The organism is Cyclobacterium sp. SOCE241 (assembly GCF_056867545.1).
Genome location: NZ_CP149779.1, coordinates 2,941,240 through 2,998,910, shown reverse-complemented (window position 1 = coordinate 2,998,910; position 57,671 = coordinate 2,941,240). Strand labels below are relative to the sequence as shown.

Genomic DNA, 57,671 nt, shown 5'->3' with positions numbered 1-57,671 from the left:
CATCAGAGCAGATGGAATACTCGTAGGCAGTATTCGAACAGATAAGAAAGTGGTGGTTGGAGAAAAAGCTTCCATTACCGGAGATATCATTGCTGAAGAAATAAGTATCAACGGAGAGGTAGTGGGAGACCTATACATCAAAGGGGATACAACCATTTATTCAAATGCCAAGGTGTCTGGAAATATCACTACCAGCTCTATTCATATTCACAAAGGTGCCCAAATCAATAGCGGTGTACAGGTGGTGGATGCAAAAGAAGTAGAAGAAGCTTCCAAATCCAGCAAAATAAATTCAGTGAGCAGAGAAGAGCTTTACTCAATGCTTGACGAAAAGGCTGAAAAGAAAAAAGAAGTGCCTGTAAAACCAATTGCAAAAACCCAAGTGAGAACCTATACTGATACTTCTTCCTCAGGGATAGAAGATAGTAATAAAGACCTGCCTAGAACCTGGTAAAATTTCAACAAAAGAAAAACAAAAAAAGGCAATCAGAACGATTGCCTTTTTTTGTTTTGAAAATAATTATCTGGGTTGATCTTATAGCGAATGGTAAGTCAGTCTATCAACTTGGTAATCATTTGTGCTATTGAATGGGTTAAACCACCTTTAATTTCTTGTATGCTTTAGGATGGTGTTTAGTTATCCGCCGCTTCCCGGTTCTCCAAACACACCTACCATATTGAGTATTACCAATATGATGACAATGGGACAAACCCACCTGATAAAAAATATCCAAGCCTTTTGAGGAAGTCCTTCAAAAGAAGTTGTACCCAAAGCAAGTTCAGCAGCAAAAGTTTTAATGTTTTTCACCCAGCCTGAGTAGAGACTTAACATCAAGCAGATGATCACAATGGCCAATGTTCCAAAGAAGAAGTCCATAAGGTCAAAAAAGCCTACTATGTCTCTACCGAAGAAACTAATGTGCATGACATTAAAAAAATTTCCTTTGACCGCTGTTAATGAGGATGGGATACTTAAAAACATGGCACCAATTCCTAAAGTCCAAGCCGCTCTTTTTCGGGACCACTTTCTTTCATCAATAAAGTAAGCAACAGGTACCTCCAACATGGATATACTAGAAGTCAATGCAGCTACCAATAAAAGCAAGAAAAACATACCACCAATGATATTACCAAATGGTTCGATCTGGTCGAAAACCCTTGGTAGTACATTGAAGACCAGTGCAGGGCCTTCATCAGGGCTAACCCCGGGCAATAAAGCAAATAAGGCAGGGAATATCATTAGACCTCCCATCAGGGCTACCGTACTGTCCATTCCCGCAATCCAAGCAGAGGATTTGATGATGTTATTGTCTTTTGGCAGGTAAGAACCGAAAGTAATCATTAATCCCCAGCCTACGGATAAGCTAAAAAATGCTTGGCCAAGTGCGGATAATATCACCTTTCCATTTATTTTACTGAAATCCGGAGATAAGTAATACTCAATTCCTTTTGCTGCACCCGGTAATGTTACTGCCCTTGCTGCAATGAGAATAATAATGATAAATAAAAGAGGCATCAAAAACTTTGCAGCTTTTTCTATACCACCGGATATGCCACCCAGAACCACAATTACGGTCATAAGAATGAATAACATGCAAAGTGGGATAACATAATGAGGGGTTTGAATAAATACCTCAAAGTCAATGGGTATGTTGATAAGTTCAGTGAAGATATAGCCTATGGTCCATCCTGCGATTACAGAATAATAACTGAGAACGGCAAAGCAAACTACCACACATAAAACGCCGGAGGATTGCCAGAATCTACTTCCACCTGTTTCCTTAATCGCACCCACAGGGTTCTTACCGGATTTTCTCCCCAATGCTACCTCGTTTAGAAGCAATGGTAATCCCACCAAAAGCACACATATTAAATAGACAAAGACGAATGCCCCTCCACCATTTTGGCCTGTGATATAAGGAAATCTCCATATGTTACCTAGTCCAACTGCCGATCCGCCTGCAGCCATGATAAAACCAAATGAAGAGCCCCATTGTCCTCGAGAGGGCGTTTTACTAGATTTTTGCATATTGTTGGGTGAGTTGAATGGATTTCAAAATAAAAAAATATTTATATTTTATAATTAGCTAATTTAATTTGTTTTGCCATAATTTCAATCCCTTCTTCAAAAGTTTTGGGCTTGAAATTCAGAATATTTTTAGCCTTGGATATATCAAGGCCTGTTCTCAAAGGCCTGCTGGCCACCTGTGAAAAAACACTTGAGTCAGTTTTCTTAATTCCTTTTGGGTCCAATTCAAAAAATTTGACGGTGAGCATGGCCATATCGTAGGGGCTAAGTAGCTCATCACCGGAAATATTATAGATTCCGGTTGCATTCTTTTCTACAATAAGTAAGCAGCCCTTTGCCAGGTCCTCTGCCAAGGTGGGGGTTCTGAATTGGTCATCTACCAAGCTAAGTTCCTTATTCTGTTCGAGGCCTTTTTTAACCCATAGTACGATATTCGAGCGAGACATGTCGTGTGCAATACCATACACTAAATTGGTTCTGACAATGGTCCAATTGTGCTTGTATTTTTGAATGGCAATTTCTGTTTCAATTTTGGTTTTACCGTAATAGTTGAGTGGATTTGGTTTAGCCAGCTCATCATAAGGGCCATTTTTTCCATCAAAAATAAAATCTGTAGATATAAATATAAGATGAGACTTGACCAGCTCACATCCTTTCATGATGTTTAAAGTGGCCGTTACATTTTGTTCAAAGCAAGTGTGGCGGTTTACTTCACACCTGTCCACGTCTGTCATTGAGGCGGCGTGAATAACGTATTGGGGAGCATAAGCTTTGAAGATAGCCAATACCTCTGAGGGTTTGGTGATGTCCATCTCTTCATATACGTAACCTCTCCATTCGGTGGGAAGGCGACAGCTTCCTCTTCCTGTAGCTATGGCTTCATATTTACCTTCAATAAGTATTTCTTTTATGATTTTCTGCCCTAATAAGCCATTCGCTCCGGTAATTAGTATTTTCGGTTTTTTACTTTTGAGGATATTGATATCCATATTCTTTTGCTATTTTCTTTTTTGAGATATATTCGACATTTACTTTCATGTAAACTGGTGTAATAGGTAAATCATTACTCCCTGTCTCCAAAGAAGCAATTTCATCCAGAACATCAATACCTTTAATTACCTTACCAAATACCGTATAAGTATCATCCAAATGTGGGGTGCCTCCCACTGTGGTATAGGCTTGAACTTGATTTTTTCTTTTGTCCAATCCCAAATTTAAGTTAAAAAATTTTTCCAACACTACTTTATTGGAAAGCATTAATGAATTAATACTGTCATATTCTCCTTTTTTGTATAATTCTGCATATTTTTCTCTCAGCTCTAAATTGGTCTCAAGTTGAAGGTATTGAGCGAAAGCTTGTTGTAGTTTCCTTAAATCCGTCGTCAATTCAGGTTCTTCATATACTTTTCCCTCTACTATATAGAACTGGCATCCACTGGATCTCATTTCAGGATTGATTTGATTCCCTTGTCTGGCTGCTGCTATGCTACCCTTCTCATGAATCAAGTCTTCGTTAAATTCCGCCGGCAGGGTATACCAGTCTTCTTGGTCCAGGTTTTCTTTATTAAAGACATCACCGCCTTGAATCATAAAATCTTCAATGATTCTATAAAAGGTGGTGGAGTCGTATCTTCCGGCTTCAGCTAGGGCTATGAAATTTTCCTTGTGTACCGGAGTTTCATCGTACAATATGGCATACATTTTACCATATTCTGTGTCAATCGTGATGAGATAGTCTTTTTCACTAGCGCAGGAAGCTACTGATATAATTGTCAAAATTCCTGCAATCATTCTTAATATTGAAATCTTAGCCATTTAGTCTTTGCTTAATTTCCTTTAAAAGTAGGTCTCCTCCTTGAGATTTGATGTCCTCAGCTAGTTTCTTGCCTAGTAAACTTGCTTCCGCTTCTGTACCACTATGGGAAGAAAAGAGTCTTTCTTTGCCATCAATTTGCATGAGTCCTCCTTCAAGAATTAATCGATCCCCTTCCCAATGGGCAAGGGCAAAAGCCGGAATACTACAACCTCCTTCTAGGACACTTAAAAAACTCCTTTCTGCTGTGAGGCAAGCCGCCGATTTGGGGTGATTGATAGCAGCTTTTAAAAGTTTTTTCAGATCAGGATCCATGCCTGAATGAATTTCTACCCCTATACTGCCCTGACCTACTGCCGGAATAAATTCTGAAAGGGGCAATTCTTTTTTGATCAGCTGGTCGTAACCCATTCTGTGTACACCTGCATAGGCCAATAGCAAGCCGTCACAAAGGCCATTTTCCATTTTGCTGACCCTTGTTTGGAGGTTGCCTCTAACATCCACGGTTTTGATATGCGGGTAAAAATATTTTAGGGTTGCCACCCTTCTTGTAGCGGAGGTGCCCAAGACTATAGGTTTGCTAGGGTCGTTTAGATCAGGGAAATCATCTTTATGACTGATGATGATATCATTTACTTTTTCTCTTTCGGTAAAAGCTATAGTTTCAAATCCTTCAGGTAAACGTGAAGGCAGATCTTTTGCACTGTGTACTGCAATGTCAATTTCACCAACTGCTAATTTGGTCTCTAGTTCTTCTGTGAAAACACCTTTGCTGCCGATTTTTGAAATGGAAACATCCAGCACTTTATCTCCTTTGGTTTCTATTGTAACGATGGTGGTATTGATGCCACTCTTGTTCAATAAATCTGCAACATAATTGGCCTGGTACAAAGCCAATTTACTTCCTCTAGTACCTATTCTAATTGATTTCATTACGAATCCGATTTCCTTTTTATTTGTTTTTTTGAACAGCACTTTCTATAAATGACACGATATTTCCGGCGATGTCCAAACCTGTGGCTTTTTCTATACCTTCTAGGCCGGGAGAACTATTAACCTCTAAAATCAAAGGTCCTCTGTCTGACTGTAAAAGGTCTACTCCGGCAACAGATAGGCCCAAGGCCTTAGCGGCATTTAGCGCAGCGGATTTTTCTGCCCGCGAAAGTTTGATCACCTCAGCTTTCCCTCCTCGATGAAGGTTAGAACGAAACTCTCCCTCAGCACCTTGCCTTTTCATGGCTCCAACCACTTTGTTGTTCACAACAAATGCCCGAATGTCTGCGCCTTTGGCTTCTTTTATAAATTCTTGTACGATGATACGCGCTTTTAGCCCGTGAAATGCCTCAATTACAGATTGACCAGCTTTTCTAGTTTCAGCTAAAACCACACCCAAACCTTGAGTACCTTCCAGTAACTTGATGATTAATGGGGCACCGCCTACCATTTCCACAATTTGCTTTTCTCCCCTTTTGAGAAATTAGTGAATGCTGTCTTTGGCATGCCTAAACCTTCTCGTGAAAGAATCTGCAATGACCTTAATTTATCTCTGCTGCGTACAATTGCCTGAGAAGCTACCACAGAAAACACGTCCATCAGTTCAAATTGTCTGACTACTGCAGTCCCATAAAAAGTGACTGAGGCTCCTATTCGTGGGATAATCGCATCAATTCCGGTGAGCTTTTCTCCTTTATATATAATGTGTGGGCCTTTTTGTTCAATTACCAAGTCACAAGCAGAATGATCGATGACCAAGGCTTCATGGTTGGCCTCCTGAATGGCTTGTATGAGCCTTCTAGTAGAGTACAATTGTGGGTTTCGAGATAATACGGCTATTTTCATTCTGCTTTTGTAAGGTTTACCTTTTCAACATCTACTAAAAATCTCCCTGCAAGTATTTTTCGACCTAATAACACGTTGTTTTTCATTTTGCCCCGATCAGAAAGCGTAAAACCGGCCTTGAACTGTTGCCCTCCAAGTGTCATCATCGTTTTGATTAAAAAACGCTTTTCAATTTGGCCAAAGGAGTTTTTTACCTTTTTTATTTTGTAGTTATTAATGTTAATTGTTTTTCCGGTATACCTTTCGTCTTCAGGATCCAAAAGAATTACCTCCAGCTCTTTCCTATTATCTTTAAGCACCTCTTTCACGGAAGTGGCATGAATAGAACAATTGTAGGCCCCGGTATCAATTTTTGCGTTGATTGCAATAATATTCCATTCAGGTAGGTCGATTTTTTCTTTCCTTCCGATAATCGTTTTTTCCATGACTCAAAGTTAAGCTTTACTTGAACAATAGTCATGCTGGAAGCGTAATTATTGCATCAGGCTGCTTTAATTATTCGCGCCAAATTAAACCCTAAATCCAAAAATAAAATTTTAGGGTTCACATTTCTTTCTATGTGGTAATGCGCTTCGTTTAAGGCTGTGTATATTTTGGTCAATTTTTCCTCGTTTAGGACGGAATTGCTGAATTTGATAATAAATTCTCTATCCTCATCAGTTGTACGCATTAACTCTGCTAGCTGGGCTTTATTTAATAAAGACTCCTAATTACATTGATCCCTGTTAATAATAAAGATCGTTGTCCTTCCTTTGAAAATCTTGTGATTTGTTCTGAAAAATTCACTAACTCCTGAATTTTAACAGAATAACAGTCCCTTAGCCAATCTCTGAAAATCATTGTGTTTTTGTCTTCAGTATTTTGGGATAGCAGCATGGCTTCTCTCATGTTTCCATCTGCAAGAGGCGCAATTTGTTGCGCAGCTACCGCAGTTGCCAAACAGCTTTCAACGAGGTAGTCCTGAATTTCATTGTCTGTAAAATTCCTTACGTGAACCTTTTGTGTTCGTGAAAGTATGGTTGTCAACAGACTTTCCGGCTGCTGAGTAATCATAAGGAAAAGCGTTTTTTCCGGAGGCTCCTCTAAAACCTTTAGGAGTGCATTGGCTGCAGCAACATGCATGGTTTCCGGAGACCAAATAAGCATCATTTTATATCCGCCCTCAAAAGATTTTAAAGAGAGTGTTTTAACAATCTGCTTGGCTGCTCCTTTCGTGATACTTAATGGTTTATTGATTGCCAAATGATAATTCCAATCCTGAAGGTTTCCATAAGGGGTTTTTAGTACAAAGTTTCTCCAAGAGGAAAGAAGATCAGTAGTTTCTTCATCATCCTTTTTCCCCGCTGCAGGGAGAGGCATAGCAAAATTTAAATCAGGATGAACCAATTTTCCCATTTTGACACAGGAAGGGCATTTTCCACAGGCATCATCGGCACCTGGATTGGCACAATTAATATAGGTAGCCATAGCCAAAACCAAAGGTAAACTTGGACTCCCTTCTTTTCCATGAAACAATAGCGCATGGGCCAGGTGGTCATTTTGAATGGCATTGATAAGCTTGACTTTCGTTTCCTCAAGCCCTGGTATGGATGAAAAAAGCATGTTTTTTAGTTTAAAATTCTTTGTCCCAAATACGATAAGGCCTGGTTATCTCAAATACTTTTTGTAATATAGCTCTTTCATTTTCATCAAACTCTTTGCCCTTTAAAGCCATTACTTTTTGAGCCGTTTCTTCAAATTTCATAAGCTTGAATGTACTAAAACCTACAGAACCACCACCCCATGCAAATGAGGAAACAAATTTTCTTGGAAAGCCCTCACCAAATACATTTGACCCAACCCCAATTACCGTACCTGTGTTTAGGGTCGTCCCTATGCCTAGCTTGGTGTGATCAGCTACCATCGATCCGCAAAACTGTAAGCCGGTATCACCATACCCGCCTTTGGTATAATCCCAAACTTTAACAGGCATTAAATTATTTTTCATGTTGGAGACCACAGTGTTAGCACCAAAATTGCACCATTCTCCTACCACACTGTTTCCAATGTAACCATCATGTGATTTATTGCTATGGCCAAAAAAAACGGTATTGGAAACTTCTCCACCGACTTTACAATAAGGGCCTACCGTAGTGTTTTCACGGATTTTAGCTCCCATACTTAATATGGCACCCTCACATAAGGCAAATGGCCCTCTTATCATGGAGCCTTCAGATACTTCAGTGTTTTTGCCAATATAAATTGGCCCATTGGTGGCATTTAAAATTGCAGCTCGCACTTTAGCTCCCTTTTCAATAAATATACTGGGCTCATTGTACATGTGAGTATGTGGGTCGTCTGTTCCCCAAGAAACCCTCCGTTTGCTTATTAGACTGAAATCTTTTTTTATTTCATCCCCATTCCATAGGAAAATCTGCCAGTTTCTGCTAAGTAACCTTATGTTCTCCTCAAATTCAACGCTCTTTTTTGTTGGTAAGTGGTCGTTGTGGAAATCTTCAGGTTTATCAAAAAATGTAGCCAATAAAGTATCGTTCTGCCAAAGAGCCTCATTTTCATTGAGGGCATTGATCGCGTCCAAAAGGGCTTCATCAGGACATAAAGCCCCGTTAATATAAAGCGCCTTTTGGTTTAAAGGGGGGTATTTCGCTTGTAAATAATTTTGAGTCACAAAACCCAAGTCTTTGGCGTGTAGTGAGTTTTGCCATTTTTCACTGATTTTAAAAATGCCTATTCTTATTTCGGCAATAGGGCGGGTAAATGTAAAAGGCAAAAGGTTGCCTCTACTCTTGGGGTCATCAAATAAAACGATATGGTCCATATTACAAAAATAAAAAAGTCTACCAGAATTATGCTTCCGGTAGACTTTATCTCAAAGAATAATATGAAAAACTTACTTTTTCTTATATCTTCTATTAAATTTCTCTACTCTACCAGCAGTATCCAAAAGCATTTTCTTACCGGTATAGAAAGGGTGAGATGCAGAGCTAACCTCTACCTTTACCAATGGGTAATCCTCGCCATTTTCCCAAGTAATGGTATCATTTGTTTCAATGGTAGACTTGGTGATGAACTTATAATCACTAGAAGTGTCTAAGAAAACTACTTCTCTGTAATTTGGATGGATTTCTTTTTTCATTGTATAAACTATTATTTTTTTCTTCTTCAAATTGAGGCACAAATTTACCCCTTTTTATAATTTTCTCCAAAACATTCCCTTTCAAATATAAAATACTTCGCTAATTTTATACCATAAACGGCCAATTCAGTCAATAGGCTAGTTTTCAGTAAAATCTAAAATATGATTTTTTATCCCCAATGCTGTTAATTCAGTGTAAATTAAAGTTTTTATGAAGTACTTTTTTCTTTTTTATTGTTCACAGGCTCCTTGGTCTCGGAGGTTTTGGCGCAAAGTCCGTATTTGCCGTTTAATAGGGATTACTATTCTCTTTTAGAAAGGTACGAAATAAAAAATGGAGCTTTCAACGGTTCTTTCCATACGGGTAGCAAACCTTACAGAAGGGACGAGGTGGTGCAGTACCTCGAGGAATACAAAAAAACGGCTGGCTACTTGAACAAAAAAGATGAGTTTAACCTCAATTATTTATTGCAAGATAACTGGGAGTATGCCACTGATTCATTGGCGCTTTCTAAGCGTTCCATAGGTAAGTATATTTATAAAAGACCTTCAGATTTTTACGGTTATAAGAGTGAAGATTTTGATGTGCACTTAAATCCTGTCTTGTATTTACAAGGAGGGGCAGAACTCGATAATGATCAGATGCCTTTTCGAAATACAAGAGGTCTGGCCTTACATGGAAGTATTGATGACAAAATAGGGTTTTATACCATGCTGGCGACCACGGACTTGATGTTTCCTTCCTGGGTAAATGAATATGTAGGGAATCATGGGGCCATTCCGGGGCAAGGTTTTTGGAAACGATATGGTGACGGGGGCTATAGTTTCTTCTCGGCACGGGGCCACATTACCTTTTCAGCCACAAAACATGTAAACATTCAAATGGGGCATGATAGCCATTTTATTGGAGAGGGCTTAAGGTCTTTTATATTATCTGATTTTTCAAACCCCTTTGTGTTTGTAAAAGTCAATACCAAGATAGGAAAGGTAGATTTCACCAATTTATGGGGGCAAATGACAGCGGATATTATCACTTCTAGAGGTGTTCCTACAGATGGAAGGTATCCCCAAAAGTGGTTTTCTTTCCACAGGTTAGGGGTTAATTTGGGGAGGCGATTTAATCTAGGAGTATTTGAATCGGTGATGGCTGATAAAGCAAACTGGAATTATTTCAACCCCTTGATTTTTTATCGATGGGTAGAGCACCAATTAGGAACGCCAGATAAGATTATGCTCGGAACAGACATGAAATGGAATTTGGGCAAGGGGATGCAACTTTATGGACAATTTGTTCTTGATGAATTTGTTTTCGATGAGTTTTTTCACGTTACAGAAAGTGGTTCCAGTAGAAACAAACATGGAGTTCAGTTAGGATATAAATACATTGATGTAGCTGGCATAGATAACCTTGACTTTCAGTTGGAATATAATCAAGCCAGACCCTTTACTTTTCAAGAAAAATTTGACTATCAGTCTTATACCAATTACAGAATACCACTTACCCACCCGAGAGGAGCCAATTTTAGAGAGCTTTTGGCAGTAATTACCTATCAACCTTTGCGAAAATTGATGCTTCGTGGGACAATGATGTATCAAATGTATGGTGCAGACCCCACGGAAGAAGATAACTATGGTGGAGACATCTTAAAAAATAGAACCCAAACAAGTACAAGCCTATATGGTAACTATATTGGGCAAGGGCAAAAAATAAGGTCAGTATGGCAACTTTGCATTTGCAATACATGTTACGGCACAATTTATTCGTCGATTTATCTCAGACAATGCGGCATGTAAATACCGAAGGAGGAATAAATTCAAAAACCTCTTACGGCCAATTAGCATTGCGTTTAAATATCTCAAGATTTGACCAACAATTTTGATTGCCTGGTATTAATTACCAATCCTTCCATCTAAAAATTGGTAAATTGCGCCATTATTGTTCCATTTTGGAAACTTTAATTTAGCTTGGCTACGTTTAAAGTTTCCAAAATGGGTGTGCATTTTAGTTTTGAAATGAATTGAATGTTCCAAAATAGTATTGCTTATTTTCTTTAGGGCAGAGATTACCTTTAGATACCGTGGTATTAGAATTTCCTCCTTCCTATTCACCATTGATTACAATTTGTATTAAAAGTACTATATGAAAACTTACTTAAGAATCTTGGCCTATGCGCGACCTTACCGAAGGTATTTGCCTGTGTATATTGCCTATGCGTTATTGGCTATAGTTTTTGGTTTGCTAAATTTCACCCTTTTAAAACCACTTTTTGATGTGATATTTGAACAAGTGGGGAAAGAGGAATTACAAGTGTATGCCAACAAACCTGAATTCTCTTTAAGTGTTAATTATTTTATGCATTTATTCAACTACTATTTCCTGCAAATTGCCAATATGTATGGGAGGTTTGGGACTTTGGTATATGTGTGTATAATTATTGTGATATCGGTGTTTTTAAGCAATTTATTTGCCTATTTGTCAGGAGTAGTTTTGGCCAAAGTGCGGGCTGATATTATTCAAGGAATGCGTGTCCATATTTTCACATCGGTAAGTAATATGCATTTAGGGTATTTTTCTGATGAAAGAAAAGGTGATTTGATCAGTAAAATGACCAATGATATCCAGGAGGTTGAGAATAGTATTGTTCAGTCCTTAAGGGTGATTTTTAAAGAGCCTGTAACAGTTATTCTTTATTTTGCTGTCTTGTTTTTCATGTCCTATCAGTTGACGCTGTTCACGATATTACTCATTCCGGTTTCAGGAGCGATCATAGGATATATTACCAAAAAGTTAAAGAAGAAAGCGGAGCAAAGTCAAGAGTCTTTGGGAAGAATCGTGAATATATTGGATGAAACCATAGGAGGAATGAGGGTTGTCAAGGCCTTTGGAGCAAGAAGTTTTGTTCAAAATAAATTTGAGGCAGAAACAGATTATTATGCTAGGGTAAATGTTTCTATGGCAAGGAAAAATGAGCTTGCCTCACCCGTCAGCCAATTTTTAGGAGTTTCGGTAGTTGCCGGTATTTTATTATACGGAGGTAATTTGGTTTTGAACAATACTTCCGCATTAAGTGCCAGTGAGTTTATTGCCTATATCATTTTATTTACTCAAGTACTTAATCCTGCTAAAGAAATTTCTAGAGCGCTAAGTAGTATACAACGAGGACTGGCTTCTGCAAGAAGAATATTCGCAGTGGTTGACACCAAACCTAGGATTGAAAATGTAGTTTCCCCGCAAGCTTTAAAAGGATTTTCACAGGCTGTAGTATTTAAGAATGTGGGCTTTGCCTATCAGGAAAACGCTGTTTTGAATGGTGTTAATTTTAAGTTAGAGAAAGGTCGCACCATAGCTTTGGTAGGTCCTTCAGGTGGAGGAAAGTCTACCTTGGCAGATTTATTGCCAAGGTTTTATGATCCAAGTCAAGGAGTAATAACCATAGATGGAATTGACCTCAGAAATTGTAGCATAGCAGACCTTAGGGGGTTGATGGGAATTGTTACACAAGAGTCTATTCTTTTCAATGATACAGTATTCAATAATATAGCCTTCGGAATGGAGGGGTTTCTTTGGAGAGAGTTCAGGAAGCTGCCAAAATTGCCAATGCTCATGAATTTATAATGGAGCTTGAGCAAGGTTATGAAACCAATATAGGTGAACGAGGAGGTAAATTATCAGGTGGACAAAGGCAACGCATAAGTATTGCTAGGGCTGTATTAAAAAATCCTGAAATTTTAATTTTAGATGAAGCTACATCTGCTCTTGATTCTGCCTCTGAGAAATTAGTTCAGGAAGCTTTGTCTAATTTAATGAAAAACCGTACTTCTTTGGTGATTGCACATCGTCTGAGTACCATTCAGCATGCTGATGAAATTTTGGTTATTGAAGGTGGAAGTATAGTGGAAAGAGGAACTCATGATGAGTTGATCCAAAAAGGAGGATTGTATAATAAACTTTCCCAAATGCAGTCTGTTTAGTATATTGTGTAAACAAACCCATATAAAAGCATTATGAAAAAAGTCAACAGTATATTTCAGTTATTAACAGCTTTGTTTTTCGGTATAGGATTGGTTTATTTTCTCACCTATGAGAAAATGTGGGGAGGAACGCCATTGACAGGAGAAGTTGTTTCATGGTTGTTGGCCGGATTGGTGATTTATTTGATTACTTGGGGAACCAGTTGGGGATATGTAAGTAGTCTAAACAGCCGCATAAAAAAGATAGAGTTAGAGAAAAAGGATCTGAAAGCTTTGGTCTTTGACCTGGAAAGGGGAGGGAAAGTTAATCCGGTCGAAAGGAAAACGGAAGTGAGTAAGGATGATACAGAATCATCTGTTATCAAACCAAGAGAAAATTTCAAATAAATTTGTCTAAAAACTTGGTATGGATAATTACACAGAATAAAAAATAAGGATGGTAGCAAAAACTTTTGGTAGTGCAGTTTCAGGGGTAGATGCCAAGTTGATCACCATTGAAGTAAATGTAGGTCAAGGGACCAGTTTTTTTATGGTGGGTCTCCCTGACAGTGCTGTAAAAGAGAGTCAACAACGTGTAGAATCAGCGCTTAAATACTATGGTTACAGGATGCCTAGACAAAAAGTTGTAATCAATTTGGCTCCTGCAGATATCAAAAAGGAAGGTTCATCCTATGATCTTCCCATTGCCATTGGGATAATGCAAGCATCTGAACAAGTGTTTTTTCCGGAATTAGAGCAGTATGTGATTATGGGAGAGCTTGCCCTTGATGGGAAGCTTAGAAGAATCAAAGGAGTGCTCCCGATAGCAATAGAGGCAAGGAAAAGAGGTTACAAAGGCTTTATCCTACCTAAAGAAAATGCACAGGAAGCATCTATTGTGAATAATCTTGACGTAATTCCTGTGGAAACACTCCAAGAAGCGATTCATTTTTTGGAGGGGAAAGAAACAATACCTCCTTTGGTTACCGATACCAGAAATCTCTTTTATGATTCTATAGAAGAAAGTGATTTTGATTTTGCTGATGTTCAAGGGCAGGAAAATATCAAGCGTGCGATGGAAATAGCCGCTGCAGGCGGGCACAATGTGATCATGATAGGCCCTCCCGGGGCGGGAAAAACCATGCTTGCCAAGAGGCTGCCTTCCATATTGCCACCCATGAGTTTACAAGAAGCATTGGAAACGACTAAAATTCATTCGGTAGCCGGTAAGTTGGGAGCCAGTTCTTCTTTAATCGCTCAAAGGCCATTTCGCTCTCCCCACCATACCATTAGTGATGTAGCTTTGGTTGGGGGTGGGGGAATCCTCAACCTGGTGAAATATCCCTTTCCCATAACGGAGTTTTGTTTTTAGATGAATTGCCTGAATTCAAAAGGACTGTTTTGGAAGTGATGCGGCAACCTCTTGAGGAACGCAGGGTGACCATTTCCAGAGCAAGAGTTACCGTGGATTTTCCTGCGAATTTCATGTTAATCGCCAGCATGAATCCTTGCCCATGTGGGTTTTATAATCACCCTGACAAAGAGTGTGTTTGTGGTCCCGGGGTAGTTCAAAAATACCTCAATAGAGTTAGTGGTCCCTTGTTGGATAGGATAGACCTTCATGTGGAGGTGACTCCCATAAATTTCGAGGAAATGACCTCAGATAGAAAATCAGAGACCAGTAAATCCATTAGGGAGCGGGTGTCCGGTGCTAGAGCTTTTCAACAAGCACGGTTTGAGAAGAATCCTGAAGTCCATTGCAATGCCATGATGCCATCTCACATGGTGAAAGAGGTGGTAAAGATTAATCAAGCCGGTAAAACTTTATTGAAAACGGCCATGGATCGGCTTGGACTATCTGCCCGGGCATACGATCGGATTTTAAAAGTCTCTAGAACAATTGCAGATCTTTCAGGGACTGAGGATATAAAAGCGGAACATCTGGCAGAAGCCATACAATACAGGAGTTCAGATAGAGATGGTTGGGCGGGATGATGCTTTAGGGAATGTGAAGTTGCTTTGCCCATCCAAGTCAAATATGTTTTGCTTATATTTGCCTGACCATCTGTCTGATATTTATCAAAACAGATGGATTTGAATAGTATCAATAAATAATTGAGTTGATTTTATGTGGACTAAAGAAACTAAAATTCAAGCAGAGATGGAGATGGCCAATTCAACTTCAGTTTTTGCCCCCGGATTAACCATTAAGGGGGATATTGAAGCAGTAAGTGATATCAGGATTGAAGGGGATGTTTGTGGAGATGTGTCTACCCCCAAAAAAGTTATAATTGGTATTTCAGGTAATGTGGAAGGAGATATCAAAGCATCTGAAATATGTGTAATGGGTAAGGTGTTAGGAGACGTAATTGTAGAAGGCTTGGCCAGGTTTACCGCTGAAGCAAAGATGAGAGGTAAGGTTTATTCTGAAAAAATAGAAATAGAATCTGGTGCTGATATGGAAGTGATGGTTGCTAAATACAAAACCTACTTGAACCTAGAGAAAGAAAATCAAACTGCCCTGCATAAATCTAATCCGTTGATCAACGAAAGGCTATTTGATCAACCCATGGCTAAAATGGGCGAATAGAGTTATGGCTTAAATGTTGCTTTGAAAGCTTGATCCAGATCTTCTATTAGGTCCTCACAATTTTCAATCCCTACAGACATTCGGATTAATTGATCAGGAATTCCGGGATCACCCACCTGGACTTTTGATCTTCGCTCTATTAAGCTTTCTACTCCCCCTAAGCTTGTAGCATTACTGAAAAACTTCAGATTTCCTATTAAATGATCCGCCTCATTTGCATTTCCTTTGATTAGAAAAGATAACATTGCACCAAATCCTTTCATTTGACTTTTGGCTGTTTCAAAACCCCTATGGCTGGCAAGCCCGGGATAATAGACCTTCTCTACATAAGGGTGGTTTTCCAAGAAATCTGCAACTCTTTTGGCATTGAATGCGTGTGCCTTCATGCGGTAGGGAAGGGTTTTAATACTTCGAGTAAGAAGGTAGCTGTCCATTGGAGAAGGTACTGCTCCGGCTAGGCCTTGCACATTATTTATGCTTTGCCAAAAATCATCCTTTACTCTAGTCACTAGTATTCCTCCTAGAATATCACTGTGTCCACTAATGTATTTGGTGCTGCTGTGCATGACAATATCAGCACCTAATTCCAAGGCCTGCTGATAAATAGGAGTAGCAAAAGTACTGTCACAAACCACCTTTAAATCATTTTTTTGGCTATGGAGGCCAAGACCCTAATGTCAGAAATTTTTAAAAGTGGATTGGAAGGTGTTTCTATCCACAATAATCCAGTGGTTGGTTTGATGGCGTTACGAAGATTCTCTGGGTCAGTTAGGTCAATGAATTGCACCTCAAGTTTGCCGTTATAGACTGTTTGAAGTAACATTTTCATACCGTGGTACATGTCATCTGGAGCGATCATGTGTGTGCCGGCCGGCAAGGCTTGAAATACCGCGTTTCCGGCAGCATTTCCGGATGCGAATGCTGCCGCATCGGCTCCTCCCTCAAGAGATGACATTACAGTTTCAAGAGATTTCCTGTTTGGATTCTCAAGTCTTGTGTACAACATTGAATCCTCTTGATGCTCAAAAGTTGTAGAAAGCGTGATCGGCTGAATGATTGGTTTTAATGTGTCTGTGATCACATTTCCTCCATGAATAGCAATGGTTTCTATCTTCATCTTAATTGGAACTTAAATACTTGCATATCCACTTATGGCTATCCACCGGGAATTTAACGAATTCTATCTACTGATCGGATAAGCATTTCGTCTTTTCTGATAAACCTATTAGCGATAAGGTTCATAATTAAACCGAAAACAATGCTATAAAATCCTATCAAGAATGCACCCCCAACGGTTGGATTAAAGGATTCGTTGGATTGAAAACTTGTATAGACGGCTAAGCCCAAAGTCAAGCCCATCAATAGGGCATTAATCATGTTGACAAGTAACTGTTTTTTTCGATTTTTATATTGCAAAAGGCTATAAATGGCCATTGCCGCAGTAATTAGTGCCAATATTCCAATGTAAGAATTATTGGATTGTGAAATTACACTCTCCTTAACAGTATCGGTAATGGTGGTATACCATGCCGTCATCTCCATGGATTGGGTTTGGTCCGGATTTACTTGTAGCCAAATTGGAAATAAGGTGGATGTCACCATTGAAATAGCTACTAAAAGTAGAAATACACTTTGAATTCTTTGAATCATCTTTAAATCTTTTGACAAAGAAAATGGGTTATTTGAATTTTCGCAAGGAATATTCAAAATCGAACTTGAAATTAGGGTATATTTTTATCTTTGCAGATGAAATGAATGAATCTTCCCGCTATTTTATTGAGCTGTCCTATGATGGGAGCAATTACCATGGCTGGCAAAAGCAAAAGAATGCTGTTTCTGTTCAAGAAGAATTAGAAAATGCCCTGTCCACTCTTTTTCGACGTCCCATGAGTATTATGGGGAGTGGGCGTACGGATGCAGGGGTTCACGCCTTGCAACAATTTGCTCATTTTGATATTGATTTAGATTTTACCAAGGAATATTTCTTGAAAAGAATTAACGGCTTATTACCTGATGGTATCGCTGTCTTTGATGTTGTTCCTGTAAAAGAGAATGCCCATGCCCGATTTGATGCAGAATTTAGGAGGTATGAATACCATATTACATTTAGGAAAGATCCTTTTCTAATTGGGAAGTCTTGGCATTGTTATTATGACCTTGATGAGGAGGCCATGGCGTCAGCAGCCAAATTACTGCTTGGAAAACAGGATTTTGAATGCTTTAGTCGCAGAAAAACAGATGTAAAAACATTTATATGTGAAATTAATAACGCTTCTTGGGAACAAACAAGTAACGGTTTGGTCTTTCATATACAAGCCAACCGATTCTTGAGGGGGATGGTTAGAGCAATTGTTGGGACTTTGGTAAAAGTAGGCAGGGGGCATTTAGAAAGCGTTGCTATGTCGGAAATAATATCAAGCAAAGACCGAAACTTGGCAGGAAGTTCGGCACCTGCTCACGGCTTGTTTCTAAGCAAAGTAAATTATCCGGAACGAATTTTTAAGTAAAATCTACCATATTGGGACTTGAAAAAGAAAATATAAAAAGTGGTGACATAATTGACACCAAGGTGTTAAGGAGGTTGTACACTTTCGTAACGCCCTATAAAGGGAGATTTTATCTTTTGGTAGGGCTCACCTTATTGTTGGCATTATTGGCGCCAACGCGACCTTTATTAATTCAAAAAGCCATTGATGATTATGTTACAGTAGGTGATGGGGCAGGACTACTCAGGATGACTTATTTGCTAATCGGCTTATTGTTAATTCATGCAGTAGTTCAATTTGGCCATACTTATCTTTCCGGTTGGATTGGCCAGGTGATTATCCGAGACATAAGGGTGAAATTGTACAAGCATTTGTTGAAAATGCGGTTGAAATATTTTGACAATACCCCGATTGGCCGATTGGTTACCAGGAATATCTCCGATGTAGAGTCTCTTTCCGATGTGTTTAGTCAGGGGTTAGCGGAAATCATAGGAGACCTTCTGCAGCTTATTGCTATTTTGGGAGTGATGTTTTATGTGGACTGGCAGCTTACACTAGTAAGTCTTTGTACCTTACCTCTCCTAATTATTTCTACTTATATCTTTAAAGAAAAAGTAAAAGTTTCCTTTAATGATGTTAGAAATGCGGTTTCAAATTTAAATTCTTTTCTTCAAGAACACATTACCGGAATGAATATTATTCAGGTTTTTAATCGACAAGAAAGGGAATATGAAAAGTTTCAAACTATCAATAAAGAACATCGAAAGGCTCACCTTAAGTCTGTCATGTATTATTCCATATATTACCCTGTTTCTGAAATCATTCAGGCCATGGGGATTGGCTTGGTAGTTTGGTATGGAGCCACAGGTGTTTTTGACCTTGAAATAAAAGTCGGAGTACTTATTTCTTTTATCATGTATTTGCAGTTATTTTTTAGGCCTATAAGAATGATTGCTGATCGGTTTAATACCCTTCAAATGGGTGTGGTTAGTTCTTCTAGAATTTTTAATATCTTAGAAAATGACGAGCAAATTCCGGATGAAGGCAACAATTGTCCCGAAAAGGTAAAAGGAGACATAGCCTTTAATAATGTTTGGTTTGCTTACAATGATGAAGATTGGGTATTGAAAGACATTAGTTTTAAAGCAAATCATGGAGAGACCATCGCCTTGGTAGGTGCCACAGGTGCAGGCAAGTCTTCTGTTATTAATCTTATCAGCAGGTTTTATGACATTAATAAAGGTGCCATTCTAGTAGATGGAAGACCAATTAAGGAATTTGATTTGGCTACCCTGAGAAAACATGTGGGGGTTGTATTGCAGGATGTATTTTTATTTTCTGATACCATTTTTCAAAACATTACACTTGGAAATCCAGACATTACAAAGGAGCAGGTGTTGTACGCTGCAGATTTGGTTGGAGCGAGAAGGTTTATTGAGCGTTTGCCCGGAGGGTTGGAATATGATGTAAAAGAAAGAGGTGGAACATTGTCTGTAGGTCAACGCCAACTGATATCCTTTGTAAGGGCTATGGTATACGATCCTGAGATAATTATACTAGATGAGGCCACTTCTTCTGTGGATACTGAAACAGAAGAGTTGATTCAGGCTGCGATAGAAAAAATGATGTATGGTAGGACTTCAATAATTATTGCACACCGATTATCCACCATCCAAAAGGCTGATAAAATAATTGTTTTAAACAAAGGGGAGATCGTGGAACATGGTACCCATGAGGTATTGCTTAAGAAAGATGGCTTTTATTCACAGCTGTATCAAATGCAATTAAAATCAGTTGTAGTGGAATGAAATGTTTTGATTTTAATAGAAATGATTCCCTATGGTTTTTGCTTTAAAAGCGTAAATCAGATGGAGACACTAATATTAATTGATTTGATGAGATAAAATTATTTCGCTTTTATTTATATGTAAATTTTGGCTAAACTGTAACTTGTTTGGCTATGTCGCCGTAAGCATGGAATTGTTAAAGTATTCAAATTTTGTCTGAACACATGAAATACATATTGCCTTTACTATTGATGCTTGTTTCTTATTCCACTTTTGGTCAACAACATCAGCTGGGCTTAAGGCTGGGTGATCCCTATGGTGTCACTTATAAGACACCGATAAATGATAAATTTTCATTGGAGGGAATTTTGGGAAGGGGAAGCCAAAATAGTGGGCAATACTATAGGCGTACATTTGAGAATAATCGGCCGGTAAGCTCTGCTCGATATTATGCACATCAGGTCTCAGGTGCCTTTTCCCTTCAAGCAAGGGGGATTTATGAGGAGGCTTTTACTGAGGATTTCAATATTTCTGAAGGGGAATTGACTGTTTATGCTGGTTTAGGGCTTCAGTTTAGATCCGTAAGTATTGATTACTATTACAGTACACCAAATGCTTCTGAAGATGCCCCGGAATTGGTAGAAAGTCGCTCGAATATCGATTTTGGGCCTGAAGTTTTTGTAGGTTCATCCTATTATTTTGAAGATTTGCCAATAGCTGTATTTGTTGAATTTGGCTTTTTAACAGAAATTGTAGATAGGCTTCACCTCAAAGGTCAAGGTGCTATTGGAGCAAGATATTTATTTGGAAAATAATGGCAAAAGTAAAAATTGTTGCTGCACTTATTGGTCTTTTAATGCTTGTTCTGACCTTAGCATATTATTATCTGGGAGGATTCAATCCTATTAACACTAGGCTTACCGATTGTAATCCAATTAATTTGATAGGGGTGGATTTTATTGGAGTTCCCCAAGATAAAGAGATAGGAGAGCATTTTGAAATGGTGGAAGAGGCTAGGAAAGACAGTCCTCTGCATACCATATATTATAAAGAACCTGAGGGGAAACGGGATACCCTTCATGTCTTTATTGGGTATGAATCTAAAATTAAGGAGGAGGGATTGAGAAAACCTTGGATCAAACTGCCCCTTTCTTGTAGCCGTGCTATTGTTGCAAGGTTGGAGATGAGTCGTTTTGTAATGCCCGGACCGGAAAAGGCAAAAGATGCAATCCGATTATTTGCTAAGGAAAAGGGGCTTGAACTGGAAGGTGTTTTTATTGATAAAATTATTTCAAGTGATTGTGTAGAAGTTTGGGCACCAGTCAAGCAATAAAAATGAGGGCTGAGGATTACTTTTAAAATCATAGTGGTCTATTGGTTTTTTTATTTTACATAAGTTTTTTTGGTATGGTTTTGGATTTCAAAAATTAAAATAGGGTCAATTAAATTTTAAAATTATGAATAGGAGCAATTATTTATTTAGCACGAAAATATTTTTGGTTTTTGCCACAGCCTTGGTATTGGTAAGTTGTGAGGGTCCCGTCGGGCCAACAGGGCCTGCAGGTGCAGATGGTGTAAATATTGTTGGGGAGGTTTTTGAAATTGAAGGAGACTTTACTCAAGCAGGCAATTTTGGCGTAAGTGGTGAATATGGTTTCGATATCTTAGAGTCAGACAAAGTGCTCATTTATAGATTGGCCGGGTTGGATCAGGACAATAATGACATATGGAGATTGATTCCTCAAGTTGTATTTCATACTAACGGGATTTTTACATATGATTATGATTTTACTTTTTACGATTATGCGATTTTCATGAATGGAGATTTTGACCTCAATACTTTAGAGTCCGGTTTTACCGATTCTCAAATATTTAGGGTTTTGATTGTGCCAGCTGATAGAATAGATCTTAGGATGGATTATTCAGATCATGATGCAGTCTTGGAGATGTTAGGTGTAGAAGAAAAAGACATCACAAGAAGGGTTTTAGATTAAATATACAGAAAAAGAGGTTTAAAAGAGATTTAAACAGTTTGCCTGAGGGTGGACTGTTTTTTTTATATTTTGTTGTAATTCGGGATTTTACACATTATCTTTCATAAAACGCATCGTAAAATATTGATTTAAATTAATTTCTATGAAAAGAATTGTATACCTAATAGCCTTGGTGACCATAGCGGTTCTGCCGGCATGTGAAGGTCCTGAAGGGCCACAGGGACCTCCCGGGATTGATGGGATTGACGGGGAAGATGGAGTAGATGGTGAGGATGGAATCTCCCTTATAAACCTAGTAGTTGAAACAGAGGTTGACTTTACTGAAGAAAATAGCTTTTCAAATTCTTTTGGATTTGAAATAGCTGATAGTGATAATCTTCTGGTATTTATGTTGTGGAATGTAATTGATGATAAGCCTCTATGGAGGCCTCTGCCTAATACTGTCTTTTTAGATGATGGAATAACGTTGATGTACAATTATCAATATACGGCAGATTTTATCAATGTTTATATGACAGGCAATACGGATCTAACAACGGTTTCAGAGGATTGGACCTTAAATCATTATATAAGGATTGTTTATCTACCCGGGGAATTTTTGCAAGATAATGCAAAATTGGATTTAAATGATTATGAGGCTGTGACAAATGCTTTAGGCGTTTCTGAATCTGATGTAGTGAAAATAGATTGAGGAACAAATCGCGAAAGGAATGAATGATTTAAAAAGGTCAGCTCTGAAATTTCAGAGTTGACCTTTATTGTTTGTGCGTTGTAGTTCTTTTTTGCAGGAAGTTGGATTATATTTGTGGCATGCAAATAAAGAATGATTTACTTCTAAGGGTTATCAAGGGAGAAAAGGTGGAAAGGACTCCCGTTTGGTTGATGCGCCAAGCAGGAAGGATACTACCAGAATACAGGGCTGTAAGAGCGAGTGTTAGCGGCTTTATTGAATTGGCTAAAACACCGGAGTTGGCAGCGGAGGTCACCATCCAACCTGTAGATCTTTTGGGAGTAGATGCAGCCATTATTTTTTCCGATATTTTGGTTGTTCCGGAAGCTATGGGGCTTCCTTATGAAATGATAGAAAAGAAAGGGCCTTGGTTTCCTGATACCATTGGCTCTTCAGCTGACTTAAAACGATTGCAAATCGCAGATCCTGATGAATCTTTAAATTATGTATTGGAAGCCATTCGCTTAACAAAAAAAGGCTTGAATGGGCGAGTGCCTTTAATTGGTTTTGCAGGAGCACCATGGACAATATTCGCTTATATGGTGGAAGGATCTGGGAGTAAAACTTTTTCCAAAGCTAGGGCTATGTTGTATCAGAACCCTGAATTGGCACACCAGCTTTTAGATATGATCACAAAAACAACGATCAAATATTTGAAAGCACAAGTTGTTGCAGGTGCCAACTTGGTACAGGTATTTGACAGTTGGGCAGGCATTCTTCCTCCCCATCAGTACCGAGAATTTTCCATGGAATATATCAAGCGGATATGTGAGGCAGTTACGGAAGTGCCGGTAACTGTCTTTGCAAAGGGCGCCTATTTCGCTTTAGAGGATATTAAAAATCTGCCCTGTGATGTTGTGGGCTTAGATTGGAACATGGACATTAGAACGGTAAGCGCTCAAATGGAAGGGGAGAAGGTATTACAAGGTAACTTGGACCCGGCAGCCTTATACGCATCAGATGAAGTACTGATCAGGCAGACTAAAGAAATGTTAGATCAGTTTAAGGGAGATAGGCATATTGCAAATCTAGGTCATGGAGTATATCCTGATATTTCTCCGGAGAAAGTAAAGCTTTTTATTGAGACTGTAAAGGAATATTCTAGAGTGATTTCTTAGGGGTAGATTTGCAGAAGAGATAAGAATTTAGTGAAAGTGTACAGGCTCAGCTTTTAGGTTCCAACTAGCTGAGCCTTCTGCTTTTCTGGGGTGAATTATAAATCTATTAAATTATTTGTAAATCCCGGATTTGCTGAATATATTTGCTTTATTGTATTTTAAATACATTAAAACGATTTATAGTTTTTTATCGCTGGTTTACAAATCATAGTATGGAGAAATTTTTGCAAGAAAGGGGTGAACCGGAATTTTTATCAAGAAAACTTAGTGGTTACATTACTCCAGACGGGAGGGTTTTTCTAAGTGATGGTTTTAACCTACTGGTAAAGCGAGGGCTTGACCTGGCTTTTTCGTTATTTTTTATAGTAGTGGTTATGTCTTGGCTATTTCCAATAATAGCCCTTATTATTAGGTTAGAATCAAGGGGTCCCATTATTTATAAACAATTGAGGCATGGGAGGGGGAACAAGACATTTAGGTGTTACAAATTCAGGACCTCGGTAAAAATTAATAAAGTAATTGCAAAAGGGGGGCAAAAAGATTTTCATATAACCAGATTTGGGAAATTTTTAAGAAAATCAGGTTTAGATGAGATCCCACAATTTGTCAATGTCTTTTTAGGAGATATGTCAGTAGTTGGACCTAGGCCTCATGCTGTGCCTATGAATTACATGTATTCAACAGATATAAATAATTATATGTTTAGGCATGTGGTTAAGCCTGGGATTACCGGATTGGCACAAATTAAAGGGTATAGTGGGGAGATATTAAGTTTTTATGATATATATGGCCGAATAAAATTAGATCATTTTTATATTAAGAACTGGTCATTAGTTTTTGATTTCAAAATATTATTTTGGACTGCTGGGTCTTTTTTGGAAGAAATAGGGTTAGTTCTTGATTTTTAGGGGTATAATTCTGTATGTTCATTTTTGCTAAATCTTTTTTACTACTCTAATTGGTGATAAAACCCCCAAGTTTAAGTGTTCCTTGCCTTTATTTAAAATTTAATTTTCTTCAAGGTTGTCAATTTTAAATCCATAAAAATGAATTTTAAATACAAAAAAAAGAATTTTAATAAATATTTTTTTTTAAATCCTTGCATTGTGGGAAATGCTTTATATATTTGTAAAAATGTATTTCAGATATACATAAATGTTTTTTAAATAAGAAATAGGGTTTTTGTGAGGATTCGTAAAGATTGTTAGAGATGGAAAATGTTTTAGTAGATCAAAAATTTGGTCGAACCTTAGAAGAGAAAAATTTTGTAAAAGCTCCAATCCGTAAAGAAATTGATATTCTGTATGGTCAAAATGACAAATACAGTAAAAAATTGTTAAAAAGGATTTTTGATATCGGGGCTTCTATTTTTACTTTAATATTTGTTGTATCATGGTTGTTTCCCATTATTGCAATTTTAATTAAATTGGATTCAAATGGGAGTGTTTTTTTCAAGCAATTAAGACATGGAAAAAACAATCAGTTGTTCTATTGTTATAAATTTAGAACAATGGTGAAAAATAAAGATGCCGATACCAAGCAGGCAACAGTTAATGATGCCAGAATTACTCGAATTGGAAAGTTTTTGAGAAAATCGAGCCTTGATGAATTGCCTCAAGTTTTTAATGTTCTCTTAGGAAATATGTCCATTGTGGGGCCAAGACCTCAAGCTGTTCCAATGAATCTTGAGTTTGCTAAAGAAATTGATAATTTCATGTCCCGTCATCAGGTAAAGCCTGGAATTACCGGGTTGGCACAAAGTAAAGGTTATAGAGGGGAGATTTCAAGCTATAGTGAATTGTATTCCCGATATAGATTAGATAATTTTTATGTTAGGAAGTGGAATCTAATTTTTGATATAAAAATAATTGTTGAAACCGCAGTTTCTTTATTGTTGAAAAGTGACAAGGCATATTAGGTGATTTTTAAATGAATGACGGGGTTAGGACATAACTAAATTTCATTTCCTTTTTTCTTTTAAAGTTGTAAATGGTCTTTAGGGAATTAAAAATAGGTGTTTAAGGAAACCAATAACCCAAATAAGAAATTCTAGTTTAAAAAGAAAGTCTAGTTTACTTTAAAGTGATAAGAAGGGGTTAGTTTGAATATCACGAATACTATTAAAATTTTAACAAGGTTTCAATTTTGGAGACTGGATGAGTTTTTTAAATGCGAAGTGAGTAATGGTTAAGGCAGATTACGTCTTTATTCTATTAAATTATTTATTCTCAGTTCTTATTGTTCTGATAATTAAGTAACTTGCGGGGTGTTTAAAAGAATTGTCTATTATAGAATTTTTGACTTTTTCCCCAATTTGATCATTTAGTAGCTTGAACCCATTAAACAGTATTATTAACAAATGAGATACAATAGCTTAATTAGAATTCTGACTTTTATAATTTTCTTTTCTGGAATATTTGGTTGTGCGAAAAGAAACCTGGTTTATTTCAGTGATATTGAAACAGGGAGTAGTTATTCTACAAATATCAGTCAAGTTGAGGAACCGGTTATCCAAAGTGGCGATTTAATTAAAATTGTGGTAAGCACTCAAAGTCCGGAATCGAATTTACTTTTTAATTCTGGTGTGATTTCAAATGACTCACAGAATAGAATGATGAATCAGCAATTGCCTACAAACGAAGGTTATCTTGTGGACAAAAATGGGCAAATTAACTTTCCTGTTTTAGGGAAAATTGAAATTGCAGGATTTACAAGGGAAGAGGCTACCATAAAAATGACCGAGTTGCTTGAAGAATATGTAAAAGATCCAATCATTAATATTCAATACCTGAATTTTAAGATTACGGTGATCGGTGAAGTAGCAAATCCCAACACCTTTACTTTGGCTACAGACAGGATCAGTATCCTAGAGGCTTTAGGTTTGGCAGGTGATATGACCCAATATGGAAAGAGAGAAAACGTACTTTTGATTCGAGACCAAGATGGTGTTCGAAAAGCAGTTAGGCTAAACTTAAATGACAAATCAATTTTAAATTCTCCGTATTTTATGCTACAACAAAATGACGTGTTGTATGTAGAGCCGGATAAAATCAAATCTGTTCAGGCAAGTACCAATCAACGCTCTTTAACAATTTTGAGTATTTTGGTTTCCTTTGGAGTTTCACTAATGTTTAATTTGCGGTATATCCTTAGCGAGTAAAAAGTTTAACTTTATCTTTTTTATATAATTAACCTGGTTGTAAACCATCGGTTCAAATTATGAACCTTATGAAAAAATCTGATATTTTATCCGATCTATTGTTGGATGGATTTATTGACCAAGACGCGAGACCTATGGATTTTAAATTGATAATATTGAGCTACTTAAAATATTGGTGGTTGTTTTTGCTATCCATTATTTTGTTTTTAAGTCTGGCCTTTGCATACTTGTTCTTCTCTACACCCCTGTATAGTATATCCAGCTCTATTCTTATAAAAATTGACGGGGGCTCCGATTTTACGCAAAATACGGTTTACAGCGAATTAGAAGCTTACGAGACTAACAAGCAAGTCGAAAATGAAATGGAAATTTTAGCCTCTTATAGTTTGATGAGGGATGCCATTGAAGAATTGCCGCTTGACTACTTTTTTTATACTGAAGACAAATATTCTAGGATGAAAGAACTGTATGGAGCCAATGTGCCCGTAACGGTTAAGACATTATTAAAAAAACCTGATGTTGGGCAGTATCCAGAGGAGGTAAGGATAAGTGTAAAACTTTTTGATGACCATCTGATTTTAATTCAGGAGGATGATAAAGAAAAAGCTTATAAATACGGGGAATTGATTGAAAATTGGTATGGTGAGATAAAAATAAATAAATTGGAATCTTACCAAGGAGAGATGCCTGAACTTCTCCATATTTATTTCCAAAATAAAGATCAAGTGGCTGGATTGTACAGAGGTAGAATACAAGTTAATTTATCTCAAAGATTTGCATCTGTTTTTAATATTTCATTGGTAGACGCTGTTCCCGAAAAAGGAGAAGATGTGCTGAACAAGTTGATTGAACAGTACAATCTTCAGGCTGTTAAAGAGAAAAACGTTACAGCCAGCAATACCATTGATTTCATTAATTCTCAGTTGGATACTTTAATGAAAGATTTAAATAGCATTGAAAGGAAAATTGAAGAATATAGAAGATCAAATAATATTTCTGATATGGGAACCGAAAATTCCCTGATGGTTCAAAATAGTAAAGATATTGAAACCCAGCTTTCAGATATCAAAACGCAAATGGAGGTTTTGGACTACTTGGAAGAATATTTGAGAGATCCGGCAAGTTCTGGTATAGAAGTAGCCTCTAATTTATCCATCATTGATGAAACACTAACAAATTTAGTGGATGAGTTTAACCGGCTTCAAAATGAAAGACAACGTTTATTGCGCACCGTACAACCTAACAATCCTTTGGTAACATCTATTGAAGGTCAACTTGACAACTTGAAAAACAATATTGGTACCAATATCGCCAATATGAAAAATGGTTTGAGAATAGAAAGCCAAAACCTCAGAGTCAATTTGGATCAAATCAATAGTAGAATTTCAAATGTTCCTGAAATTGAAAGAGGTTTATTAGAGTTGTCAAGGGAGCAAAGCCGGAAACAAACCCAGTACAATTACCTTCAATCCAAAAAGGAAGAAGCAAATTTATCTTTGGCAACCACCACAGTATCAAATGCCCGGGTGATAGATAAAGCCTCTTCGAGTGGAGCACCAGTGAAACCTAATAAAATGGTGATTATGGGAATGGCCCTAATTGTAGGTTTTATTTGCCCCTTAGGATTTATTTATATAAAGAATGCATTGAATAGTAAAATTACTCACAAATCTCAGGTACAGGATATTACTGAAGTCCCTATTTTATCCGAAATAAGCAACTATCCAAATGGAGGGGAGTTATTGGCTATTTCTGAAAAAAGAAGGACACCCATTGCTGAGCAATTTAGATTACTGAGAACCAACTTGAAATTTGTAGCGGATGGTAAAAATGAAAGGGTCTTAATGATCACTTCCAGCATTAGCGGTGAGGGAAAAACATTTTTAGTTTAAATCTTGGAGCAAGTTTGAGCATTGCCAAAAAGAAAGTGGTAGTGTTAGAGTTTGATTTGCGGAAGCCCGCACTTCTCAAAAGTGTGAATATGAAAACTAAGCTTGGAATCGCTGATTATTTATCAAATGATGATGTAAGCCTAGATGATATTATTTTAGACTTTAAAAAAGTAGATGGACTATACCTAATTGGGTGTGGAAATATACCTGAGGATCCTGCAGAATTAACTTTAGGGGATAAAGTAGAAGTACTAATAAATCAATTGAAAGAAAGGTTTGATTATGTTATTATAGATACAGCACCTGTTGGGACAGTGACAGATGCTTTTAATTTGGCACCTTATTGTGACAGGACTTTATTTATGATTCGATATAATTTCACTAAAAAGGAGAACCTTATTTTTATGGAGGATATTGACCTTAAAAATAAACTAAGAAACACTTCTTTGGTGATGAATGATGCCAAACAAACCAATGGCTATTATGGTTATTCTTACGGGTATTATCCGGAAGATAAAAAAACTGCCAAAAGTTCTGTGTGATTTTTTTAAGCTAATATTTATATTTTTCTATTTCGAATGAAAAAATTATTTTCATCTATTTATCAATATTTTAACAAATTTCTTGTTAAAGGCAATGCAAGAACTGTTCTTGCCAAAAAGAATATTATTGGTTCTATATTGATAAAAGGGGTAGTATTGCTGTTAGTTTAGTAATGGTTCCCTTAACCATTGACTATGTCAATCCTACTAGGTATGGAATATGGTTGGCTTTAAGTTCCATCGTTGGCTGGTTTAGTTTTTTCAATGTGGGCATGACCCATGGTCTGAGAAATAAATTTGCGGAAGCCAGAACCAAAGGTGATAAAGAAGCTGCAAGAATGTACATCAGTACAACCTATGCTGTTTTAACGATAGTTTTCACTGCCGTTTGGCTGGTTTTTTAATTGTAAACCCTTTTTTAGATTGGGTTGAAATTTTAAACGCTTCCTCCGAAATGAGGATGGAACTTTCTATTCTGGCCATAATTATATTTACCTATTTCTGTATGCAATTTGTATTGAAAATTATCAATACATTGGTTACTGCAGACCAAGCCCCGGCAAAAGCTTCACTTATCAACTTTTTAGGTCAAATTATTTCGTTACTGGTAATAGTCGTATTGGTATATACTACTGAAGGTTCACTCATTAATCTTGGTCTGGCATTATGTATCGCACCGATTGCTGTACTTATTCTGGCAAATTTTTTCTTTTTCAAAACGGATTACAAAGAGTTTAAGCCATCTATTAAGTATGTCAATTTATCCCAATCAAAGAATTTATTTAGCTTAGGACTTATATTTTTTATTATTCAAATAGCAAGTTTAATTCAATATCAAACATCCAATATCATTATTGCCCAAAGTTTTGGGCCATATGAGGTAACTACCTATAATGTTGTTTATAAGTATTTCAATGTTTTAGGGATGGGCTTTGGGATTTTTCTGACTCCATTTTGGTCAGCTTCTACCGATGCATTCTTTAAAAATGATATCAATTGGATAAAAAAAGCAACGATTAAATACTTGCAAATAGGAGTGTTGTTTGTTTTGGGTGGTGTGATAATGTTGTTTATATCAGATACAGTTTACAGAGTATGGTTAAAAGGGCAGGTAGATATTGATTTTACACTTTCATTGTGGGGTTTATTGTTTTTTACCTCCTTTATGTTTGCCAGTATATTTGTAAATTTTTTGAATGGGATTAGTGCACTTAAGATTCAGTTTTGGGCTAGCCTTATTAGCCCATTGGTATTTATCGGCTCAGCTTATTTGTTGATTGATTATTATGGAATGGGAGTTCATGCTCTTTTTATTTCGTCCTTAATCGCAAGCTTTAATGGAATAATTATTGCCCCATTGCAATATTACCTCATTATATACAAGAAAAAGAAAGGAATATGGATCAGGTAGACGGTGTAAATAATTGGGAAAAATCAGACCACTTGATAAATGGGGAAGAAAAGAAGCGGGTTGTTCATTTACAATATGGTTCTAGCCCGTCAGGTAATTATGTATTAAGGTATCATGAAGCTTTTTAGAGCGAGGTTTGGAGTCTTGTGTGCTCTCTTTAAATTCCAATGTTCATGGCGATCCAAAGATTCAAACCGTTGGTAAAAAAGGGGTCCTCATTAGAAAAGTGAATCAAAAAATCCAGGATTTCTATACAAGGAAAATTGATAAAAGTGCGGGAGGTTTCGCCCTATCCCTTTTTGGATCTGATGTGACTAATCACGAATGGATCATAAATGCTGATTTTATTTATGTTCACTGGATTCTTGGTGGTTTTATCAGTATTGATGGCTTGGAAAAAATAGCCAAATTGAATAAGCCGATGGTTTTGGTAATGCACGATATGTGGACCATTACCGGGGGCTGTTTTCACAGTTTCGATTGTCAAAAATTTTTAACTCACTGTGGAAACTGTCCCATGTTTCCTGAGAATAAGGAAAAGGACTTGTCTTTTAAACAGTTTGATGAGAAATTGAAATTTTATTCCGGCTACGATAATTTGTTTTTTGTTGCACCAAGTAAGTGGCTTTATAATCTTGCAAAAGGAGGCGCTTTGCTTAAGGATAAACCTGTATTTCGAATTCCAAATCCATTGGATACTAATCTTTTCAAGCCATTTGAAAAGAAAATTGCTAAAAAGATTTTAAACATTGACAAATACCAACATGTGATTTCTTTTGGTGCCAATAAAATTACAAGTCCCTATAAAGGGTGGAAATACCTAATGGATGCATTAAAAGACTTGAAAATGAATCATCCAAATCTTGATGTATGTCTTTTAATTTTTGGTAGTGGACCCAATAAAGAAATTCAAGAGTTCATTCCATTTCCATGTAAGTTTATGGGCTTCATTACTGATGATTATACCACCAATCTTGTTTATAATGCTTCCAATGTTTTTGTTGCCCCTTCATTAGCAGATAACTTACCCACTACCATTTTGGAAAGTTTGGCTTGTGGAACACCTGTGGTGGGATTTGATGTTGGAGGAATACCTGACATGATTTCCCACAAAAAAAATGGATACTTGGCCAAATATAAAGATGCAATGGATCTATCTGATGGTTTAAACTACTGCCTTTCGAATGAGCTAGAAGGGTACCTTTTGCCGGAGTTTCAAAAAGCTGAAGTGATTAATCAGCACATTAATCTTATGAATAAAGCCGCCAAGAATTAAGTTTAGTGGGAAAATTAGAGAAATATAATGCCTCATTGAAGCAGTTTTTGCAGTACGATAGGAACGAACTTATCGCAATGAATGTATTCTGGCTGGGATTTATTGCCTATATAGCTAGTTCAACAATACTTTCTACAAAGGAGATGCCCTTTATGTTGTTTCAGCCACTTCAAATGTTAGGATTGGTTGCAATTTTTTCTTCTAGTACTTATTTGGTTAAGCCTTATTTTGAATCGGAATATTTAAAAATATTTTTCTTTCTTTTTGCGTTTTGGGCATTAGTGATTCTTTTTAGAGGGTTTTCTTTTAATAAAGATGTTTTAAAATTAATCCTGTTGAACCCTTGGTTTGGGGGGATGTTTTATCTAGTTCCTCTAATTTTATTGTTTAGAAGAAGTTTTTTATTGTATAAAAAAATCTTCTCAGTCATTATTATTTTAAGTGTAATTTTTCTTTTATATAGTCTAATGTTCCGGGGAATATTAACAGAGGTAATTCCTGATGATAGAAATCGTAGTGTAGTTGAGTATTTCACTAAGTCCCTGGGTATTACAGCTTTGTTTATGCTGTTTACTCATATGTACCATTCTAAAACCAAGAATCTTATAGCATTTGTTACAGTTTTGGTTGTTTTGGTTTTGGGGGTGATTAGGGCGAGAAGAGGCGTCTTATTTATGGGGGTTCTTGGATTGCTTTTTGCAGGTTTCCTTTATTTTATAAGTGCTAAATCTAAACTAGTGTCCGGAACATTGCTTGTAGGTTTGCTTTTAACTGCCATCATTGGTGGAGTTTATGTGTTTCTAAATGTTGAGCTTGAAGCCTTGTATTATTTGCAGGATAGGGGAGTTACAGATACTCGTACGGGTATCGAAGTTTACTTTTACAAAGACATGCAAGGTTTAGATTGGGTGATCGGAAGAGGGATGCTTGGCGAGTATTATTGCCCTACTATGGAGTCAGGGAATTATAGAGGAACTGTGGAAACAGATTACCTAAACATGATTTTAAAAGGTGGAATCATTAACCTTATATTATTGCTAGTGATTATCGTTCCTGCCATTTTTTTAGGTTTATTTAATTCCAAAAACTATTTAACAAAGGCATTTGCTTTATGGATTTTATTTTGGCTTATAAATACCCACCCTTCTACAGTTCAGGTGTTTACGTTAAATTATATTCTGGTATGGTTAGGGGTAGGGGCATGTTATTCCTCATTTGTAAGAAATATTCCTGAAGAAGAGATGAAATCCTTTTTTAAACCAGTTGATTGATATAAGATTTTTAGAAAAAAAGATAGGCATCTATTATGAAAAATATAGCGATAGTTACCAAACCAAATTATTCAAGCCCAAGAATCTTGGCAAATTGCCTGCACAATTTTTCTCTAAAGAAGAGGGGATTCAATCTGAGGTGTTTTACAAACTTTTTGTTTTTAAGCGACTGTTGAGTTATTCTAAGGTTGCCAAGAATTACAACTACTTTATATGGAAAGGCTATCAATTGTTACATTATATTCAAGATCAACTGTTTCTGCGTAAATTGAAAAAGTATGATGCGGTTATAATTGTTGAATGCAGTCCCAAGGCATTTTTAAGTGATTCATTTGATTTTGTTAAGTTAAGAGATAAATTGAAGGGGGTGCCACTTATATTCCATGAGGTATATTATTTAGGGAATGCACCAACAATGGTTACTTATTTAAAAGAGGGGAAACACCATCAAGAAGATATTTTTGATTGGCATTTATCTGTTTCAGAAGTAACAGAGATTAGAAGTAAACCTAAAGCCCCTTGGAGTCAGGTTGGTTTACATTTGAAAAGTTCAGGGTTAGCTCCGGTCCAAAAAAGGAACACCTTGGTTTAATTGATTTTTACAGAGAAGGGTATGAGAAGGAACGAAATGAACAAATTAAAGCGCTTGAAGCAGTAGGGATACCCTATATTGAATTGTCTGGATCTTATACAATTGATGAGATTCGAGAAGTGTATAAAAAGGCTACCTTTTACTTTTTGCAATTTCCGGAGTCTTTTGGCTTGCCTATTGCAGAATGCTTAAGTTGTGGTGCCTATGTTTTTACGCCCGATACGTCGTGGGGAATGGCTTGGCGACAAGATGAAGAGGTAGAAATTCATGGGCCTGGTAAACTAGCAGATTGTTTTGTAGTGTATGATGGGCAGAAAGATCTGCAAAAGAAATTGAAAGAATACAAAGCTGAATACGATTTAGTAAAAACACCGGAGGAGTTTTTCAAAAATTCATTGACAACTATCCGGATTATTACTATGGAAATAAAGCAGGATTGGATCAGTTTGTCGACAAGTTGAAAAGGGGAGCATTCTAAATAAAGCAAAACCTACTTTTATTAATAATCAGTATATTATTATATGAATTTTCCAAAAGTTTTAATACTTAATCAACCATTTAATAACGTTTCAGGAGGAGGGATAACCTTGTCTAATTTATTCAAGGGTTGGGAGAAAGATCATCTTGCAGTGGTTTGTTTGGGCACTCTTTTTAATGATAAAACGAGGATAGATATTTGTGATCAATACTATCAACTCGGGGAAAAAGAACACATTTGGAAATTTCCTTTGAGCTTGATGAAAAGAAAGTATCCTTCAGGACCTATAAGAATAAATAAAGAAAAGAAAAATGTCCAAACGATCCAGAAGTCACCTTTTCGAGTGAAACTTCTCAAGGAATACATCACCCCTGCTTTAAATTGGTTGGGAGTAGCTGATTGGGCATCTACTATACAGCTATCCCCCGAATTAAAAAAATGGCTTGATGCATATAATCCGGATGTCATTTATGCCCAAGCCCAAAGGAGGGAAGCCATTATATTTTGTACGCTTGTCCAACGTTACCTAAACAAACCAATGGTATTCCATATGATGGATGATTGGTTGGAAGTTTTACCGGAATATGGTATGCTTGGTGGGTATTGGTACAAAGTAGTCGACCAAGAGTTTAGGGAAATGTTAGGTACTTGTGCCAGACATTTTAGTATAAGTGAGCCTATGGCTGAGGCTTATCAAAAAAGGTATGGTTATTCCTTTTCCACTTATCATAACCCCATAGAGCTTGATTTCTGGAGTAAGAGTCAGCGAAATAACTATGAATTTGGAGATAGTATCCAAATATTATATGCCGGTAGGATGGGCTTGGGAATACAGAGTTCTCTAGAGACTATGGCAAAATGTCTGGAGGAATTAAATAAAGAAAGCTCCACACCTATTGAATTGGTGCTTCAGGTAGGACAAAAGCCTGATTGGATAAATAAATACAGTTGTGTTATTCATCGTGGGTTCGTGCCTTATGAAGAACTACCAAATCGTTTTTCGGAAGCAGACATATTGTTTTTACCTTATGATTTTTCTCCTTCTGCAAATGCATTTATTAAGTATTCAATGCCTACCAAAGCATCAGAATATATGATTTGTGGAACACCGGTTTTAATATTTGCTCCTGAGGACACTGCCTTGGTTGCTTATGCCAAAGCCCATGAATGGGCTCAAGTAGTAACAAAAAATGAAGTACATGCTTTAAGCCATGGCTTGTTGGAATTAATCAACAAGAAGTCTTTGCGCGAAGCAATTTCAAAGGCTGCTATTAGAATAGCGGAGGAGAGACATGATGCAACAAAGGTAAGGAAAAGATTTAGGGACGAACTATCTAAGTTAGTCAATCAGGAAAACCAATTAAAACTATCTTAAAATGGCAGTTATTTTTTATATCCAAAGATAGATAAGGTGATTGGGTCACCCAACCCCTATATCTTCAACTTTCAAAAAGCATTGGCTAAAAATCATCATGTGGTAAATGCCAAGTCACCTAATCGTGGAATATTAAGTTTTTTACTCACTTCTTTAAAGCAGATTTATTTATCCTCAATTGGCCTGAAACCATTCCGGAGAAAAAGTTTGGTAGTGTTCAAAAAAAACTCTTCATGTTATTTTTAAAGTTGGCCAAAGCATATTCCAAAAAGGTTGTATGGATTTTGCATAACAAAGGTTCCCACCACAAGGGTGAGAATCCAGTGACAAAAAATATGTTTGATGTACTCATGGCACATTCAGACTACATTATTACCCATTCCTATGCTGGTAAAGATTTCGTTTCATCAGCTTATCCGAATTATATTTCTAAAGTACATGTTATTCCTCATCCGTTGACAGAAAAAATTGGGGAATACCGGAAAGGAGAGAAAAAATTTGATTTTCTTATTTGGGGAAGTATTTTTCCCTACAAGGGTATCGATGTGTTTTTAGATTACTTGCGGGAAACACCGGAACTTAAAAACACAAAAGTTTTAATAGTTGGAAAATGTTCTGATACAAAATATAAAAGTAAAATCCTTTCAATTTTGCCTGAAAATGCTGAATTTAAAGATGAATTGTTGAGCTTGGAAGAGATTGCAGCTTATTCTGTCCAAGCGAAATTTACTTTGTTTACTTATAAATCTCAAACAGTAATAAGCTCCGGCTCATTGATAGACAGCATACGCATGGGGGCCATTATTCTAGGGCCTGATCACGGGGCCTTTAGGGATATGAAAGATTTGGCATTTATGCACACATTCAAAAATTTTAATGAAATTCCCAAGATAATCTCTGAGTTCAATCCTAGAGATGAACAAATAGAAGGAGATAGAAACACTTTTATGAATCAAAACACCTGGGCCAATTTTGTAGAAAAAATTGGAAATATTACAGGTATTTAAACATTATTTAATTTATTCTTTAAAGCAATGAAACAAGTTATTCAAAATTTTAAAACTGGAGAGCTTTATGTAGATGAGGTTCCTGTTCCTGCGATTTCTGAAGGGATGGTATTGGTTGAAAACGAGTATTCACTAATAAGTGCCGGTACTGAAAGAAGTACCGTAAAAGTGGCCCAAGCAAGTTTGATAGGTAAGGCAAAGCAAAGGCCTGACTTAGTGGCCCAAGTGATTCAGAATATTAGGAAAGAAGGGTTTTCTGCTACCATGAGTAAAGTTAGAACCAAGCTTGATTCATTAAAGGCTTTGGGATACAGTACTTCCGGAAAGGTGATTGCCTCAATGGATAATAATGGGGCTTTTAAACCCGGTGATAGGGTGGCCTGTGCCGGTGCAGATTATGCATCTCATTCCGAAGTAATCTCTGTACCCCAAAACTTGGTAACTAAAATACCGGAGAATGTAAGTTCAGACGAGGCAGCTTTTACTACCTTAGGTGCAATTGCGCTTCAGGGTGTCAGACAAGCAGACCCTAAATTAGGTGAAAAAGTTTGTGTGATCGGTTTAGGCTTACTTGGCCAAATCACCGTTCAACTTTTAAAAGCCAACGGGTGTTCAGTTTTTGGAATAGATATGTCAGAAAAGCTGATAGAACTGGCAAAAGAATCAGGTGCAGGACAATCCATGCACAGAAATGATTCCAATTTAATTTCAGCCTGTGAGAATTTCACAAACGGGAGAGGTTTTGATTCCATAATTATAACAGCTGCTACACCAACAAATGATCCCATTGTGCTTTCTACTGAAATTGCACGAAAGAAGGGGAAAATTATTGTAGTGGGTGCAGTAAAGATGGAAATTCCCAGAGAGCCTTATTTCTATAAAAATGAGCTTGAACTTAAAATTTCATGTTCTTACGGGCCGGGAAGGTATGACGTAGATTATGAGGAACTGGGTAAAGATTACCCTTTTGCTTACGTACGCTGGACAGAGCAAAGGAATATGGAAGCTTTCTTGGACTTGATTGCTGCAAAAGCCATTAATATCAAGCCTTTGATCACCCATTTATTCGACATTGACGAGGCGGAGAAAGCCTATGATATTGTGATGGGAAAAGTACAAGAACCCCATATTGGAATATTGTTAAAATACCAAGAGTCTGCCTCTAAGCTTGAGTCCATAACCAAGGTAAATAATGAGCCTATCAAAGAGATCAATGCAGGTTTTATTGGTGCAGGGAGTTTTGCACAAAGTTATTTGATTCCAAATGTCAAATCCTGGGGAGGATCATTGGATGGCGTAGTAACCTCAAAGGGTATTACTGCCAAAAGTGTCTCAGACAAGTTTAAGTTTAATTTCTGCTCTTCTGATGGCAAGGACGTATTGAATAAAGAAGATATCAATACCATATTTATTGCGACTCCACATGTATCTCATGCTCCATATGTGATTGAAGGATTAAAATCCGGAAAAAATGTTTTTGTAGAAAAACCTTTGCAATGAACATGGAACAACTTAAAGAAGTGGTCCATGCAGAGAAGAAATCAGCGGATAAATTATTGATGGTAGGTTTCAACAGAAGATTTGCTCCTGTTTCTGTTGAGCTGAAGAAAGAGTTTATAAACACTGGAGAACCTCTGGTAATTAATATTAGAGTAAATGCTGGCTTTATACCGAAAGACCATTGGTCTCAGATCCCTGAAATCGGGGAGGCCGAATTGTAGGGGAAGTTTGTCATTTTATTGATTTAATGCAGTATTTTACAGATTCTGAACCTGTTAAGGTGTATGCTGACTCCATAAACACTTCTAATGAGCAAATCACTTCCGCCGATAATATGGCCGTAACTGTCAAGTTTAAAGATGGATCGGTTGGCAACTTAACCTATTTGGGTAATGGAGATAAATCTTTACCAAAGGAAAATATTGAAGTTTTTTCCGGAGGGAAAGTTGGAATTATACATGATTTTAGATCAGGAAGCCTTCATAAGGATAATAAATTGATTAAGCTGAAGTCTAGCGGAAAAGGTCATTTGGAAGAAGTACATCAATTTCTAGACCAGGTGAAGGCGGGTAAAGAAAGTCCAATTTCTTTTGAATCAATTTGCCTTACAACGCTTACTACATTTAAAATCTTGGACAGTCTCTCCACAGGTATGCCTCAAGAGATAAGCCTTGAAGAAATACTGTCCTAAATGTTTTAGGATTACTAAAGTGAATCATTCTATTTTGACCAATAGTTTTTTCATTTTAAGTGGTATAGTTAATGAAAACAAATTATAGGGTGTGTTCCAAAGTATTGGAATACATCCTTAAGTTTAGTTTCTAACTTATAAAAATGAGATAGCTTTAAAATTAACCCTATCACCCTATCGTGAAAGTTTTTTTCGAAATTTTGATTGAAGGGAAATACTGAAAAGGCAGCAAAAATTTTTTGAACGAATTTGAAAATTTACTGATGGAATTTATTGTTTATACCAATACTGAATGGGATGGACCACCTAGAGCGAGACACCAATTATCTCATGCTTTGGCTAAAAGGTTCAAAGTGACTTTTGTCGCAGCTAACACTATAGGGTTACCGGGCTTAAAATGTGAAAAAGTTAATGGGAATTTTGAATTGCTTACACCTTCCTTTCCATCCAGTTTTAGGTTAAGATACCGAATGCCTGGTTTGAATGAAGCCTACCAGGTTTGGTTGTACGAAAAGCTTAAAAAACATTTTGAAGGCAAGGAGGTTGTGTTTATTTGCACAGATTTTGGCGGATATTTGGTCGGTAAATATTTTGATAAATTTATTTACATGGCCAATGATGATTTTATCAACAATGTCAAAGTTCCGGGATGGATGAAGGCTTATACAACTTTTACACAATCAAGGCTTGTAAAAACTGCTACATTTAATTTGGCCACTGCACAAAAACTGGTGAATGACTTTGCGGAAATTAATCCCAAGTCCTATGAATTACCTTTAGGAGCTCCTGAGTTTTCAAAAGTTGATATCACTCAATTATCCCTAAATAGGGAGGATGAAAAAGTTAAGGTGGTATTGCTGGGCTTTATTGATAAGAAAAAACGCCGCTCGTGCTAATCAATAAAATACTAGAAATTGAGAATGTAGAATTACATTTGATCGGTCCGATCAAGGATGATTTTCTAAACCATCTTTCAAAAGAAGAAAAAGTAAAGGCTCATGGAGTCTTGACTGGAGATCCTTTAAGCTCGAAGTTATCAGAAATGGATGTGGCGATTGCTCCCTACTACATGGATGACCCTAATACAGGGAGGACACCTAATAAATTGTGGCAGTATTTAGCCACCGGGATACCAGCGGTAATAACAAATCTGCCGAATGTAAGACATTGGGAGTTTCCTGAGAAAACAGTATACAAAGCTAATAATGATGATGAATTTGTGTCCTTTATCAAACAGGCTTATAAGGATAATACAATAGAATTGATGAAAGAAAGAATTAGCATAGCCGCTAATAATTCTTGGAGCAAAAGAGTAGATCAACTTTTGGCTTATATTAAAGAGCTTTATTAAATGATTGAAAGGGCTAGGCTAATAGTGATTTAATTTTAAAAGATTCGATTAGTTGACCCTTTTTGCCAATGGTTTTTATTGATTTGGATGACTTCTCATTTGGGTATCTACTTTAGTTTGTCTAAAAATGGGTTTCAAGAATCAAGAAGAATTTGTAATCAATTAAGGTCTATAAGTTTATGCTGTTTAGGGCCTTGTGTTTTCACTAAAAAACAAATTTTGTCTTGGGGAATATATTCGCTAGATAATGAGCAAATAAAAATGAACGCTACCGAAAAAAAAATACAATGAGTGAACCTATTGATTTTTTCAACTCCTTTGAACAATTGGCTGCCTTTTGTTCTCAAGAGGAGTATAAGGGATATGATCCTTATGATAGTTTAAACAGTAAGCTGTTTCAAGCAGTTCCATTACTTTCTAAATCTCGAATTGCGAAACTTGCTTGGACACAATTCTTTAAAAGGGCACCTTTTAATTTAAGGCCTTTAGTGGGAGTACCAAAAGAGTATAACCCTAAGGCATTGGGTTTATTTCTAACAAGTTATTGTAATTTGTATGAAATTGATGCACAATCTGATTATTTGGATCAAATCAATTTTTTTGGTGATAGAATATTGGAGCTTCAATCCAAAGGATGGAGCGGAAGCTGCTGGGGGTATAATTTTGACTGGCAGGCAAGGGCATTTTTCCAGCCTAAATATACACCGACTGTTGTTGCTACCACTTTTATAGCTTGCGCGTTACTGGATGCATTTGAAATTACCAAAAGGGAAGCGTTTTTCAAAGCGGCAAGAAGTGCTTGTGATTTTGTGTTAAAAGATTTGTATCGCACCTACGATGATAAAGGAAATTTTTCATTTTCCTATTCTCCATTAGATAAAAGTGTTGTGTTTAATGCCTCACTTTTGGGTGCCCGTTTATTAAGCCGAGTATATTCCATTTCTGGTGAAAAGGAACTGTATGAAGAAGCAAAGAAATCAGTCACTTTTGCATGTGGCTACCAACAAGAAAATGGTGCTTGGAGTTATGGTACTCTACCTTTTCACCAGTGGATTGATAATTTTCATACAGGATACAACCTAGAATGTTTGTCAGATTTTGCTCGGTACACCGGTGATCATTCATTTGACAGTTGTATGAATAAGGGATTTGATTATTATATTCAAACATTTTTCACTGCGGAAGGAATTTCAAAATACTATAATAATAGCACATACCCTGTTGATATTCATGCACCTACTCAGTTGCTAATTACCTTGGATAAGTTAGGTCAGTATGAGAAATACAAAGAAATGGCCACTAAAGTCATGGGATGGACAATAGAGAATATGCAATCATCCCAAGGGTATTTTTATTATCAAATAAATAAGCATTTTACATCAAAAATTCCTTACATGCGCTGGGCCCAAGCCTGGATGTTTCTTTCTTTTACCGTATTGTTTAAAAATGAAAGGAGTCTTTACAGGTGAGGTAGTGATGGTAATTGATTATCCATATACCATATTTTTATAGTAAACCCAGAGTAATTCAATTAATAGATTGTTTAGATTATAAAAACTTAAGTCTGATGAAAGAGGTAAAAAGAATTAGTATTTGTAATGTCCCTGTAGACCTTTAACGATGGATGAAACAGTTGCATTGATAGATCAAAGCATCAGGAGAAAAGAAAATTTACATCATGTTGTAGTGAATGCAGCCAAACTAGTAAATGCCCAAAAGGATCCTGAATTAAAAGCATCAATAGTTGAGTGTGATATTATTAATGCAGATGGTCAATCCATTGTTTGGGCAGCAAAATTTCTTAAGGAGTATTTGCCGGAAAGAGTTGCTGGCATAGACCTAATGGATAATTTAGTTGCTCTGGCCGCTAGGGAAAATTACAAGATATTTTTTCTTGGAGCCAAAGAAGATGTTGTAAATAAAGTGGTAAAAATTTATTCAGACAAATATTCACCTGAGATTATTGCAGGTTATAGGAATGGCTATTTTGGTAAAGAAGAAGAGTTAGGAATTGCTAAGCAGATTAGGGATTCCAAAGCAGATATTTTATTTGTGGCCATGAGTTCTCCAAAAAAAGAAATTTTCCTAAATAAATACAAGGATGTAATGAATGTGCCCTTTATTATGGGAGTTGGAGGTAGCTTTGATGTGGTCTCAGGTAAGGTAAAAAGGGCTCCGGTATGGATGCAAAATATTTGCCTAGAATGGTTTTATCGTACCATGCAAGAACCTGGGCGAATGTGGAAGCGCTATCTTACAACTAATATTGCCTTTGTGAAATTACTTGTCACGGAACGGTTTTTTCCTACAAATAAAAGCAAAACCTAGTATAACCTAACCATCGAGCTATTGAAAGTCAAGGAAAAACCAAGATTGCTTTTAGTCAATAATTATAACATGGAAAAGGCCTATCATCTTTGGGAAAAGGGTGAAAGTGGAAGTCATCATGTTTGGGGAAAAGTAGAGTTGGAAAAAAGAGGAAAAGTGGAAGTTGAAATATTTCCACATGAAAAATACCGCATTCTAAATAAAATTGGCAATGTTTTTAAAGTTAAACACCTTGACCAACAATTGAGAATATTGTTTTATGGGAAGCATTATGATATTTTATATGCTCCCTATTCTTTGTCCAATACCAGGTTATTGATTGTATTGAAACTATTAGGTATTTACAGAAAACCTATTTTAGTAACCATACACCAGCCATTTATGAAGACAAATTCTACGAATAAATTTTATAGGTGGTTAAGTAAAAAGTTTTTATTTCAATACGATGGAATCATTTTTCTAAGTGAAAAGCTAAAAGAGATTGCAGTAAAATCATTAAACATAACAGACAAAGATCAATTGGACAGAATTGATACCGCCCAATGGGGGCCTGATACTAAGTTTTATAATAAAATAACGAACAAAGAAGGGGATAAATTAAATTATTTTATTAGTGCAGGTCATACCTCAAGGGATTATGTCACGTTAATTGAGGCTTTTAAAAAGATGGAACATCAGCTTAAAATATTTTGTACACCAAAATCTAAACCTCAAGTAGATTCGCTTCCTCCAAATGTGAGCATTAATGCTTCTTTTATTCCATATGAGCAATTGCTCAAATTTTATAAAGAGTCGATTGCCATATTGATTCCTTTAAAATATCCTCTAGTTCAAGAAGGGTGTCAAGGGATGACGAGTTTACAAGATGTGGTTGCTTTAGGGAAACCAACTGTTATTACTGAAAACCCATGCATTAATATTGATGCCGCCAAAGAAGGTTTTGGCATAACTGTTGGCAAAGGTGATGTTCAGGGTTGGATTGATGCCGTTGAACTAATAGCAAATGATAAGGCAGTTTTCCAAAGGATGAGTGATCAAGCAAAGGCTGTGTATAAAGGAAAATTCAATGCTGAATTATTTGGAGAAAAATTGGAGAAGGCTGTTCTCAAAATTCCTTTAAGATAGTTATATTGGGATATTGTTTGAAGCCTAGAATCTATTTAACATTTTTAATTAGTAAACAGAAATTTAAGGTATGAAATTGTTTGGTTTAACCAATGTTTCAATTGAGGACAAGTCAGATTATCGATTTGAGGAGTTGAATGAATCTAGGTTTATAAAAAATGTGATAGAGGAATTAAAGGGACTTCTTTTAGAAAGATTTGATGAATTTGAATTTTTTATTTATTCAAATCATCGGGTGAATAAAAGAACTCCGGATTTAGGAACTGACATTATGCCGCCTAGTGGGGATTATAAGTCCGATAAAAAGAAAATTCTTCTTTATTTTTCAGATGAAAGGGGTTTGGACCCCAGTTGTTTTTCCGATAAATATTTTGCGGTTTTTAAGTCCTATATTGGTATGAAAGCTGTGGCGAAGAACGTTTTTCCGCTGGCATTGGGCTATGTAAATGCAGTTCCTGAATTGCCCAATAAGCCAATTAAGGATCGGAAATACAATGTTTTTTTTAGAGGGAATTTAAATATGAATAGAATTAATTTCTATCGTGTATTTTCAAAATTAGGCTTTTTGTTGCCTTCAGAAAGATTATTGACCCATGATTATTATAGAAAGTTTCTGTTGAAGTTAAAAAGTGATTTCAGTTCATTTTTCCCAAAATCAATCCTGATTTTTAACAATGGCTTTAAAGCAGGTTTTACTCCGGAGAAATATGGAGAAGTACTTGCTGATTCAAAAATAGTATTGTGCCCCAAGGGTTTCTTTATGACAGAGTGTTTCAGGCATTTTGAAGCAATGAGAGCTGGCTGTGTCATTATTTCAGAGCCTTTGCCTGACACTCCATTTTATAAAAACTCCCCACTTATTCAAATAAAAGATTGGAATGAAGGATGTAAGGTAGTTAGTGAGTTATTGCATGACCAAAATAAACTTGAAGAAATTCATAGGAAAACCCTTGATTGGTGGAAAGAAAAGTGTTCCGAAAAGGCTACTGCCCAATATATAGTAGAAAATATTAACAAACTGGAAATCAATTAGTAGGCTGCGATATATGAAGGGGAAAATTAAAATTCTTTTGATAAACTCTTATTCCTTTGAAAAAATATTTGACAATTGAAAAATGGAATAAATCCCAGTCATTATTTGATGGGAAAAGTTGAATTAGAAAAATCTGGAGAGTTTCAGGTTGATATTCTCCCCATCAAAAATACAACTGGCTGGATACATTGGGAAAGTTTATTAAAATTCCATTTCTTGATCAGCAAGTAAGAGCATTGTCAATGATAAAGAATTATGACCTTGTGTATATGCCTTATCCGATCTCAATTAGTAAGTTATTCACGCTTTTAAAAATTTTCGGCTTGCTTAAGATTCCTGTAGTAGGCTTAGCCCATCAAAATTTTATTTATTATAAAAACAAAAATTCAATTTTGAATAAACTGGGAGTAAAGCACCTCCGACAAATAGATGCCTTTGCTTTTTTTCTAAAAATTTGATGCTAAAAACCCAAAAGGACCTAAAATACAATCAATTTGAAAAAGAGAATAAATGTTTCTCCGTGAGTTGGGGAGCTGATGTGGATTTTTATAAAAATATAAAAACGATAAAGAAAAAGGATGATTTACCCTATGCCGTTTGTGCAGGTACAGCGGACAGAGATTATGACATACTTATCAAAGCTTTTGAAAATATTCCGATTAACCTAAAAATTTATTGTACACCTAATACAATCCCTGCCTCTACTCATCTACCACCCAATGTTACTGTTGATACTTCCTGGGTGCCCTATGATCAGTTATTAGAAGAATATGTTAATTCTTCATTTATCATCATCCCCTTAAAAGAAGAAATCAGAAAAAAGGGAATACCTACGGACTAACTGTTTTATTGGATGCCATGGCTGTTGGTAAGCCGGTGCTGATGACCCAACATTCGTTTTTAGATATTGATATTGAAAACGAACAAATCGGGCTTTGGGTATATGACAACACTCCTGAAGGTTGGAATAAAAAACTTTTGCAAATGGTAGGAGAGGAAACTGATCTTGAGGCTATGGGAAAAAAAGCAAAACAACTTCATTTGCAAAAGTATAACATTCAAAATTTTGCAAACCAAATGGCAGAGGTATTCAAGACCGTGCTCAAGCGCAAACATAAAGGATAAATAGTTAGACTATAAATTATCAGTGAAAATATCAACTTTCTTACACCTTCATTCGGAGGTGTTTTTTTATAAAAATAGGGCACCTGAATAGTCAGAGGCCCTATTTTTTTGTAAGATGATTATTAAATCTACGGATTAACGATTAGTCGTTGTTTGTTGATGATTGTTTGTTCATTGCTTATGCTAACAAGATAGATGCCTTGAGATAGATTCTCAAGTGGTACATTGAATTGATTGTTAGACGTTTTGATGCTTTCCAAATCAAAATGACTTACCAATTGGCCATTCATATTGTGAATGATGACTCTACCTTGACCAATCTCAGTATTCAGCTCAAGAGTTGCTCGCCCTTTAGCAGGATTAGGGAAGATTCGTATTTCATCCGTACTGCTTATTTCTGTTTCAATATCCATTTCTTTGTAGCCCCTGTTATACATTTCCTTATATCCTCTGTTAAAGGATTCTTGAGCAGTTCTCAAATTGGCAGCTATTTCAGTACTTTTCGCAGCATTTCCTATAATGGCAATTCCAGATATACTTGCATTATTTACCTTGGCATCCATTTCCAAAATTAATTCACCATCTGAAACGATTATATTTTCAAAGGAAAGCATGGTGGGTGCATTGTTGTTTTCAACAAATAAATCAAAATCACTTTTCAATACATCGCCTTGTATAGATATATCGTAAACCCTTTTTCCGGCTTGAGCCGCACTTCCGGCATGCCCAAACCAGAGCTCATGATGCATAGTAAAGACAGTGTAGGTTCCATTTGGTACAGGAATAGTATATTTCAAATTTTTCCCACTTCTCTCTGTTTGAAAAAGCGCGCCGACATTGGTTATCTCATTTTTATAACTGTTTGTACCGTCATTGTAGAATCTTTCTGTACTGGTCTCCGCCAGATATGTAATCCCATTTAAGGTAGCATTTGAATTGTCACCGGTATTTAAAAAGAAAAGATGCTCCGATTCGGTAGATTGATTTATTTCTTCTGATTCTTTAATAATAGAAATACCAGAAATTGACGCATTATTGGAACTGGCAATCAAGCTTAGGTCCAAAGCCCCGTCTACTACTTTAATACCTTCAAAAGTAAGGATTGTCTGTTGGTTATTGTTATAGGAAAAGATGTCAAAATTTTCCATGACCAAATTATCCTCCAGAAATATGTCGAATACTCTTTTACCTATTCTAGCAGTTGAACCACCTTTACCGAAGTATAACTCATTGTGGTAAGTTTTAACAGTATAGGTTCCATTCTCAACAGGTATTAAGAAATCCAATGTGGCAGCGTATCTTTCAGCTTGAAAGATTTTGTCGTTGCTTGCGCTTGAATTCGTTGAAGTATTAGATTTTGAGGTTTTGATATAATCTGTTCCAGTCTCAAAGACTGTATTCTGGAAAGTGACTGCATCTTTATAACTTGTATTAAGATGGATGGCCATTTCTGCTGGTTTGTCTGAAGAATCGGGGACTTCTACAGAAGGTATTTCAATTATTGCTGATCCTACAGGAACAATAGCTATTCCGGAAATCAAACTGTTATTTGATGATGCATTCAATTCAAGATCTAATACTCCGTCAGTAATCTCAATTGATTTAAAAGTTAATTCAGTTTCTTGGTTTTTGCTTTCAAGAAAAATATCAAAGTCTTTCTTTACAATGTTTCCTTCAATTGAAATGTCAAATACCCTTAGTCCGGCTCTTTCATATTTTCCATCGTTACCAAAATACATTTCGTTGTGGTAAGTACTGATGTTATAGACGCCATTTTCCAAAGGAATTTCAAATTTGAGGTTTTTGTTGAACATCTCAGTTTGAAAAATTACTTCATCACTTCCTGATGCTTTGGTCGCCACATTCACTCCCGTTGATTTGATGAATTCTTTGTTTATCGCCTCGAATTCTAGGTCTTCATAGGTGACTGTACCATTGTAGCCAACGTGGTAATAAACACCCTCTGTTGCTACTTCTGATACATTATCAACAGGAATTTTTTCATCTACTTCAATCACTTTGTTTTTAACCGTAAATGCTATTTCTGTAGATGTACTTACATTTCCTTCTTTGTCGGTAACAGTAGCCCAAACATAGTTTTCTCCGGCTGGAATTTCTGTGATAATGGCCTGGTAAGGTAGTTCGTCACAAGTACCGACCAACTTTAATCCACAATAAAAATCTACTTTTTCGATATGACTGTCTAGATTGCTGATTTCACTATTCAAGGTAACATCATCACCTTCAGTTATCTCTGAAATATCTTCTTGAATAGCCAATTTGATTTCAGGGGTTTTAGTTTCTTCAATTTTTTCCTCAGAATCAAATTCTGTAGCTATTCGGATAAGTACTACTGAACCATAAGCCGGAATGGTTACCTTTCCCGAAAATTTCTCCAATTTGGCGTTCACGTACTCACCAGGTAAAGCTATAGTCTTGCTGTTTTTAGTAGGATTGTATTCAAATAAAATTTCTTCATCAGGATTAATAAAGGATGCCTCTACTTCCACAAACTCCAAGTCATCTAGCCAATAGGAAAAGTTCTCTTCAGTAGAAGTGATCAAAAGTGATACATCATCCACATCTGCATATGGGGAAACAAGTACCTCAAAACCATCGAGACTAGTGTTTATTTCAAAGGTAGTCATGGCAGATAATTTTTCCCATGGAGTACCAGTGTACCTTAAGTAAGTCGATATGTTCCCTACTTTATTGGCTAAAGCATTGAATTTTAATAAATAGGTTTTGTCTTTCTTTAATTGACCCAATACAATCTTTACGGCACTTGATCCTGAACCGGTAACTTTAAGCGCTCCACCGTTAGTTTTACTGTTTTCTTCCCACTGTTGTTTGCAGTTGCTACAATATACATCGCTTACATTTTGGTCGAAAGAAGAATTGGCATAAAGACTAGATCCAATTTTTTTACTTATCGTATAAGTAGAAATTTCTACAGAATTGCTTTTAGAGTTTTTGTCTTTACCAAACTTGCTGCTCCATTGTTCCAGGTTGTCTATGGCCGCTACTTTTTGACTATTCTTGGTGTATTCATTTTCAATACTAAACTCATCCCCAAGTGGTCTGAAAAAGTAGTTTTTGTCAAAACTACCAAGGGATTCAATGTCATTTTTGTATGTTTTGATAGAGTAAGAATTTTGATCGGAGGTTTTTGCAAAAAACTGGTTATTGACAATGTTAAGGTTTCTTGTATCTTCTCCTATTACGCTATTTCCAATTGTTAAAGCAGAATGTGAATTGAAAAAAGTATTGTTTGAGACAAGGATATTGTTTGCATTGGACATTTTCAAACCAGAATTTTCAGTATTTCCAATGGTGTTGCCTGTGATTTCAATATTGTTTGAATTGTCGTCTAGGAAGATGCCTTCAGCCAATGGTTTGTAGTTAACCCCTTTGTCGGGAGTTCCTCCCTTACTTCCTATACTATTGACTACGATATTACCTTCAATTTTTCGGCCCTTATAACCTTGATACTGAACGCCACCGAACGTGTAAATCCCTCCACCGTCACCTTTAATCTGGCAGAAAGTGTCCACAAAATTATTTTTGACTACTGTATAGTTGCCATTAAACTGTATACCGTTAAACCCTGAGTTTACGATGGAATTGTTTTGTACCAAAATATTCTCTCCATAAGCAAATAAACCTATTCCAGCGGCATCTTCATTTTGTGTTCTACCGGCGATTAATGCTGTTTTTGTAATCTCATTGTCTCTGACAATTGCATTATCATTGCCATACCTTAAGTACATGCCGTTATTATAAGTGTTGTGGACGATGTTTCTTTCTACCAACAAATCCACTACTTCTAAGGCAAGAATGCCGTTTTCTCCTGAAAAGTTAATTTCAGAATCAATGATTTTAATGTTGTTTCCTCCTTCTAATTTGATGGTGCTTTTGTTAGCACCTTTAAAATTGATGTTTTCAATTGTAATATAAGCATCTCTATAATCTTTAATAAGTAAATTGTCTAGAGTGCTAACCTCTACCTTAAAAGAAGAAGGATTACTGTTCCCGAAGTAAATATTTATTTTTTTTGTTGAAGGGTTGAAATACCATTCTCCAAAGGCATCAAGGGTTTTTATATGGTTTTGAATGAAAAAACCGTAATCTTTTTGAGCAGTATAAGCACTGATGTTTCCATTGTAACGAATTTGATTTCCGCTATGCGACGATATTTGGTGAGTATCGATGATCCATTGGTTCTTTTTAATTACTACTTCTCCTCCGTTCCAAGTAGAAGATCCACCTAATTCGTTACTTGAAAGCAAATAGTTACCACTTACATCGTCAATATTCAAATAGCCTTCATTTTCATTATCACTGTTAGGGTACCTTCCCAACTCATGGCTCTCTCCATTGATCAAGAGCACCTGAACAGTATTGGTATTGATAGATGAATTGCTTTCATAAATACCGTTGCCTATAGCCTTCCATCCACTAATAGTTTTCAAAGAAGTGATGACTGGCTTAGCACCAGAGCCATAAGCTCCTATTTTTATTGGCATGCTAGAAGACCCTGATGCACTGATATGCAGGGTACCATAGAAAGTTTCGCCTCTATTGAATAAAATTGCATCTCCTGGCTTAAGGTAATTGAAAAGGGAATTGACTTTATCAATTGATTTCCATGGGGTAGCAGGGTTTTGTGCTTCAGTTAAAGAACGATTGTCATTTCCTTTTTCCTGAGAAACATAATAATTGGCCGCAAAAATAGTTGAAAGTGGAGTTGCCAAAAAAATCAGAAAGGAAATGGAGAAAAGTAACGCTTTCATGGTAATGTAGTTTTAAGTTAATATTCTTATCGTTTTCACAAGAGGCTGTTTAATTTTGCTGCTTGTTAATTTTGTCCTACTTTTTTTGATTTACGAAGTCTCAAAATAGTATTTTGATTAAAAGAATCTTGTTTTTTGATTTTCGTATATATCAAAATGAAATTCTAAAAATGAATATCATTTCAATAATAAAAAGTATAAAATTTTATTTTGCAAACCTTAGGGCATGGTGAAGTCCCCGAGTATAGTGCTGGGTAATTGAATTATTTCAATAGGTGAAAAGTATATTGCTTTTGGCAAGCTGAATTTTGTTGGTGATCTAAAAAATAGGGCCTAAAAATTTTTTTTAATTTTTTTTACTTTTTAATTAATTTTTAATGTATTCAAATAATTTGATGATTTATTTAAAATTATACTGATTCAATGGATGTGAAGTATAAGAAGTTAGGTAAGGAGATGATGGTAGGATAAAATTTTAAAAAAGAGATTCAAGCAATTGTAGGGGTGTAACTTATTAGTTTTGAGCAAGTAAAGGGTGGGGTTGGTAATGCCTTTCTCGGATTAAAAAGCCTGAACACTGCAGGTTACAGCCTATGATTGGTCTAAGTTATAAGGTAAATCAAGTAGCTTCGTGATTGAGTGCTTGGGGCCAAACAGATCTATTAATGTTGTTTTGTGTCGATTGCCCTATGAATTTTTAACCAATAAGGATCATGTCCATTATTAACTACCGTGGTGGATAGGTATCGAAATGGATTCTAAATCTATAATAATATAGGCTGATTGGTGCTTGGCGAGCATTATAATGGTAGGCGTTCTTCCTTTCGTGAGGGGAGAAGAGAGGAAATCATTTAGGCTTATTGGTTGTTGTTGACAGTGGTTAAGATTAAAATAAATTATGCTGATAAAAAATAAAAAAAGGCCTTGTTGTACGACAAGGCCTTAATAATGAAAATTGAAATGATTATTTAAGGTGTAACTGCTAACCTCATGCGTTCTATTACCCCAGTGTTAGAAGTGAGGGTAACAATATACACTCCTTGTCTAAGGTTTTGTACAGGGATTTCATAATTGCCATCTGAATTTTTAATGTCTTCAGCATTCACAAATGAAATAAGTTGCCCGTTGAAATTATGAATGCTGATATAGAATTCACCCAAATCTTGGCCAGTTTGAAGAATAGCGTAAGAAATAGCTGGATTAGGGTAAATTTTATTTTTGAGTCAGTATTTATACTACTTTCTTGCGTTACATTTAAGGTTGACAATTCCTCGGTTTCAGTAACCAATTGTCTTAAGTTACTATTTCCTAGATTAATTACTTCACTAGGGAAAACGGCTATTCCTGAAACTAACGCGTTATTTATAACTCCTTCTAAGTTAAGGTTTAGTATTCCGTCTGTTACTTTGATGTTTTCGAAACGTAAAGTGACAGGCTTGTTTGAATTTTCAAGGTATAAATCAACATTTTTCTTAACAGTTTCATTTTCAATATTGATGTCGAAGACCCTTCTATTTGCACCTGTTTTAGAAGTGATTTCACCAAAGTAATTTTCATTATGGTAGGTGATTACCGTGTATTCACCATTAGATACAGGAAATTCAAAATTCAAAGATTTACCATACCGATTAGATTGAAACAATTTGTCAGTGCTTGAAGCTGGTACATTATAAAGATAGGAACCTGAAGGTATCTTGACTTTACTGTCTTCAGATACAAAGTTAACGCCTTGATAATCTGTGTCAGTATCACTTCCAACGTTGATGAAAAAGGAGTCAGTTTCTAAATCGTCATAAAATCCACTCATTGGAATAATGGCTATTCCCGACATAATTGCGTTGTTTACAGAGGCTTTAAGTTCGATTTTTAGTTCTCCATTTTTCACAAGAATATCATTGAATATCAAGTCAGTTTCCTGATTACCACTTCTGGCATAAAGGTCAAGATCATTTTTAACCAATTCATTCTGAATGAAGATGTCAAATACCCGCATCCCTGCTTTTCCATCAGGATGTGTTACACCAAAATAGTTTTCTATATGATAGGTTTTAACTCTATATGTACCGTTTTTAACCGGGATGGTATATATAAGATTCTTTGCAAACCTTGTGGTATGAAATAAGGGTTGCTTAGAAGCAGAAGTATTTTCAGAAATCCCTGATGAGGAAAAATGCTTGTCAATATAATCGGAAACAAATGTATCTCCATTGTAATTCTCACTGGTAATTCCTCCTACATTGATAAACTTTGCTCCATCAGTTGGTTCCGGTGTCTCAGTGGATACCCCTCTCTCTACAATAGAAATGGCAGAAATAATTGCATTATTAGCCGAAGCAAGTAAGTTTAGATCTAAACTACCGTCTTTTACCTCTATGTTTTCGTGTGTTAATATTATCTTTTGATTTTTGCTTAGCGCATATAAATCAAGGTCTTTGTATTTGGTTTCTCCTTCAATACTTAGATCAAAGACTCTTTTGCCATTTCTTCCTGCGACGCCGTTTAATCCAAAGTGAACCTCTTGATGGTAAGTCTTAACCGTATAAAAACCATTGGGCACAGGTATTTTATAGGATAATTCTTCATTAAAGGATATGGACTCAAAAATTGTTCCTGCTTCATTTTCAAGTTCTAAGGAGTTGGATCTTCCTGTGGTTACCTCAGTTTGGCTTAAAGGGATAAATTTATTTCCTTCATAAACTTCAGCGTCATTTGATCCAATGTTAAGGTATAGGGAATAACCATTCGAAACGGGATTTTCATTACCAGAATCTGTGGAATTTGTATTGATTTTTATAGGGATTTGAGCAGAAGTTGCTACCACATTATTGCTGTTATTGATAATTACAGCATTTATTTGATGTTCACCGGAATTGCCATCTCCCCAGGTAACCTTATATGGCTGATCTGTAGCGCTACCTATTAGGTTATCTCCGCTGTAAAAAGCCACCTTACTAATATTTTCGTTATTAGGAGTGATTTCTGCAATTAATGCTATTTTTTCGCCCAACTCATAACTACCGTTGGTATTTAGTGAAGTGATTTTAACTTCTTGTTTGATCTCAGGTTCATTTTTTGGAGGAGCCACTGCATCAGAAGTCCTTACCAGTAAAGCTGAAGAATATGGTTCTATTTGATAGTCTCCGGAAAAAGTATTTCCTTTTACGTCTTTAAATGTTCCATCCAAAAATATTGATTTCTTAGATTTAGAAGCATTGTATTCAAATAGAAATATGTCGTCAGGGTCTGTTAGTTCGACATCGGCTTCTCTAATTTCCAGATCATCTATCCAGTATTCCCAGTTTCCAACATCAGAAATAAACATGATTACCGGCTCAGAGACATTTTCATAGGGTTTCAGTAATACAGAAAATTCTTGTGATTCGGTATTTAATTCAATTGCCGTACTGGGTGAAATTACTTCCCAAGGAGTTCCGGCATACCTCAATGCAACCCTAAGGAATCCTGTTTTGTTACTTTTTGCTTTAAATTTTGCAACGTAAGTTTTGTTTTTTTGAACACTTCCGATCCTTGCCAGTGCTGAGGAATACCCTGGGCTTTTGATTTTGATGGATCCATCTAAGATCCCTTTTGGTTCCCAAGATTCAGTACAGTCATTACAATAAAAATCATCTATACCTTTTAGAAAAGATAAATTATTATAGAGTAATTCTCCTATGAGATTTTTAAGACTAAACTGTTTGTATTTATCTTGCCGAAAGGTGCTTGAGGAATTATCTTTGTTGAATGTATCTCTCCAATCATCTAAGTTTTTAATTTCCGCTAATTTATTGTTGTTTGTGTAGTGGGCTACATATATACTGTGATCATCACCCAGTGGTCTGGCGAAGTAGTTTTGATCGAAAGTCCCAAAACTTTTTATATCCTCTTTATATGTATTTATGCGATAGGTATATTGGTCAGTTTCTTTAGAAAATAGCACATTGTTTGAGAAGGTAAGGTTACGAGTATCAGTCCCCCTTTCACTATTGCCTATCAAAGCTTGAGCGTATGAATTGTAAAAAATATTTTCTTTAACCGTTACATTAAAAACATTTGAGGCTTTAAAGCCTGAGTATTCAGTGTTCGCAATTGTGTTCTTAATAATTGAAACTCCATTGGCGTTGTCATCAAGAAAAATACCGCTTCCTTGAGGGTGGTAGTTTTGTACATCATGGTAGGGAGTTCCATTGTTAGTCGCCAATCCATCAATAATAATGTTATTTTCTATTACGCGGTTGCTAAATGTGGAAACTGAATTACCGCCAAATGTGTAAATACCACCACAGTCATTTTTTAAAAGACAAAACTCCTGAATTAAATTGTTTTTGATGGAGATATTATTGCCATTAAAATGAATGCCATTAAAGCCAGTACTTTTGACAATATTGTTTTCAATTGTAATACTATTTCCTGATACAAAAATACCATTCCCATTATTGTCTTGATTTTGTCCCCCTCCTGGAAAGGGGAAAGTGTTTTCAATTATATTGTCCTTAATAACGGCGTTGTCATTCCCATACCTCAGGTTCAGTCCAATGTTTAGAGAATAATTAACTCGGCAGTTTTGAATAATTAAATCTTTAATATTTAAAGAAGTAATACCATTTTGGCCCGAATACTCAATATCCGTATTATTTAAAACGATATCGCTACCCTCCCCAATATAAATAGCGTCTTTATTTGCACCTTTGAAATGGAGGCTCTGTATCAATAGATGATCGATGTTGTAAGATTTTATAAAAAGGTTTTCTAATGTACTCACTGATACGGAGTGATTGTTTGGGTTTGTATTGCCAAAATAAACGTTCAACTTTCTGGTATTACTGTAAAACCACTCACCGAATTTATCAAGTGTGGAAAGGTGATTTTGGATAAAAAAACCAAAACCTGTACTAGGGCTATATGCCCCAGAACCAGAATAATTTACTGTTGAACCAGAATTTGATTTAATCAAATGCCTATCTAAGATCCATTGATTTTTTCTTATAACTATTTCACCATTACTGAAATTTGGTGCGCCTGATAATTCTTCACTATTTACAGAAGAATTGCCGGAAAAGGAGGAAACAGTCAAGTACCCACCATTTTCAGCGTCACTATTTGGAAATCTGCCATTCTCGTAAAGCTGATTGTCAATGGTGACAATATTGGTTTCATAACTTGAGAAAGTGTTTGTGCTTTCGTATCGGCCGTTTCCTATGGATTTCCAGCCGGTTACTTTTTCGAAAGAAGTAATGATTGGTTTAGCACCTGATCCGTAGGCATCAATTTTAATGGGATTCCCGGGGCTCCCACTTTTGGTTGCCTTTATCGTGCCGTAAAAAACATCGCCTCTTTTTAAATAAATTGCATCACCGGGCTTTAAACTACTAAAAATGGCATTTAATTTGTTGATTGATTTCCACGGTGTGTCAGGATTTTGTGCTTCCGTTGTACTTCTTGAATCATTACCAATTTCAGTTGAAAAATAATAATCTGTTGCACTGGCCTTTATGCTTAGCAATATTAAGCTGAAACAAAAGGCAAATCTTAATAAAGGTTTGTTCATTGGAACTTGTATTTAGTCGGTGGTTGGTTAATATCTTAATCAACTCAGGTTTGATATTTCTATTCTATTGCCCAAATGCCCAAAATCAAATTGATAGGGACAAATTGTTGTACAGTGAAGTTTTAAAACAGGCCACTTCATCTCTAATCAACTCCCTCCTAGCTAAATTTCTAACTCGCACTTAATTTATACCATTGCATGGGTAATTAATGAATTGCATTGGCATAGATGTGCTATGAAATTTCGTACCAAAATTTCACATCCAATTTGTTTTTAGTTGTTCAGTAATAATGTTAGGTGAAATAGTTGGCGGAAAACTACTGAACTTTTATTTCGTATATAAAATTAAGTATGTAATACTAACAAAAATGCATTTAATATGCAATGAGTTGGTTTATAATTTTTTGCAGATTTTTTTAGTATTGATGCTTTGGGTGTTTTATTGATAATCAGATTGTGGGTAGAACACACAATCTGGTTATTTCTGCAACAAGTTTATAAATTTATTCTCGAAAGAATAAATTATTTGTTAAAAATTACTGTTAAGTTTTGAAATTTATAGGTACAGCCCCTTGATTTATTTCAATTTTCGTAAAACAAACCAATATATTTAATCAATAATGTAGTTTTAAAAAAAATAATTTTGATTTACGATTGGTGGTATAATTATTTACTATTGAAAATGCCTGTGTTTTTGGTTAAATGTAGCCAGTAAAAAAAATCCCCCATATTGAGGGGATAACAATATGGGGTAGGAGATTTATGATAATTCAAACTAGGTGCTTTGGTTTTACTTGGAAGCCCGTAAATATTTAGCTTTCTGATTCCTGATTTTTTCTGTATCTGAGGTGTTTTCAATCTTTAACTTTTGACCATTCTCATTCCTGACATACAATGTGCGTGTTGGGAATGCAATAGAAATACCCATTTCTTGGAACCTATCAAAAATTTCGAAATTGATTTGCTGTTGAATGTCCATATAGGTATTGTAAGCAGCATCTTCTATGTAGTAAACAACTTCAAAATTAAGGCTAGAATCACCAAATTCTTTGAAATGGGCACGATCAAAAGTAATGGGTTGTTGATGATTTACGATCTCTTTTAAAATCCCTGGAATTCTTTTTAAGTCCTCGTTGCTAGTTTCGTAGGTTACTCCAACCCCAAAAAGAATCCGTCTACGTTGCATTTTTTTGTAGTTGTGAATCCTTGAACTTGTTAGGTCACTATTTGCAATGACTAATTGTTCACCGGAAAGGGTCTTTACTCGCGTTGTTTTTATGCCTATTTTTTCTACAACACCGTTCTTATCATCAATCACAATAAAATCCCCTATTTCTATTGGCCTGTCGAAAAATATTACGAAGTAATTGAATAAGTCACCCAGTATATTTTGAGCGGCTAAGGCTACGGCTATACCTCCTATACCCATACCTGTAACTATAGCTGTTACATCGTATCCTAAATTGTCAAAAAGAAATAAGATACCTAAGCCCCATATTAATACATTGATAATTAGGATGATTCCTCCAATTTGTTTGACTTTTTCTTCGCCGTTTTCTTGTTCTCTTACCCAAGTTTTTAACAGTAATATCAATACACTAGAAACCAATCTCACAATATAATAAGCGAGAATTACCTTGTGTGCATTGGAAAGGATATACCTAAAATCATCAGATATTGAAAGGGTCCTGATGCCAAAA

50 protein-coding genes and 4 pseudogenes (2 of these 54 only partly in view) are annotated in these 57,671 nt (G+C 36.1%); 39 read left to right on the top strand and 15 right to left on the bottom strand.

The window, feature by feature from the left end; genetic code table 11:
- Positions 1–454: the 3' portion of a bactofilin family protein gene (locus WG932_RS14960; RefSeq protein WP_149393952.1), read on the top strand. 107 nt of this gene lie to the left of the window's left edge; 454 of the gene's 561 nt are visible here — the last part of the coding sequence; its start codon lies off the left edge, out of view; its stop codon occupies positions 452–454.
- A 183-nt stretch (positions 455–637) separates the two neighbouring features.
- Here WG932_RS14960 and WG932_RS14955 read toward each other — a convergent pair whose 3' ends face one another.
- The 9 genes and pseudogenes from WG932_RS14955 to WG932_RS14915 form a co-directional block, all read right to left on the bottom strand.
- A complete protein-coding gene (locus WG932_RS14955; protein WP_149393951.1) occupies positions 638–2,029 on the bottom strand; it encodes a sodium-dependent transporter in 1,392 nt (463 codons plus the stop codon).
- A 41-nt stretch (positions 2,030–2,070) separates the two neighbouring features.
- Positions 2,071–3,018 carry an SDR family oxidoreductase gene (locus WG932_RS14950; RefSeq protein WP_483088490.1) on the bottom strand — a complete coding sequence of 316 codons (948 nt, stop codon included), beginning with the start codon at positions 3,016–3,018 and terminating at the stop codon, positions 2,071–2,073.
- The gene (locus WG932_RS14945; protein ID WP_014018877.1) at positions 2,993–3,844 is read right to left on the bottom strand and encodes a peptidylprolyl isomerase; all 852 of its coding nucleotides are present in this window, start codon (positions 3,842–3,844) and stop codon (positions 2,993–2,995) included. Before WG932_RS14945 ends, WG932_RS14950 begins: the two co-directional genes overlap by 26 nt.
- Entirely contained in the window at positions 3,837–4,775 is a 939-nt protein-coding gene (hemC, locus tag WG932_RS14940; protein WP_149393949.1) for a hydroxymethylbilane synthase, read from the bottom strand. Before hemC ends, WG932_RS14945 begins: the two co-directional genes overlap by 8 nt.
- A 19-nt stretch (positions 4,776–4,794) precedes the next feature.
- Positions 4,795–5,681, bottom strand: a pseudogene (gene rimK, locus WG932_RS14935) (30S ribosomal protein S6--L-glutamate ligase).
- Entirely contained in the window at positions 5,678–6,106 is a 429-nt protein-coding gene (locus tag WG932_RS14930; protein ID WP_149393948.1) for an ATP-dependent zinc protease family protein, read from the bottom strand. The pseudogene rimK and the gene WG932_RS14930 overlap by 4 nt, the downstream one beginning before the upstream one ends.
- A gap of 268 nt (positions 6,107–6,374) precedes the next feature.
- Entirely contained in the window at positions 6,375–7,283 is a 909-nt protein-coding gene (locus WG932_RS14925) for a DNA polymerase III subunit (protein WP_483088489.1), read from the bottom strand.
- A gap of 10 nt (positions 7,284–7,293) precedes the next feature.
- The gene (locus WG932_RS14920; protein WP_483088488.1) at positions 7,294–8,499 is read right to left on the bottom strand and encodes a putative sugar nucleotidyl transferase; all 1,206 of its coding nucleotides are present in this window, start codon (positions 8,497–8,499) and stop codon (positions 7,294–7,296) included.
- 72 nt (positions 8,500–8,571) lie between these two features.
- Complete coding sequence (locus tag WG932_RS14915; protein ID WP_014018871.1) at positions 8,572–8,817, bottom strand: type B 50S ribosomal protein L31; 246 nt, start codon at positions 8,815–8,817, stop codon at positions 8,572–8,574.
- A gap of 282 nt (positions 8,818–9,099) precedes the next feature.
- On the opposite strand from WG932_RS14915, the gene WG932_RS14910 reads away from it, so the two are divergent.
- From WG932_RS14910 to WG932_RS14890, 5 genes and pseudogenes are all read left to right on the top strand, one after another.
- Positions 9,100–10,611 (top strand): hypothetical protein, encoded by a 1,512-nt coding sequence (locus tag WG932_RS14910; protein WP_483088487.1) that lies wholly within the window; start codon positions 9,100–9,102, stop codon positions 10,609–10,611.
- A gap of 346 nt (positions 10,612–10,957) precedes the next feature.
- Positions 10,958–12,789 (top strand): annotated as a pseudogene (locus WG932_RS14905) (ABC transporter ATP-binding protein).
- 33 nt (positions 12,790–12,822) lie between these two features.
- Positions 12,823–13,176 (top strand): DUF485 domain-containing protein, encoded by a 354-nt coding sequence (locus WG932_RS14900; RefSeq protein WP_014018867.1) that lies wholly within the window; start codon positions 12,823–12,825, stop codon positions 13,174–13,176.
- A gap of 49 nt (positions 13,177–13,225) precedes the next feature.
- Positions 13,226–14,763, top strand: a pseudogene (locus WG932_RS14895) (YifB family Mg chelatase-like AAA ATPase).
- Between the two features lie 133 nt (positions 14,764–14,896).
- Positions 14,897–15,358, top strand: a complete 462-nt coding sequence (locus WG932_RS14890; protein ID WP_014018865.1) for a bactofilin family protein — start codon at positions 14,897–14,899, stop codon at positions 15,356–15,358.
- Between the two features lie 2 nt (positions 15,359–15,360).
- On the opposite strand, the pseudogene WG932_RS14885 reads toward WG932_RS14890, so the two are convergent.
- Positions 15,361–16,475 (bottom strand): annotated as a pseudogene (locus tag WG932_RS14885) (trans-sulfuration enzyme family protein).
- A gap of 53 nt (positions 16,476–16,528) precedes the next feature.
- Positions 16,529–17,008: a DUF4293 domain-containing protein gene (locus WG932_RS14880; RefSeq protein ID WP_041934552.1), complete on the bottom strand. Its 480-nt coding sequence runs from the start codon at positions 17,006–17,008 to the stop codon at positions 16,529–16,531.
- Between the two features lie 101 nt (positions 17,009–17,109).
- On the opposite strand from WG932_RS14880, the gene truA reads away from it, so the two are divergent.
- From truA to WG932_RS14715, 33 genes are all read left to right on the top strand, one after another.
- Positions 17,110–17,865 (top strand): tRNA pseudouridine(38-40) synthase TruA, encoded by a 756-nt coding sequence (gene truA, locus WG932_RS14875; protein WP_187770942.1) that lies wholly within the window; start codon positions 17,110–17,112, stop codon positions 17,863–17,865.
- 11 nt (positions 17,866–17,876) lie between these two features.
- Positions 17,877–19,652, top strand: a complete 1,776-nt coding sequence (locus WG932_RS14870; protein ID WP_149393941.1) for an ABC transporter ATP-binding protein — start codon at positions 17,877–17,879, stop codon at positions 19,650–19,652.
- Between the two features lie 203 nt (positions 19,653–19,855).
- Positions 19,856–20,446, top strand: a complete 591-nt coding sequence (locus tag WG932_RS14865; RefSeq protein WP_041934551.1) for a hypothetical protein — start codon at positions 19,856–19,858, stop codon at positions 20,444–20,446.
- A complete protein-coding gene (locus WG932_RS14860; protein ID WP_483088486.1) occupies positions 20,446–20,964 on the top strand; it encodes a hypothetical protein in 519 nt (172 codons plus the stop codon). Before WG932_RS14865 ends, WG932_RS14860 begins: the two co-directional genes overlap by 1 nt.
- Positions 20,965–21,088: 124 nt before the next feature.
- The gene (locus WG932_RS14855) at positions 21,089–21,625 is read left to right on the top strand and encodes a hypothetical protein (protein WP_014018858.1); all 537 of its coding nucleotides are present in this window, start codon (positions 21,089–21,091) and stop codon (positions 21,623–21,625) included.
- Between the two features lie 142 nt (positions 21,626–21,767).
- Positions 21,768–22,316, top strand: coding sequence for a hypothetical protein (locus WG932_RS14850; protein ID WP_014018857.1), 549 nt, complete (start codon positions 21,768–21,770; stop codon positions 22,314–22,316).
- A 119-nt stretch (positions 22,317–22,435) separates the two neighbouring features.
- Complete coding sequence (gene hemE, locus WG932_RS14845) at positions 22,436–23,473, top strand: uroporphyrinogen decarboxylase (RefSeq protein ID WP_483088485.1); 1,038 nt, start codon at positions 22,436–22,438, stop codon at positions 23,471–23,473.
- Between the two features lie 212 nt (positions 23,474–23,685).
- Positions 23,686–24,381: a sugar transferase gene (locus WG932_RS14840; RefSeq protein WP_483088484.1), complete on the top strand. Its 696-nt coding sequence runs from the start codon at positions 23,686–23,688 to the stop codon at positions 24,379–24,381.
- 302 nt (positions 24,382–24,683) lie between these two features.
- The gene (locus tag WG932_RS14835; RefSeq protein ID WP_483088483.1) at positions 24,684–25,391 is read left to right on the top strand and encodes a sugar transferase; all 708 of its coding nucleotides are present in this window, start codon (positions 24,684–24,686) and stop codon (positions 25,389–25,391) included.
- Between the two features lie 441 nt (positions 25,392–25,832).
- On the top strand, positions 25,833–26,633 hold the full coding sequence (locus WG932_RS14830) for a polysaccharide biosynthesis/export family protein (protein WP_014018852.1): 801 nt from the start codon (positions 25,833–25,835) through the stop codon (positions 26,631–26,633).
- 68 nt (positions 26,634–26,701) lie between these two features.
- On the top strand, positions 26,702–28,525 hold the full coding sequence (locus tag WG932_RS14825) for a GumC family protein (RefSeq protein WP_483088482.1): 1,824 nt from the start codon (positions 26,702–26,704) through the stop codon (positions 28,523–28,525).
- A gap of 89 nt (positions 28,526–28,614) precedes the next feature.
- Positions 28,615–29,067: a tyrosine-protein kinase family protein gene (locus tag WG932_RS14820; protein WP_483088481.1), complete on the top strand. Its 453-nt coding sequence runs from the start codon at positions 28,615–28,617 to the stop codon at positions 29,065–29,067.
- 173 nt (positions 29,068–29,240) lie between these two features.
- Complete coding sequence (locus WG932_RS14815; RefSeq protein ID WP_483088480.1) at positions 29,241–29,471, top strand: hypothetical protein; 231 nt, start codon at positions 29,241–29,243, stop codon at positions 29,469–29,471.
- A gap of 56 nt (positions 29,472–29,527) precedes the next feature.
- Entirely contained in the window at positions 29,528–30,478 is a 951-nt protein-coding gene (locus WG932_RS14810; RefSeq protein ID WP_483088479.1) for an MATE family efflux transporter, read from the top strand.
- Positions 30,466–30,606, top strand: a complete 141-nt coding sequence (locus WG932_RS14805; protein WP_483088478.1) for a hypothetical protein — start codon at positions 30,466–30,468, stop codon at positions 30,604–30,606. The genes WG932_RS14810 and WG932_RS14805 overlap by 13 nt, the downstream gene beginning before the upstream one ends.
- A gap of 98 nt (positions 30,607–30,704) precedes the next feature.
- Positions 30,705–31,754 (top strand): glycosyltransferase, encoded by a 1,050-nt coding sequence (locus WG932_RS14800; RefSeq protein ID WP_483088477.1) that lies wholly within the window; start codon positions 30,705–30,707, stop codon positions 31,752–31,754.
- Positions 31,755–31,759: 5 nt separating this feature from the next.
- A complete protein-coding gene (locus WG932_RS14795; RefSeq protein WP_149393932.1) occupies positions 31,760–33,025 on the top strand; it encodes a hypothetical protein in 1,266 nt (421 codons plus the stop codon).
- 94 nt (positions 33,026–33,119) lie between these two features.
- Positions 33,120–33,617: a hypothetical protein gene (locus WG932_RS14790; RefSeq protein WP_483088476.1), complete on the top strand. Its 498-nt coding sequence runs from the start codon at positions 33,120–33,122 to the stop codon at positions 33,615–33,617.
- A complete protein-coding gene (locus WG932_RS14785) occupies positions 33,545–34,078 on the top strand; it encodes a hypothetical protein (protein WP_483088475.1) in 534 nt (177 codons plus the stop codon). The genes WG932_RS14790 and WG932_RS14785 overlap by 73 nt, the downstream gene beginning before the upstream one ends.
- A gap of 60 nt (positions 34,079–34,138) precedes the next feature.
- Positions 34,139–35,470: a glycosyltransferase gene (locus tag WG932_RS14780; protein ID WP_483088474.1), complete on the top strand. Its 1,332-nt coding sequence runs from the start codon at positions 34,139–34,141 to the stop codon at positions 35,468–35,470.
- 335 nt (positions 35,471–35,805) lie between these two features.
- Positions 35,806–36,477 carry a glycosyltransferase family protein gene (locus tag WG932_RS14775; RefSeq protein WP_483088473.1) on the top strand — a complete coding sequence of 224 codons (672 nt, stop codon included), beginning with the start codon at positions 35,806–35,808 and terminating at the stop codon, positions 36,475–36,477.
- Between the two features lie 27 nt (positions 36,478–36,504).
- Entirely contained in the window at positions 36,505–37,977 is a 1,473-nt protein-coding gene (locus WG932_RS14770; protein WP_483088472.1) for a zinc-dependent alcohol dehydrogenase, read from the top strand.
- 2 nt (positions 37,978–37,979) lie between these two features.
- Entirely contained in the window at positions 37,980–38,198 is a 219-nt protein-coding gene (locus WG932_RS14765; protein WP_483088471.1) for a hypothetical protein, read from the top strand.
- A gap of 26 nt (positions 38,199–38,224) precedes the next feature.
- The gene (locus WG932_RS14760) at positions 38,225–38,668 is read left to right on the top strand and encodes a Gfo/Idh/MocA family oxidoreductase (protein WP_483088470.1); all 444 of its coding nucleotides are present in this window, start codon (positions 38,225–38,227) and stop codon (positions 38,666–38,668) included.
- A 239-nt stretch (positions 38,669–38,907) separates the two neighbouring features.
- A complete protein-coding gene (locus WG932_RS14755; protein WP_483088469.1) occupies positions 38,908–39,564 on the top strand; it encodes a hypothetical protein in 657 nt (218 codons plus the stop codon).
- A complete protein-coding gene (locus WG932_RS14750) occupies positions 39,558–40,019 on the top strand; it encodes a glycosyltransferase (RefSeq protein WP_483088468.1) in 462 nt (153 codons plus the stop codon). The genes WG932_RS14755 and WG932_RS14750 overlap by 7 nt, the downstream gene beginning before the upstream one ends.
- A 287-nt stretch (positions 40,020–40,306) precedes the next feature.
- Positions 40,307–41,488 (top strand): glycoside hydrolase family protein, encoded by a 1,182-nt coding sequence (locus tag WG932_RS14745; protein WP_041934945.1) that lies wholly within the window; start codon positions 40,307–40,309, stop codon positions 41,486–41,488.
- Between the two features lie 151 nt (positions 41,489–41,639).
- On the top strand, positions 41,640–42,347 hold the full coding sequence (locus WG932_RS14740) for a WecB/TagA/CpsF family glycosyltransferase (protein WP_483088467.1): 708 nt from the start codon (positions 41,640–41,642) through the stop codon (positions 42,345–42,347).
- Positions 42,348–42,416: 69 nt separating this feature from the next.
- On the top strand, positions 42,417–43,472 hold the full coding sequence (locus WG932_RS14735) for a glycosyltransferase family protein (protein ID WP_242067779.1): 1,056 nt from the start codon (positions 42,417–42,419) through the stop codon (positions 43,470–43,472).
- A 70-nt stretch (positions 43,473–43,542) separates the two neighbouring features.
- Complete coding sequence (locus tag WG932_RS14730) at positions 43,543–44,505, top strand: hypothetical protein (protein ID WP_483088466.1); 963 nt, start codon at positions 43,543–43,545, stop codon at positions 44,503–44,505.
- Positions 44,506–44,580: 75 nt separating this feature from the next.
- The gene (locus WG932_RS14725; RefSeq protein WP_483088465.1) at positions 44,581–44,736 is read left to right on the top strand and encodes a hypothetical protein; all 156 of its coding nucleotides are present in this window, start codon (positions 44,581–44,583) and stop codon (positions 44,734–44,736) included.
- A gap of 226 nt (positions 44,737–44,962) precedes the next feature.
- Positions 44,963–45,346, top strand: coding sequence for a hypothetical protein (locus WG932_RS14720; protein ID WP_483088464.1), 384 nt, complete (start codon positions 44,963–44,965; stop codon positions 45,344–45,346).
- Between the two features lie 8 nt (positions 45,347–45,354).
- Entirely contained in the window at positions 45,355–45,630 is a 276-nt protein-coding gene (locus WG932_RS14715) for a glycosyltransferase (RefSeq protein ID WP_483088463.1), read from the top strand.
- A gap of 128 nt (positions 45,631–45,758) precedes the next feature.
- Here the strand turns inward: WG932_RS14715 and WG932_RS14710 are convergent, their stop codons facing one another.
- From WG932_RS14710 to WG932_RS14695, 4 genes are all read right to left on the bottom strand, one after another.
- Positions 45,759–50,423 (bottom strand): malectin domain-containing carbohydrate-binding protein, encoded by a 4,665-nt coding sequence (locus WG932_RS14710; protein WP_483088462.1) that lies wholly within the window; start codon positions 50,421–50,423, stop codon positions 45,759–45,761.
- Positions 50,424–51,391: 968 nt separating this feature from the next.
- Positions 51,392–51,583 (bottom strand): T9SS type A sorting domain-containing protein, encoded by a 192-nt coding sequence (locus WG932_RS14705; RefSeq protein WP_483088461.1) that lies wholly within the window; start codon positions 51,581–51,583, stop codon positions 51,392–51,394.
- Positions 51,526–55,971 carry a malectin domain-containing carbohydrate-binding protein gene (locus tag WG932_RS14700; RefSeq protein ID WP_483088460.1) on the bottom strand — a complete coding sequence of 1,482 codons (4,446 nt, stop codon included), beginning with the start codon at positions 55,969–55,971 and terminating at the stop codon, positions 51,526–51,528. The genes WG932_RS14705 and WG932_RS14700 overlap by 58 nt, the downstream gene beginning before the upstream one ends.
- A 790-nt stretch (positions 55,972–56,761) precedes the next feature.
- Positions 56,762–57,671, bottom strand: the 3' portion of a protein-coding gene (locus WG932_RS14695; RefSeq protein ID WP_483088459.1) for a mechanosensitive ion channel family protein. The gene runs 56 nt beyond the window's last position; 910 of the gene's 966 nt are visible here — the last part of the coding sequence; the start codon falls outside the window, past its right edge; its stop codon occupies positions 56,762–56,764.

Excerpts from the sequence above, each read along its gene's own strand:
- WG932_RS14850 (WP_014018857.1), top strand. The coding sequence starts at position 21,768 with ATGAAAAGAATTGTATACCTAATAGCCTTGGTGACCATAGCGGTTCTG.
- WG932_RS14860 (WP_483088486.1), top strand. The coding sequence starts at position 20,446 with ATGGCAAAAGTAAAAATTGTTGCTGCACTTATTGGTCTTTTAATGCTT.
- WG932_RS14930 (WP_149393948.1), bottom strand. The coding sequence starts at position 6,106 with ATGGAAAAAACGATTATCGGAAGGAAAGAAAAAATCGACCTACCTGAA.
- hemC (WP_149393949.1), bottom strand. The coding sequence starts at position 4,775 with ATGAAATCAATTAGAATAGGTACTAGAGGAAGTAAATTGGCTTTGTAC.
- WG932_RS14760 (WP_483088470.1), top strand. The coding sequence starts at position 38,225 with ATGCAGTATTTTACAGATTCTGAACCTGTTAAGGTGTATGCTGACTCC.
- WG932_RS14805 (WP_483088478.1), top strand. The coding sequence starts at position 30,466 with ATGGATCAGGTAGACGGTGTAAATAATTGGGAAAAATCAGACCACTTG.
- WG932_RS14890 (WP_014018865.1), top strand. The coding sequence starts at position 14,897 with ATGTGGACTAAAGAAACTAAAATTCAAGCAGAGATGGAGATGGCCAAT.
- WG932_RS14780 (WP_483088474.1), top strand. The coding sequence starts at position 34,139 with ATGAATTTTCCAAAAGTTTTAATACTTAATCAACCATTTAATAACGTT.
- WG932_RS14830 (WP_014018852.1), top strand. The coding sequence starts at position 25,833 with ATGAGATACAATAGCTTAATTAGAATTCTGACTTTTATAATTTTCTTT.
- WG932_RS14700 (WP_483088460.1), bottom strand. The coding sequence starts at position 55,971 with ATGAACAAACCTTTATTAAGATTTGCCTTTTGTTTCAGCTTAATATTG.
- WG932_RS14880 (WP_041934552.1), bottom strand. The coding sequence starts at position 17,008 with ATGATTCAAAGAATTCAAAGTGTATTTCTACTTTTAGTAGCTATTTCA.
- WG932_RS14770 (WP_483088472.1), top strand. The coding sequence starts at position 36,505 with ATGAAACAAGTTATTCAAAATTTTAAAACTGGAGAGCTTTATGTAGAT.
- WG932_RS14765 (WP_483088471.1), top strand. The coding sequence starts at position 37,980 with ATGGAACAACTTAAAGAAGTGGTCCATGCAGAGAAGAAATCAGCGGAT.
- WG932_RS14735 (WP_242067779.1), top strand. The coding sequence starts at position 42,417 with ATGGAAAAGGCCTATCATCTTTGGGAAAAGGGTGAAAGTGGAAGTCAT.
- WG932_RS14820 (WP_483088481.1), top strand. The coding sequence starts at position 28,615 with ATGAAAACTAAGCTTGGAATCGCTGATTATTTATCAAATGATGATGTA.
- WG932_RS14740 (WP_483088467.1), top strand. The coding sequence starts at position 41,640 with ATGGATGAAACAGTTGCATTGATAGATCAAAGCATCAGGAGAAAAGAA.
- WG932_RS14855 (WP_014018858.1), top strand. The coding sequence starts at position 21,089 with ATGAATAGGAGCAATTATTTATTTAGCACGAAAATATTTTTGGTTTTT.
- WG932_RS14810 (WP_483088479.1), top strand. The coding sequence starts at position 29,528 with ATGGAACTTTCTATTCTGGCCATAATTATATTTACCTATTTCTGTATG.
- WG932_RS14720 (WP_483088464.1), top strand. The coding sequence starts at position 44,963 with ATGCTAAAAACCCAAAAGGACCTAAAATACAATCAATTTGAAAAAGAG.
- WG932_RS14745 (WP_041934945.1), top strand. The coding sequence starts at position 40,307 with ATGAGTGAACCTATTGATTTTTTCAACTCCTTTGAACAATTGGCTGCC.
- WG932_RS14945 (WP_014018877.1), bottom strand. The coding sequence starts at position 3,844 with ATGGCTAAGATTTCAATATTAAGAATGATTGCAGGAATTTTGACAATT.
- WG932_RS14710 (WP_483088462.1), bottom strand. The coding sequence starts at position 50,423 with ATGAAAGCGTTACTTTTCTCCATTTCCTTTCTGATTTTTTTGGCAACT.
- WG932_RS14920 (WP_483088488.1), bottom strand. The coding sequence starts at position 8,499 with ATGGACCATATCGTTTTATTTGATGACCCCAAGAGTAGAGGCAACCTT.
- WG932_RS14915 (WP_014018871.1), bottom strand. The coding sequence starts at position 8,817 with ATGAAAAAAGAAATCCATCCAAATTACAGAGAAGTAGTTTTCTTAGAC.
- WG932_RS14950 (WP_483088490.1), bottom strand. The coding sequence starts at position 3,018 with ATGGATATCAATATCCTCAAAAGTAAAAAACCGAAAATACTAATTACC.
- WG932_RS14900 (WP_014018867.1), top strand. The coding sequence starts at position 12,823 with ATGAAAAAAGTCAACAGTATATTTCAGTTATTAACAGCTTTGTTTTTC.
- WG932_RS14815 (WP_483088480.1), top strand. The coding sequence starts at position 29,241 with ATGGTTCCCTTAACCATTGACTATGTCAATCCTACTAGGTATGGAATA.
- WG932_RS14775 (WP_483088473.1), top strand. The coding sequence starts at position 35,806 with ATGTTTGATGTACTCATGGCACATTCAGACTACATTATTACCCATTCC.
- WG932_RS14955 (WP_149393951.1), bottom strand. The coding sequence starts at position 2,029 with ATGCAAAAATCTAGTAAAACGCCCTCTCGAGGACAATGGGGCTCTTCA.
- hemE (WP_483088485.1), top strand. The coding sequence starts at position 22,436 with ATGCAAATAAAGAATGATTTACTTCTAAGGGTTATCAAGGGAGAAAAG.
- truA (WP_187770942.1), top strand. The coding sequence starts at position 17,110 with ATGAATGAATCTTCCCGCTATTTTATTGAGCTGTCCTATGATGGGAGC.
- WG932_RS14835 (WP_483088483.1), top strand. The coding sequence starts at position 24,684 with ATGGAAAATGTTTTAGTAGATCAAAAATTTGGTCGAACCTTAGAAGAG.
- WG932_RS14730 (WP_483088466.1), top strand. The coding sequence starts at position 43,543 with ATGAAATTGTTTGGTTTAACCAATGTTTCAATTGAGGACAAGTCAGAT.
- WG932_RS14925 (WP_483088489.1), bottom strand. The coding sequence starts at position 7,283 with ATGCTTTTTTCATCCATACCAGGGCTTGAGGAAACGAAAGTCAAGCTT.
- WG932_RS14840 (WP_483088484.1), top strand. The coding sequence starts at position 23,686 with ATGGAGAAATTTTTGCAAGAAAGGGGTGAACCGGAATTTTTATCAAGA.
- WG932_RS14825 (WP_483088482.1), top strand. The coding sequence starts at position 26,702 with ATGAAAAAATCTGATATTTTATCCGATCTATTGTTGGATGGATTTATT.
- WG932_RS14865 (WP_041934551.1), top strand. The coding sequence starts at position 19,856 with ATGAAATACATATTGCCTTTACTATTGATGCTTGTTTCTTATTCCACT.